Genomic DNA, 55940 nt, shown 5'->3' on the forward strand with positions numbered 1-55940 from the left:
GTCAGCAAAGCCACACCCCGCAAAGGGCCAAACAATTTGGCATTGACTATCAAGCACACTGTTGAGTTCTCAAACAACCGACGCACACCGCCAGAGTCATCATCCTCAGGATGCTGACCCCATCCGGGGCAACCTCTTCAACTTACCAGACCTGAATCCGCCTCGCAAATCCGCTGGCCTTGAAGGCCTAGCGCACTCGCATGAGAGGACCCGCATCCGATAACCCGCAGAACAATTTAAACCGTCCTGCATCAGAGATGGGATCCAGCCCCGGCGCGGCCACTCGGACCGTCTCCGGTCCGTGTGTCCGTCGGCCCGTCGGGCTGACATCCAGAACAGTACGTCAGGCGGCAGGGTGCGTCAAAGCCGAGGCGCGTGACGGCGGACACAGAACCGCTGTTCATCGGGTGTTTTTCCAAGAAGCCATCAGCGTCGGCCGGTCCGAAGTCCTGCTGGACGGCCTCTGCCGCCCCCTGGAGCGCCAGGATGGGCGGCGCCAGACCAAGAACTCTCTCGCTCGGCCATGTCTGCGTAATCTTTGGTTCAGATTTCGCCATCCACGGCGAATGCTCCATCCGGGCCGCGCCTGCAGGCCCCAGTTCGCGGCGCAGCGCTCCGGACCCGATCAACGATCGCCTCTGCGGCAGCCGTCTCCCGGGCGCCCCTAGCCTGCGGCGAAGCCCAGCCGCAGCCCCAGCATCTCCTCGAGCTCCCCGTGTGTGACGCCGTAGGTCTCGACGACGCGTGCGCCGTCGTCGTCCCGGCGACCCGGCCCGACGTCGATTACTGCGATGTCGCTGTAGATCCGCGACACGCAGCCCACTCCGGTGAGTGGCAGGGTGCATTCCCGGAGGAGCTTGGGCTGACCGTCCTTGGTCAGGAGCGTCATCATGACGACGCTCCGCTTGGCGCCCACTGCGAGGTCCATCGCCCCGCCCACGGCGGGCACGGCGCCGGGCTTGCCGGTGGACCAGTTCGCGAGGTCTCCCGACGTCGAGACCTGGAACGCCCCGAGCACGCAGACGTCGATGTGCCCGCCGCGCATCATGGCGAACGAGTCGGCCTGGTGGAAGTAGGAAGCACCGGCGAGCTCCGTCACCGGGACCTTGCCGGCGTTGATGAGCTCGGGGTCCACGGCATCCGGCTCCGGGGTCGGGCCCATGCCGAGCAGCCCGTTCTCCGTGTGCAGTGTGATGCCGGAGTCCTCGGGGAGGTGGTCGGCCACGAGCGTCGGCAGGCCGATACCCAGGTTCACGTAGGAGCCCGGCCTGATGTCGGCGGCGACGCGGGCCGCCAGCTGCGCCTTGGACAGCGGCGACCCGCTCCGCGCGTCCGCCGGGATCGTCTCCGCGCTCATGAAGCGACTCCTCGCGCCCCGGGCTGCACGCCCGCGAGCGTGGTCACGCTGTCGATCGGCACGACGGCGTCGACGTAGATCCCCGGGGTCACCACCGTCTCGGGATCGATCGACCCGGTCGGCACGACCTCGTGTACCTGCACCACGGTTCGCCGAGCCGCCGTGGCCATGACCGGCCCGAAGTTCCGGGCGGTCTTGCGGTAGACGAGGTTCCCGACGCCGTCGGCCCGGAGCGCCTTGACCAGCGCGACGTCGGCGCGGATGGGCGACTCAAGGACCATGGGGACGCCGTCGACCAGGCGGGTCTCCTTGCCCTCGGCCAGCGGCGTGCCGAAGCCGGTGGGCGTGAAGAAGCCGCCCAAGCCGGCGCCCGCCGCGCGGATCCGTTCGGCCAGGTTGCCCTGCGGCACCAGCTCGAGCTCGATCTCGCCCGCGCGGTACGCGGCGTCGAAGTGCCACGAGTCCACCTGGCGGGGGAACGAGCACACGATCTTGCGCACGCGGCGTTCGAGGATGAGCCGCGCCAGGGCGTCCTCGCCGTTGCCCGCGTTGTTGGAGACGACGACGAGGTCGCCGGCGCCCTGTTCCAGCAGCGCCTCGATGAGCTCGACCGGCTGCCCGGCGGGCCCGAACCCGCCGATCATCACGGTCGAGCCGTCGGCGACGTCGCCCACCGCCTCCAAGGCGGTCCGCGCGAGCTGGACGGTCATGCGGCGGCCCGCACGTTCTCCAGGACCACTGCCATGCCCTGGCCGACGCCGATACAGATCGCGGCCACGCCCCAGCGCTGGTTCTCCGCGACCAGCCGGCGCGCGAGCGTACCGAGGATGCGCGTGCCGGACGCGCCGAGCGGGTGGCCGAGCGCCGTCGCTCCGCCCCACGCGTTCACGATGTCCAGGTCGATGCCCCACGCGTCGACACAGACGAGCGACTGTGCGGCGAACGCCTCGTTGAGCTCGACGGCGCCGACGTCGTCCCAGCTGATGCCGCTCTTCGCGAGGGCGCGGTCGGCGGCCTCCACCGGGGCGTAGCCGAAGTACTGCGGCTCGTTGCCGACCGACGCGCGGCCCGCGATGCGGGCCAGCGGTTCCAGGCCGGTGCTGGTCGCCGCCGACTCCGAGCCGATCAGGGCGGCGCTGGCGCCGTCCGTCAGCGGGGAGGCGTTGCCCGCCGTGATGGTGCCGCCCTCCGCGCGGAAGGACGGCTTCAGCGACGCCAGCTTCTCCAGGGTGCCGTCCGGGCGGACGGGCTCGTCGCGCCGCAGGTCGGCATCGGGGTGGGGGGTGACCAGGTCGTCGTACCGGCCGTCCTCCCACGCCTCGTGCGCCAGGCGGTGGCTGCGCAGGGCGAACTCGTCCTGGCGCTCCCGCGTGACGCCGTACTTCTCACGCAGGCGTTCCGTAGCCTCGCCGAGGGAGACCGTCCATTCCGGCCGCATCTTCTTGTTGACCAGGCGCCAGCCCAGCGTGGTGGAGACCAGCTCGGCGCCGCCCGCCGGGTAGGCACGCTCCGGCTTGGGCATCACCCACGGCGCACGGCTCATGGACTCGACGCCGCCCGCCACGACGACGTCGGCGTCGCCGGACTCGACGGCGCGGGCCGCCTGCACGGCGGCCTCCAGCGACGAGCCGCACAGCCGGTTCACGGTGACGCCGGGGACCGACAGCGGAAGCCCGGCCAGCAGCACGGCCATCCGCGCCACGTTCCGGTTGTCCTCACCCGCCCCGTTCGCGTTGCCGAGGATCACGTCGTCGATCCGGACCGGGTCCAGCCCCGGTGCACGGCGCACCTGCTCCCCGACGACATAAGCCGCCAGGTCGTCCGGCCGCACCGTGGCAAGCGCCCCGCCGTAGCGGCCGAAGGGCGTGCGCACCGCGTCGTAGACGAATGCCTGCCTCATCGATTTCCACCTCTGCCCGTTCGCAGTGCGCACACAAGTTCCGTATGCGTACATCCACGGTAACAGCCGGACTCAGGTCCGGGTACGGGCCAGATCCGCCTCGATCTCGCGGACGGCGCGCAGCAGGGGTGGCAGGAAGTCGGCTATCAGCTCGTCGGCCGCGCCGCGGCGCACCGGGGCGGACACGTTCACCGCGGCCACCACCCGGCCGGCCCGGTCCCGCAATGGCGCGGCGATCGAGCGCAGCCCCTCCTCCAGCTCCTGGTCGACGAGCGCCCAGCCCTGACCTTGGACCCGGTCCAGCTCGGCACGCAGCAGCTCCCGGTCGATGATCGTGTGCGGGGTGAGCTGCTCGAGAGCGACGTCGCCTAGGAAGGCATCCCGGTCGCCGTGGGGCAGGTGGGCCAGGACCGCGCGGCCCATGGACGTGGCCGCAGCGGGGAACCGGGTGCCTACCTGGATCGCCGCCGACATGATCCGGCGTGTCGCGACGCGGGCCACATAGACGATGTCGGCGCCGTCGAGCACCGCCACCGACGACGACTCGCCGACGTCCTCCGCGAGCTGCTCCAGGTGGGGCTGCGCCACCTCCGGCAGCGACAAACTCGACAGGTAGGCGTGCCCGAGCTCGAGGACCTGGGGACGCAGCGCGAACACACGCCCGTCGGTCACCACGTACCCGAGCTCCACCAGGGTGTGCAGGAAGCGCCGCGCGGTCGCCCGGCTCAGCTCGGCCTCGCGGGCCACCTCGCTCAGCGTCATCCGCGCCCGGTCCGAGCCGAACGCACGGATCACCGCCAGCCCGCGCTCCAGGGACTGCACGAACTCACCCGACCGGGCGCCGGCATCCTGAACGGTCTCGCCCATCTGAGGTCCTCCCTGCCGTCAATGCGTCCGCTCCGCATCCTCGGACAAGCATCGGCCGCCTGCAGCTCGCACATGTGCGACCGGGGAGGTGCGTCACCTGGGCAGCACGCCCGCCCGGGGGCTCCCCAGGTCCGACGACGGAGCGCACCGTTGAGCTCCGACGCCCGTGGCCCAGGTCGTTCTCCGAACGGGTGTGCCGCAGGTGAACGTAGCGACCGCTCGGAGTTGGGGTCAACAGCGGAGTGGCCCGGGTCACAACCGTGACCGGATCGCGACGTGTGGCTCAAGCCGGCTCTTGTCCTGGTTGGCGACCCAGTGGGGCCAGGGACACGAGAATCGGCGGGCACGCCCACCAACGACGAAGCCCCGGCCAGCGTCTCCGCTGGTCGGGGCTTCTCTTCTACTGTGCGCCCGAAGGGATTCGAACCCCCAACCTTCTGATCCGTAGGGACTCGTAGGAAGCACGATCCGCATGATTCTGCGGTTCAACCGGCCCGGTACGCCCGGGAAATTGGCCCTCGCGCGGGCAGTCCGAGCGATTTGGTGGGCAGATTGGTGGGCAGCAGATGCGGGTCTGTGTCCCGGCCATACTCCCGGCTCGGGGTCCCTGGTCCTCCGTCATCCGTTGGCGCGGGGCGCGTCTCGGACATCGGTTCTGCCGTCAGTGCAACAGGTCCCGCCCGTCATCGTCTGGTGCGGTGGTGCTGGGTGTCGGCGGGACCTGTTGCGCTGCCGGCGGGTTCGGTGTCAGGGTCCCGGTGAAGCCAATGGATGACGGAGGACCAGGGGCACCGCGTTCCCTCGATCCTCTTGATTCCTGCGGTGCCCGCCGGAGGCACTGAGAGCCTGAGTAACGAAAGACGGTCCTGGTGAGTGATCCAGGACCGTCTTTGTCGTGTGTGGGGCTCGCGCTGGCGGTGGGGTGCGGTGGGGGTGCGCAAGGGCCGCCAGGCCCGCCGCGCGGGGGTCCCCATCGCGGGGCCCCGCCGTAGGCGCGGGCCCTGCGCGCCGTCAGGCGCGCCTTGATCTTGTAGAGGTCAATTCGGCAGCGGCACCACGTAGACGGCTGCCGGTTCGGTGAGGCCGTCGCCGTAATGGTGCGTGAGGTCGGCAATCCGCACGGCTCCGAGTCGTTCGTAGAGCCGAATCGCGGCGCGGTCCTTGAGCATGACATCGAACGCGATGGCGAGGCCCCTGGATCGCGCGTAGTTGACGACGGCTTCCATGAGGAGACGTCCGGCTCCGCTGCCCCGGTGGTCGGGGTCAACGAAGAGTCGGACCGGGATCGCGAGACGGTCGATGTCGCCGCCGGTCTGCTCCTGCCAGGCGCGCGCGGCGTCGTCGTCGGGCACGGCCCGGCTGAGGGTGACTTGCCCGATGGGGTGGGTGTCGTTGGTGGCAGTCCAACTCTGCAGCTCGTTGGGATGCCGTAGCCAGCCTTCGGGGTCCGCCACACCTTCGACGGGGTAGCCGTCCTGGGCGTGGACTCGGACCAGGGCGGCGGCGAGGGCGGGCAGGTCTTCGTCGTGGCGGGGGCGGATCGTGAGGGTCATCAATACTCCACGGGCATGTCGTAGTCGAGCGCTGAGTAGTCGGCGCGCATGCAGAAGTTCGTGACTTCGAAGGGGTGCTTGTCGGCGGTCATGCCGGTGTGCCACAGGTCGATCATGGGGACACCTGCGGGCAAGTCGAGTCCCTCGGCTTCTTCCCGGGTGGCGGGCCGGGCGGTGACCTCTTCGCGGATGTTGGCGATGGTGTAACCGAGGTCTTCGAGACGGCCGTACAGGCTGCGCTTGCCGAGGTTCTCGGCCTTCGCGAGGGCTGTCCCCTGGGCGATGGACCACGGGATGTACGTGATGCCGACCTGCATGGGTATCTCGTCGGCGTAGTACCAGTTCTCGCGCCGGACGACGTCGGTCCCGGGCTCGATGCCGAGGCGTTCCGCGACGTGGGCTTCGGCGGGAATGCGTTCGGCGCTGCGGACCTCGACGCGCGGAGTCTTGCCCTGTGCTCGGGCCTCGGCACCGAACGGGCCGTGTCGGGTGACCGCGCGCATCGGGGTGGTGTATCGCAGGCGGCCGAAGCGCATCCAGCGGGGACGCTCGCGGACGAAGTATCCCCGGCCGTGCTCGGGCCGGACCAGGCCCTCTTGGATGAGTTCCTGGATGGCCGCTCGGGCGGTGTTCCGGGCACCGTGGTAGGTCGTTGCGAGCACCCGCTCGGAAGGCAGTTTATCGCCGGGGGTGTACTCGCCGGAGTGGATCGCGTCCCGCAGTGCCGACGCGATCGCGCGGGCTTCGGCGTTGTCGCCGTGGGGTCGCTGATCAGGCATGACCCCAACTCTAGCGAACTGGTTCAAGCCACTCTCTTGCGCAACTGGCTCAAGCCAGTCTATGGTCTCTATCACTGGCTTAAGCCAGTCGGCCAGATGGTCGCAGAGATGACTGAGGAGAAGAAGAGATGGCGACGTTCGCTGTAGACAGCAACCGACAGCAGATGGTGGCGACCGGTGTTGTGGAGCCGGTCATGGAGTGGGTCGAGACGGCGGAGGGCAAGCGCCGTCCGGGTGACAACCAGGCCCGGCAGGACGGCACGGGGCTCCCGCTGTGGGGCGTGGAGGTCGTGTACCAGTCCGAGTCCTGGGGACGTGTGTCCACGGAGTCGGTCAAGGTGACGGTCCCGGCCATGGAGATGCCCGCGCCGTCGCTGTTCACGCCGATCCAGTTCAGCGACCTGGTGGCCTCGGTCCGTGTCGACCGCCGCAACAACGGGCTGTCGACGTCGTGGGAGGCCGCTGGCATCGCGGAGATGTCCGGCGCCAAGGCCCTGCCCAAGGCGGCCTGACCCATGGTCACCAACACCATGTCGTCGGGGGTGGCGGGGGCTTCGGTTCCTGCCCCCTCGACGGGGGAAGCGCTCCGGTTCGCCGCGTACGTGGCTGACCTGATCGGGGACGACCGGATCGAGGACATCGCCTGGCACATCGACCTCGGCACCCAGGCGAAGAAGCTCTACGTGACGGTGACCGACACGACGCACGGCGAGACGATCGCGCACCTGCTCGGCCTGGATCCGCGCTCGGACCTTGGCCGCAACGACAACACGGGTTTCTCGTGCTGGACGGGCACGTCCGGCGACGTGCCGGTCTTCCTGTCCGCGCCGCTGGCCCTGGGCGGCCTGCCTCGCCGCCGCCCGTACCGCTGGTCAGAGGACACCACGGCTGACGTGAAGGCGGTGGCCTGAGGTGTCGCGCGCGGAGTGGCTGGACTCGGCCCGGCGGTACCTGTTCGAGGCCAAGAACGGTCTGGAGGGCGCGTCCAGGGCCCTGGACCGTGTCGAGTTCACCGACGCGGCCGAGACCGCGCGGGACCTGCACAAGGGAGCCGAAGCGCTCCACTTCGAAATCCGGCTCGCGGCCGTCATCGCGCACCGCGCCCAGTACCCCGAGTTCTACGACGAGACCGGCAAGTGGGTCGGTCGCCAAGACGACGGGGAGCAGGGCTGATGCCGAAGAGATGGGCCTACGCCGGTCCGACCGATCCCGGGATGGATGAGGCGGCGAAGCGTCGGGATCTGGTGGCCACGGCACGGGAGGGCGTGACGCAGATCAACGAGGCGTACGCACTGTTGGCGTTCGGTGGGGCGTTCCTCGTCCCGCTGGATGAGGACCTGGGCGAACGGATCTATCAGGTGCGCGTGCAACTACACGCGCTGATCGATGAAGCCGAAGCCCTCGTGCGACCGCGCGAGGCCAAAGAAGGGATGAGCTGATGGCGACCGATGAGACAACCCGGCAGGTCAACAAGCGCGCGATCGACGCGCTGGAGGAAGCCCAGCACCGGCTTGGGGAAGCGGTTGGGGAGGTTCAGCGGGGTATCGAGCCGCTGGAGAACTTGAGCCGGGTCACCAACGCCCATGACGCGGCCCTGGAGAACCTGCGGGCGCTGTCGGCCCGGGTCCGGGAGGTCCGCGAGGACGTAGCCCGCCGCTGGATCGCCGAGAGCGAGGGCGAGTGATGGCTGAGCAGGAAACGACACGGCAGGTCAACAAGCGCGCGATCGAAGCGCTGGAGCAGACCCACAAACTCGTGGACGTCGCCGTCAGCGGTGCGCGGCACGCGGCGATCGAGATGGAGGACCTGAGGTCCTGGACCGAAGCCCACGCGCCCGTGGCCGATGCCCTGTTCACGGTCAAGAACACGCTCATGGGCGTCTTGGACGACGTCGAGCGGCGCCTGAACGCGGAGCGAGAGGGGAAGAGCTGATGTTCACACGACGGATCACGGAGAAGGACACGCCGGGCCTGATCTCGCAGATGGGTCAGGACCTCGAACAGACGCACACCATGGTGCGGTTCATGCAGAAGTGGGCCGGAGAGACCGGTCTCGACGCTCTGGCCGAGTCGCTGCGCGGTGCCGCGCGGGCCATCAACGAGGCGACCGGGGCGGCTCAGGACGCCTACCGCGCCGCCACCGACAAGGAGGCGCGGGACCGATGAACACTGCGACCACGGGCGGCATCCGCACCGCCCTGAACACCAAAATCACGGCCACCCGCTCCCGGCTCCGCGCCGCGACCGTGGGCCGTCCCGGATGGTCCGGCAAGGCCTGGCGCATCGCTGCTTGGTCCGGGTTCCGGGTGTGGATGTTCGCCCGTGGCCTGGGCACCTGGGCGGGCAAGCACCCCCTGCCGGTCGCCCTCGGTGCCCTGCTCGCCGTCGGCTGGTGGGGCGTGCTGACCCTGGCCGAACTGCCCGGCGACCGCACCACTGGCCCCGTGCTCCTGCTGGTGGTGTTCCTGCTGCCGGGTCTGTTCATGGGCACCTGGGCGATGCTCGCCCCGCGCCGGTACCTGCTGACCATGTACGCGTGGAAGGTGCGGGACTCCTGGCCCAAGGTCGCCCAGTCCTGCGGCCTGTCGGCCCGCCGCCCGGACGGCACCATCGTGATTTCCCGCCTGGTGCACGTGCGGCGTGCTCCGGGTGCGGTGGTGCTGCGGATCGAGACGTTCACCGGCCAGACCCCGGACGACCTGTACCGGGCCGCCCCCGCGATCTGCACCGCGTTCCGCGCCCACGGGTACGAACCGTCCAAGGTCAAGCCCGGCGTCCTGGACCTGGCTCTGTTCACCACCGCGACCATCGCGCCCGCCGTCGCGTCGGTGCCGGGGATCGAGAACGCCACCCCGGACAACGTGCCTGTGGGCCGCTCCCGGGCCGGGCTCCCGGCCTGTGTCCAGGTCCGCGGACAACACACCCTCGTCGTCGGCGCCACCGGAGCGGGCAAGGGCTCGGCGCTGTGGTCCGTGGTCGGCAACCTCGCCCCCGCCGTCCCTGCGGGCCTGGTGCAATTCTGGGGCCTGGACCTCAAGGGCGGCGTCGAACTGGAGATGGGCCGTGCCCTGTTCGCCCGCGTCGCCTACAGCAACGACGCCGCCCTCCCGGTCCTGCGTGAGCTGCTGGCCGTGATCGACCGCCGCAAGGAGACCATGCGCGGCGTCTCTCGGCTGCACGTCCCCACTCCCGGGGACCCGCTGCACGTCCTGGTCATCGATGAACTCGCTGACCTGATGGCCTATGCCGAGTTCGACGTGCGTCGCGAGGCCGACCGGCTCATGTCCAAGATCCTGACCCAGGGCCGGGCGCTGGGCGTCGTCGTCCTGGCCTGTGTGCAGAACCCTCGTCAGGAGGCCGTGGGGCAGCGCAACCTCTACCCCCAGAAGATCGCCCTCCGGTTGGACTCTGACATCGAGTCGGACATGGTCCTGGGACCGCATGCCCGCCTTGCCCCCGCGCACGACATCGCGGGTACGGAGCCGGGCACCGCCTACCTGGTCGGGGAGGACGGCATGCCGTCCCTGATCCGGTTCGACTACTGGGACGACGACCTCATCCGCCACGTCGCGGCGACGTACCCCGCCCCGGCTCTGGCCGCGTCGGCTCCCCGGGAGGGGATGGATGCCGTCAACGCGTGGGCTCGTGCCCGTGGCCACCTGGCCGTGGTCGACACCCCCGACGACAGCCCCACCGACGGCCCCGCCACCGAGGCGGCCGCCGTTGCTCCGGCTCCGCGTCCGCGCAAGCCTCGCGCTCCCCGCAAGCCCCGCGCGCCCCGGGCACCTCGTGCCCCGCGTGCTGCCCGCCCGACCGCATCCGCAGAGGAGGTCTGACCATGAACCGCACCGCTGGGCCTGTGGCCCGGATCGCGGCCGACTCCCGGCCCGTGCTCGTCTTCACCGTCGTCCTGACCGTCGCCGTCGCCCTGGCGTCGTTCGCGCTCTCGTTCTCGTCTCTACGGGACGCCGCGCTGTGGGGCCGGGTGCCCGAGTCGCTGGCGTTCCTCGTGCCGGTCGTCATCGATGCGAGCGTGCTCGTCTACGGCCTGGTGGCCCTCGTACTGCGCGCCCGGGGCCGCTCCAGCGTCTGGGCCTGGACCCTGATGTTCGGGTTCACCGTCGTTTCCATCGGCGCGAACGCCGCACACGCCTACGACGTCGGCCCGGCCGTGAAGGTCCTCGTGGGCGTCGTCCTGGTGGCACTGGCCCCGCTGTCCGTGCTCACCTCCACGCACGCGCTGGCGTCCCTCGTCGTCGCAGACGGTCCCGCCGTCGAGCCGGAGCCGCTGACCCTGCCTGTCGAGGTCGCTGACGTGGCTGAGGCTCCTGAGGTGGCGGCTGCTGAGCCCGTGCCCGCTATCGAGGCTCCAGCCGTCGCGCCAGAAGCCACCGAGCCGGAGCCCGCCCCGGTCCGCGAGCCTCGGCCGGCCGAATCTCCCGCGTCGCCCCCGGTGCCGGTCCTCGGCCCGGTCCGCCCCTCCTCGCGCACCCGTACCCGGGTCGCTCCCGTGGCCATGCAGAGCACCCTGCCGGGCCTGGACATGCCGGGGGTGACGGCATGAGCACCGACCGGCTGACCGGGGCTGGCTGCGCCCGCCCGGAAAACGTGGGCCTGCCGTGGATCAGCGAGAACGCCTCGGCCGCCGCTCAGGCCCACATGTCCGGTGTCTGCGCCGCCTGCCCCGTGGCCGCTGCGTGCGCCCGTGAGGTCGCCGTGAAGGAGACCACTGCCGGGTTCTGGGCGGGTGCCGACCGCACCACCTGGCAGGAGGTGTCCGCGTCCGACCTGTTCGCTGAACTGTCCGGCGAGGCCCTGACCGGCCGCCCGGTGCAGGGGACGCTGCCCTTCGACCTGCCCGGCCTCGACGCTGTGGAGGTGGCTGCCTGATGGTCTCGTTCCGCACCGACCTCGACACCCACACCACCGGCCTCGATGTCGACGATGCAGCTCGTGCTGCGCGCGATCTGGCGCGGGCTGGTGCTGAGGCTAACGGGGTCTGCACTTCCCCCGTGGTGCGGTCCGTGTTCGACCGCGAGACCGGGGTCACGCACCTGGTGCCGATCCCGTGCGGCTCCACCCGGGAGTCCAAGTGCAAGGCCTGCGCCGACAAGGCCCGACGTCTGCGGATGCACCAGTGCCGCGAGGGCTGGCACCGCGACGCCGAACCCGACCTACCCCCGGCCGCCGACAAGGCACCGGCTGAGGACGACGACACGGAGGAGGACGACGGTCCGGCTTCTGAGCGTGTCTCGCGCTCCACTCGGCGGTTGAAGGGCATCCCCGACCTGCCCACCCGGGAGATGGTGGGCGGCACCCTCGGGCGCACCTTCACCGACGTCAAGACCGGCCGCCGGTTCCGGCCCTCGATGTTCCTCACCCTGACGCTGGGGTCGTACGGCGACATCGCCAAGCGTCGACGTGCGGACGGGAAGTGGGAGTCCACCGGGGTCCCGGTCAACCCGGGCATGTACGACTACCGCAAGGCTGCCTTGGATGCGCTGATGTTCTCCCGGGTGGTCGACCGGTTCATGCAGAACCTCAGGCGGTGCGCTGGGTACAACGTCCAATACTTCGCCGCCGTCGAACCTCAGAAGCGGCTGGCCCCGCACCTGCACGCCGCGATCCGGGGCACCATCCCCCGCGCGATCGTGAAGCAGGTCGCCGCGGCTACCTACTTCGCCGCCTGGTGGCCGCCGTGCACCGATGCCGATGTGGTCTACGGCGAGCACGCCGAACCGCCCGTGTGGGACGAAGAGACCGCGAACTACCTCGACCCGACCACGGGCGAGCTCCTGCCGACCTGGACCGAGGCCACGACCGAACTCGAGAATCCGGCGCACGTCGTCCGGCTCGGCAAGCAGGTCGATATCAAGGGTCTCCTGGGCGGCACGAAGGACTCCGACCGGGCGGTGCGGTACCTGTGCAAGTACCTCACCAAGTCCATCTCCGGCACCTACGCCGCCGGTGACGACGACGCGGCCGACACCGCATCTCGGGTCGCCTATGAGCGTCACGTGGACCGCCTTCATGCCCAGGTGAAGGTGCTGCCCTGCGGCCCGGATTGCGCGAACTGGCTCCGTTACGGGGTACAGCCCAAGCACCCGACTCCGGGCATGAAGCCGGGCAAGTGCCTGTCTCCGGCGCACGACCGGGAGAACCTCGGCCTGGGTGGTCGGCGCGTGCTGGTGTCTCGTGGGTGGTCAGGCAAGACGCTCACCGAGCACCGTGCGGACCGTGCCGCCGTGGTGCGTCAGGCCCTGGAAGCCGCTGGTATCGAGCACGACGACACCGACCGGCTCTCGACCACCCAAGAGACCACGGACGGGCACGCCCGCTACGTCTGGCGCGAACCCGAAGCGGGGACCTACACCTACGCGGCTGTGATCACCGCGAGTCTGCATGAGCACTTGCGCCGCCGTGGGCAGTACGACGCCGCGAAACAAGCCCTCGGGCTGGCTCCGCCAGGGTCACCCGGGCCTGTGGATAACCGTTCGGCAACCGCCGACTTGGCGGCCTGAGGAAGGGGACGTACCGATGAACCAGAACGACAAGATCCTGACGCAGGCCGAAGTGGCCGCGATCCTCCGCGTGCCGGAGAGCACTCTGCAAGACCTCGCCCGGAGGGGTCACCGCTCGATCCCGAAGGCGTGGAAGGTCGGTCGCGCCTGGCGCTGGCTTGCCTCCGACGTGGACGCCTTCATCGCCTCGCGTGGTCAGCAGGTGGCGGCATGAGCGTCACCAAGCGCGTCCGCGAGTACACCGACAAGAACGGCAAGACCAAGACTTACGAGATCTGGCGTGCTCGGGTCTGGACCTACCCGCCCCACGGTGAACGGCGACAGATCGAGGAGGACTTCGACTCTTGGACGGCGGCCGACGAGTGGGAGCGAGAGCAGCGGGGAACCGCTCGTGGCAGGAACGTCGACCTAGAACGGACCACGCTGGCGGCGTCGGGTCTGTGGGAGCGGGCTGAGCCGGTACTTCGTCGTCGGTTGGCTCCCCGGACGTTCGGCTACTACCGCGACGGCTGGAACGACCGAGTGCTAGCGACGTTCGGGAACACGAAGGTCGGGGCTATCTCGGTGGGCGACGTCGAGCGGGCACAGGCCGAGTGGACACGGAAGGGAACCATGCACGTCGCCCGCCAGGCTCGGTACGCCCTGTCAGCGGTGCTAGGCGTCGCGGTGCGGGACGGCCTGCTTACGGCGAATCCTGCTCGCGCTGCGCAGTCCACGAAGGCGGAGAAGCGCAAGCGGCAGGAACGCAAGGTGGGCATGACGCTCACCCCGGCGCAGCTCGAAACGCTGGTCGACGCCATCCGGAAGATGCCCCAGGGTGAGCGGTACGCGGTCATGGTCGATCTGATGGGCTCGGCGGGGCTCCGGTATGGCGAGGCGGCGGCGTTGCAGGTCGCTGACGTGGACCTCGCGCGCGGCGTGATGACGGTGCAGCGGAGCGTTTCAGAGATGACGAAGGACGATGACGGCGACCTGGCGGACGGGTACTGGCGTGAGGGGAACTTGGTGTGGGGTCCCCCGAAGGGCGGCAGGAACCGCCTCGTGCCGGTGCCGGTCCATCTTGTGGAACCGCTCCGCGCGCTCACGGCAGGTCAGCGCCGTAGTGCCCAGGTGTTCCGGTCCGAGCGAAAGGGATACGTGATCCGGGGCAACGTCCTCAAGACCAAGATGGTGACCGAGACGAAGACCAAGGACGGGGTGAAGACGCAACATGGTTGGGGGCCGTTCGTCACCAGCCTCGGGTTTGCCGGGGTGCGGGTGCACGATCTGCGAGCGACGGCGGCGACCAACTTGCTGAGCGCCGGGGTCCCGCCGCACGTCGTGCGTGACATCCTCGGGCACGAAGACATCGCGGTCACCAACGGCTACGCCCGGTCGCACGATGATGCGCTGAGCCTGGCTGTTGCGGCTCTGGGCACCTACTCGGGGAGGGCCTGATGACCGCTGTGGTGGGCAACCTGGTGGGCAACACGGGTGCGCAGGGTGGAAACGAGAAAGCCCCTCACCCGGCTTTTCGCCTGGTGAGGGGCCAATGTGCGCCCGAAGGGATTCGAACCCCCAACCTTCTGATCCGTAGTCAGATGCTCTATCCGTTGAGCTACGGGCGCTGGTTGCACTACATACTGCTGGCCTGCCGTTCACACGACCGACCGACGAGAACATTACCGCCTGTTCGGCGCGGGCCCAAACTCAAATCCGCGCTTGCCGGGGAGAACTCCGTCACAGCCCTCCGGAAGGTTCGATCAAGCACTGAACCGACGTCCCGAAGCCTCCCACAGAAAAGGCCCCGGGCGTCATGCGCGGCCGGGACCTTCCTGGCGGAGACGGAGGGATTTGAACCCTCGAACGGGTTGCCCCGTTACCACCTTAGCAGGGTGGCGCACTAGACCTGACTATGCGACGTCTCCTCGCGACAGCCTCTACCCAGGCAGGGCGATGCCGCGCGGCCCAGGGTACCTGGCGCACGGCGGGCTGAGCAAAGCGGGGGTTCCCGTCGCTCTCCGAACCGCTCCACTTCGGCGTCATCCCGCCGTTTTCTTGCCCGCCCGGACCGCCTCCCCGAGGCGGGCGAACCGCCCCGGGGAGGCCCGGGCGGCGTCCGGAAGCGTATTTCACACAGCGTCAATAGAGAGTACATTCTCGCCCATGGACTACGACGTCTTGGTGATCGGGTCGGGCTTCGGCGGCAGTGTTGCCGCCCTCCGCCTCACGGAAAAGGGCTACCGGGTAGGCGTGCTGGAGGCGGGCCGCAGGTTCGAGGACCACGAGTTCGCCAAGAACTCCTGGCATCTCAAGCAGTTCCTGTGGGCACCCGCCCTGGGGTGCTACGGGATCCAGCGCGTGCGCCTGCTGCGCAACGTCCTGTGCCTGACGGGTGCGGGCGTGGGCGGCGGGTCGCTGGTGTACGCCAACACGCTGTACCGCCCCCTCGACCCGTTCTACGCGGACCCCGCGTGGTCCCACATCACCGACTGGAAGTCCGAGCTCGCGCCGTACTACGACCAGGCGGAGCGCATGCTCGGCGTAGTCCAGTACCACGGGCGGTCCCCCGCCGACGAGATCATCCGGGACGTCGCGGAGGACATGGGCGTGGGCCACACGTTCCGCCCCACTCGCGTCGGCGTGTACTTCGGGCCGGGTGGCGCCGAGGCGCCGTCGCCCGGCCGCCTGGCCGCGGACCCGTTCTTCGGCGGAGCGGGGCCGGACCGCACGGGCTGCACCGAGTGCGGCGAGTGCATGACCGGCTGCCGCCACGGCGCCAAGAACACCCTGGTCAAGAACTACCTCTACCTGGCCGAGCGCGCGGGTGCCGCGGTGCACCCGCTCACGACGGCCGACGTCGTACGTCCGCTGCCCGACGGCGGCTACGAGATCCGCACGCACCGCACCGGCAAGAAGTGGGCCGGCAAGCGGACGTTCACCGCGCGGCAGGTCGTGTTCGGCGCCGGCACGCTCGGCACGCAGCGCCTGCTGCACGCCATGAAGGACGCCGGCATGCTGCCGCGGCTGTCGGGGCGGCTCGGGCACCTCACCCGAACCAACTCGGAGGCCCTGCTCGGCGCGATGACGCACAAGGTCGGCTCGACGGACTACTCGCGCGGCGTCGCCATCACGTCGTCGTTCTACCCGAGCGAGAGCACCCACATCGAGCCCGTGCGCTACGGCCACGGCTCCAACGTCATGGCGGCCCTGCAGCACATCCTCGTCGACGGCGGGCCGTACCGGTTCGCCCGCTGGTTCGGGGAGATGGGCAAGAACCTGAGGTGGCTGCCCGTCCTGCTCGACTGGCGCCGCTGGTCCGAGCGGACAGTCATCGCCCTGGTCATGCAGGCCCAGGACAACTCGCTGACCACGGTGACCAAGCGCGCGCTCTTCGGCCGCTACATGACGTCGAAGCAGGGCACCGGCGCCCCGAACCCGAGCTGGATCCCCGAGGGCCACGAGGCGGTGCGGCGCATGGCCGACAAGATGGGCGACGACGGCGTCGAAGGCATCGCCGGCGGCACGATCGGCGACCCCTTCAACATCCCGCTGACCGCACACATCCTGGGTGGCTGCGCGATCGGCTCCGACGCCGCAGGGGGCGTCGTCGACCCGTACCTGCGCGTGTTCGGGCACGAGGGCCTGCACGTCATGGACGGCTCGGCCGTAACCGCGAACCTCGGCGTCAACCCGTCGCTCACCATCACCGCGCAGGCCGAGCGCGCGTGCGCGCTGTGGCCCAACGCCGGCGAGCGGGACGAGCGGCCGGCCCTCGGATCGGCCTACGCGCCCGTCGAGCCCGTGCGCCCCGTCGCCCCGGCGGTGCCCGAGGCGGCCCCGGCAGCACTGCGCCTACCCATCGTGGGCATCAGCTAGCCCCGTCGGGGGCTTGGATACGACGATGGCTGGAATCCGGGGTCGGGTTCCAGCCATCGTTTCGTCCACAGCCGGCGGAGGGCGAGGGATTCGAACCCCCGGTGCGTTGCCGCACAACGGTTTTCAAGACCGTCACATTAGGCCGCTCTGTCAGCCCTCCCAGCGCCCTGCTCCCGCCAGACAACATGCGGGACGGCGCGGCCACACAGTCTAGCGCCCGACGAGACAGCGACGGCGGGCCGCCCTCAGGGTGGCCCGCCATCCGCGGAGTGCTGGAGAGTGGCTCAGCCTTGCGCCTGTGCGCCGGAACGGAGCTGACGCATCGCGAGCTGGACGAGCGCGATGAGCGTCTGCTTGGTCGCCGCGCGGGAACGGGCGTCGGTGTAGAGCATCGGCACGTGCGCGGGGATCTGCAGGGCCTCTCGCACGTCCTCGAGCCGGTGCTTGGCCACGCCGTCGAAGCAGTTCACGCCCACGACGAACGGGATGTTGCGCGACTCGAAGTAGTCGATCGCCGGGAAGCACTGCTCCAGGCGGTCGGTGTCGACCAGGACGACGGCACCGATCGCGCCACGCACCAGGTCGTCCCACATGAAGAGGAAGCGGTCCTGGCCCGGGGTACCGAACAGGTACAGCCACAGGTTGCCCGGCAGCTCCACGCGGCCGAAGTCCATGGCCACCGTGGTGGTGGTCTTGCGGTCGGTCACGCCACCGGCGTCGTCCACGCCGACCGAGTGCTCCGTCATGGCAGCCTCGGTGTTCAGCGGCTCGACGTCGGAGATCGAGCCGATGAACGTCGTCTTGCCCACCGCGAAGCCACCGGCTACGACGATCTTGACGACGGTCGGCGCGGTGCGCTCGGCCGCGGGCTGAGCGCCCGGAGCGGCCTGCGCACCGGTGTTGGCGGCCGGTGCCTGCTGCATCACCGGAGGTGCGGGCTGAGCCTGCGCCGGACGGGACGCCTGCGCGGTGGGCGCCGGGGCGCCACCGCCGCCACCCAGCACACTCTGGCGCGCGGGCGCGTTCGAGGAAGCGGTCGCAGTGCCGGCGTTACCCGACACCGGGGCCCAGTTGGGACCGCTACGGGCCCCGCCGTCAGAGGGCGGAAATGCCATTCAGAACACTCTCCAAGACGCTCAGCGACAGGCCCGAGTTCGAGCTGCCGTGGCCTGTGTGGACGTTAACCGGTGTCGAGGTGTGCACAGTGACGTGCCCTTCCTCCTGCATGTCCGCCACAAGGATCCGGACGACACCCAGGGGCAGCCGCAGAAGGGCCGAGAGCTCGGCGATCGACACGTACGTGTGCGCGGCGTGCTGGAGGATCGCGCGCTTCTCGGGTGGCAACCCGAAGCTGCTGACCGCCCCGGGCAATACCTCCACGAGAGCCTCGAGCGGCAGGTCGGACAGTTCCGACCGCACCCGGCCTCCGGTGACCGCGTAGGGGCGCACGGTGGACGTCTCACGGACGTCCCCCTGCCCCTGGGAACCGAAAGGTGCGTACGTCATGGTCGAGTCCTCATCCCACGCTGGCGGCTCGGGTCTGCCCATCGACCGGGAGGCTGCCACGCATCTCCGAGATCAGCTGCGGCGTGAGCGTGGCCTCGGTGCGGGACACCAGAAGAGCCATCTCGTAGCCGATGAGGCCGATGTCGCACGTGGCCTCCGCGACCACGCCGAGCACTGACCCGTTCGAGACGTTCATCAGGAAGAGGAAGCCGTTGTCCATCTCGATGATCGCCTGACGGACATTACCGCCGTTGAGCTGCCGAGAAGCTCCACGCGTGAGGCTTGACATACCCGAGACGATTGCCGCGAGCTGGTCACCGCTGGTGCGGTCGAGCTGGTCCGACATCGCCATGAGCAGGCCGTCCGCCGACACCACGAGCGTGTGCCGGCTGCCGGGAACGGTACGCACGAAGTTATCGAGCAGCCACCCGAAATTCGTTGCTTCGGTGCTGAGGGTCACTCTCTGTTCCTCCTAGTCAGAATCCACAGACGCGCTTTTGTCACCGCGACTGCGGCGCTGAGTCAGGGACATGATTCACGGTCGAGGGTGCCCACGTCGAGTCCCCATCGCCCTTCTTGCCGTTCTCGTGCTCAGATTTGCCCTCGTCCGCCGACTCCGACCGGCCACGCGCGGTGGCCGACTGGAACGCCGAGAGACGTGAGCGAAGCTGCTCAGGATCACGGTCGATGCGAGCTGAGAGGCGCTCGACAGTGGGGTCCGCCCCGGTGCCGGAGGCACCGCGAGTGCGGCGAGTCAGACCGCCGTTGGCAACCTCAGTGCTGACGGCTGCCGGACGGTACGAGTCGTTCTCTTTCACATCATCTTCCTGATAAGCCCCCCGACGAAGGAGGCTCGTCATCTCCTCGTAGAGAACTGCCGAAGCGGTCCACTCCGAGCGGGCTTCCACCGAGTCACGCACGTACTCAGGGTCTAGTGGGTCCTTGCCGTCGCCGTCCGTGCCGGCGGCGCGCTTGGCCAGCGGCGCCGGCGAACCGTACGACGGGTCGTACACGGCACCCGTGGGGTACGGCTCGCTGAACTCCCGGACGGGAGGATCGAAGGACTGCTGCACGGCGGCCACCGGCACGGCCTGGGTGGCCGGGGCGGACACGAACGAGGCAGGCGCCTGCTCGGGAGCGGGGGCCGGCGCGGCAGCAGCTGCCGCGCGGGGTGCCGCGTCCACGAACGGGTTGATGCCGGGAGTGGTGGCAGGCCGAGCAGGTGCGGGGGCCGCGACCTGCGCGGAAGGCACCGGAACCGTGCCGCCGGCCGGGGCGTTCGAGAGCGCCGGCATCGCCGACGTCAGCGACTCCTGGACGGCCTTCTGGTAGCCCTCCTGGTAACCCCGCTGATACGTCGGGTCCGCGATCGGCGGCTCCGGAGCCTGGACCGGGAAGGCACCCGTCGGAGTCTGGGCCGGGAAGGCGCCGGTCATCGGGGCGGGGTTTCCCTGCGGCGGGCCGCTCGGCGCCTGGAAGTCCTGCGGCTGGAAGTCCCGCTGGAAGTCCTGCGCCGGGAAGTCCTGCGGCTGGAAGTTCTGGACCTGGAAGCTCTGCGTCTCGGGGTTCGGCGCGGGCGCGGTCGGTGCGCCGAAGGTCGGCGCACCGGCGACGGGGCCGCCCACGGTCTGGATCGGACGCGACGCCGGACGCTCCTGCGGCTGGTAGGCGCGCAGCTCACCGGTGGCGGGCTGGCCCGGCCGGCGACCGAACAGACCGCGCTTCTGCTGGGCCGGCTTGCCGCCCTGCTGGGTACCCGTGGCGGTCGAGCGCCGGCTCGGGAGGTCCGCCATGAGCTCCTCGAACGCGGGCAGCGCCTCGAACGACGAGTCGGGGCCCTCCGGGGCCTCCGCCCCGAAGCCCTGCGCCTGCCCACCATCACCCTGGAACGGTCCGCCGAAGCTCTCCGGCGGTGCGCCGAAGCTCTGCGCCGGTGCAGGGGTCGCGGGAGCAGGAGCGCTGCCCGCAGCCGGGAACCGCATCACGTCGGTGTCGGACATCCCCGGCAGCGCGGCCGGGTCCTGCGTGATCGGGTCGAGCTGCAGCGACTGCGTGCCGCCCTCGACGGGATCGATCGTGTTCAGCGAACGGAAGCTCGAGAAGAGCGCGCTGCGCTGGTCCACGTCCACCGCGGCCGGCGTGGTGTCCTCGAAGACCGGCGCGACCGGCTCCACCGGCTGCGGTGCACGCTGGCGGCTCGGGAGGGAGCTGCCTTCCGACACGTTCGACGGCGGGGCCCATGCGTTGTCGTCGCCCTGGTACTCCTGCGGGAGCGACGGCGTCTGGATCTCCGGCAGCACGATCGAACCGGTCGGGGTCGTCTCCGCCACCGGGTGCGCCGCCGTCGAGCTGCGACGCCGGGCCAGGCCGAGCGCCGTCGTGCCGTCCGTCAGGGCGTTGATGTCTACCTGCCGCGCGACGGGAGCGGGCTGGGCCGCGAACGCGGCCGCGGCGATCTGCGACGTGCCGGTCGGGACCGGCAGGCCGCCCTGCTGCGGGACGGAGGTGGTGGCCGGGGACGCCGCCGTGACAGCGGGCTGGCCGAAGCCGCTGGTGGGCACTCCCGCGCCCCGCATCGCGCCGGTACCCGGGCCGGTGGCCACGCCGCCGCCGTTGAACTGCGAGGCGGCCGCCTGCGTGTTGGCCTCCAGCGGGTCGGTCGGCATCGGCAGCGGCATCGCGTTGTCCGGCATGAACAGCACAGCCGGGAAGCGGACCGTCACCTCGGTGCCGGTGCCACCCTCGCCCACGCCGAACGTCACCTGGGCGCCGAGGCGGTCCGACAGGCGGCCGACCACGTAGAGGCCGAGGCGCTGGGCGCCGACGGCGTCCGACGCCGCGTGGCTGAGCACCTTGCGGTTCGCCTCCGCGACCTCCTCGGGGTTCATCCCGAGGCCGTGGTCGCGGACCACGACGGTGACGAACTGCTCGTCGCGGGCCGTGGTGACCTCGACGGGCGTGTGCGGCTCCGAGAACATCGTCGCGTTCTCGAGGAGCTCGGCCAGCAGGTGCGCCGCGTTCAGCGCGTTGTGGCCCAGCATCATCGGGTCGACCACGAGGTTCAGGCGGACCCGGTCGTACAGCTCGATCTCGGACGACGCGGTACGGATGACGTCGGAGACCGGCATGGGCTGGCGCACGCGACGACCGGAGTCGATGCCCGCGAGGACCAGGAGGGACTCCGCGTTGCGGCGCATCCGGGTCGCGAGGTGGTCGAGGCGGAACAGGTTCGACAGCGTCGACGGGTCTTCCTCGGAACGCTCGAGGTCGTCGAGGAACGCGAGCTGCCGGTTGAGGAGCACCTGGTCGCGGCGGGCCACGTTGACGAACATCTCGGCGATGGAGCCACGGAGGGCTGCCTGTTCGCGGGCGACGTCGATGGTTGTCCGGTTCACGTCGTTGAACGCGGCGGCCAGCTGGCCGATCTCGTCCGACGACTCGACGGTGATCGGGTCGAGGTCGATGCTCGGCCCCTGGCCCGGCACCGACACCTGCTCCACCAGGGTGGGGAGGCGGTCCCGGACCACACCGGCAGCCTGGGTCAGACGGCGCAGCGGGGAGACCAGGCGGCGGGCGATGACGAGCGCCGTGATGATCGAGAAGCCGAGGGCCGCGATGGCGATGCCACCGGTGAGGTACGCGCGGTTCGCGGCGATGTCGGCCTGCTCCTGCGCGAAGGCCGCGGAGTCCTCGCGGACCGCGTCACGGACGATGCGGCCTTCCTCGACCCACTTGGCGGACTCGGTGGTGAACGCCGCGGCCTGGGCCGGCTGGATCGCCGCGAGGTCGCCGCGCGCGATGGCGCCGCGGACGGTGCCGTAGACGCCGTCCATGCCGGGCACCTGGTAGTCACCGGGGATCCGGTCGAAGAGGTCCTGCGTGCTGTCCCACTCGCGGTCGCCCAGGTTCACCAGGTCTGCCGCACGCAGCGCCATGTTGGTGGCGAAGCTCTGGTCAACGGCGGCGAGGCCGAGGGTCAGGGCGACCACCGGGCGCTCGTAGGTGTTCGTCAGCATCAGCTGGTCCATCGAGTAGTACGCCTCGAGGCGGGTACCCAGCTCACGGTCCTCGGACGTGTCGGCGATGGAGTCCATCACCTCGAGGGCACCGTCGATGTACGTGCCGTACGCGTCGGTCGCCACCTGCTCGGTGAGGCGCCCTTCGGCTACCTTCTTCTGCACCTCGGTGATGGCAGCGCGGTCCTCGATGGTCTGCGCGACGGCGTCCTTGACGCGCTGGTCGAGCATCGAGATGTCGATGTTGAGCAGCGCCTCGTCGCGCTGGTCGAGAGCCGTGATCGTCTGCGCCTGGGCGGCCGGGGCGGCCCACACGGGGTTGCCCTCCGCGTCGGTGACGGGGTTGCCGTCCTCGTCCAGCTTGGGCGTGCCCTGCAGCAGCGCGCGACGGGCGTCGTCGCCGGACTTGCTGTCGTCGATCATCGCCACGATGTTGTACGACCGCTCCTGCGCGAAGGTCGTTCCAGCCATGTCCTGGTACTCCAGCGCGGCGACGAGATCGCTCGTCTGCTGCGCGCGCATCGCGTCGACCACAGACAGGCCGATGATGTACGCCGCTGCGATGACCAGGACGATGGCAGGCGTAACCAGAGTCGCAAGAACTTTCCCGCGCACTCCCAACCTGCGGAACATGCGTACCTCTCTCCATCACTGATCCGGAAGGGGTGGCGTGCGTGGTGCCCGCCGAACACCCCTCGGTGCTGCGTACAAGTTACCGGCACCCGGTTTCCGCTGGCGACCCTCGTGAGGCCACACGGAAGTAGGCTTCATCGATGTGCGAGCCGTCACGATATCCGGAGCCGGGCCCTCAGGGAAACTCTCCCTTTCATCCCTGAATCACCCGATTGCTGGCCAAAGCGACGTAGTGATCACTGTGGCTGCTGCCGGAGTCAACCGCGCTGACCTGCTACAACGCGCCGGATACTACTCCCCTCCGCCGAACGCCCCGGACTGGCCAGGTCTTGAGATATCAGGAACTGTGAAGCGTGTCGGACTCGGCGTGTCGCGGTGGCGCGCCGGGGACCGCGTCGTCGCGCTCCTCGAGGGCGGCGGTTACGCGGAGGAAGTGATGGTCCGCGAGACGCAGGTACTCCCGGTGCCCGACGGCATCGACCTGGTCGACGCGGCGGCTCTCCCCGAGGCCGCGTGCACCGTCTGGAACAACCTCGTCGACGTCGGCGGGCTGCGCTCCGGCGAGTGGGTGCTGGTCCACGGCGGATCGGGCGGCATCGGCACGTTCGCGATCCAGGTCGCGCGGGCGCTGGGCGCGCACGTGGCAACGACCGCGGGCGGGCCGGAGCGCGCCGCGCGGTGCGCCGAGCTCGGCGCTGACGTCGTCATCGACCACCGGCGGCAGGACTTCGTGGAAGAGGTGCGGAAGGCGACCGGCGGCCGGGGGGCCGACGTCGTGCTCGACCTGCTCGGCGGGGGCGCGCTGGGCGACAATGTCCGCGCCCTGGCCCGCGGCGGCCGCCTGGTCGTCATCGGGATGCAGCAGGGCCGGCGCGGCGAGCTCGACCTCAGCGCGCTCCTCGCCCGGCGCGGGACGATCACGGGGACGCTGCTCAGGCCCCTGCCCCCGGACGAGAAGGCGCGCATCGTCGCCGACACCGAACGCCACGTCTGGCCGATGGTTGCCGACGGCCGGGTGCGGCCGGTGATACACGCCCGCATCCCGTTCACGGAGGCGCAGTCGGCGCACGACCTGCTGGAGTCGGGCGGGGCCTTCGGCAAAGTGCTCCTGGTCCCGTGATCAACTCATGCCTATATATAGGCATGGCCGACAATTTCGTTCCCGGCGCCAGAATGCAATGCGGGCGACAGCCGATTCGAGCAAGACTGGACCCATGACCGACGAACGAGCCAACCCCCAGTCCGACGAGCGGCCCGACGACCACCGCGACGAGTCACGTGACGGGGCGCCTACCGTGCACCCCCAGGTGGTGACACCGGACGGTGCGGCCGTGCCGCCGGAGGGCGAGCCCAAGGGCGCCCGCGGCGAGGCTGAGGTCGACGAGGCCGAGGCCGTCGTGGGGCAGGTCGAGGAGCCGGCCAAGGTCATGCGCATCGGCGGCATGATCAAGCGGCTGCTCGACGAGGTGCGCGACGCCCCGCTGGACGAGGCCGCTCGTTCGCGCCTGGCCGAGATCCACGAGCGCTCGATCCACGAGCTCGAGGACGGCCTCTCCCCCGACCTGGTCGACGAGCTGCACCGCATCACGCTGCCGTTCTCCGACGACTCGGCACCGTCCGACGCCGAGCTCCGCGTGGCCCAGGCGCAGCTCGTGGGCTGGCTCGAAGGCCTGTTCCACGGCATCCAGACGGCGCTCGTGGCGCAGCAGATGGCGGCCCAGGCGCAGCTCTCCCAGATGCGCCGCGCCCTGCCGCCCGGCACCGGCGCGTTCGGCCCGGCCGGTCCCGGCGGGCCCACCATGCCGGGCGGCCAGGACGACGAGGCGGGCGGAGAGCGCCGGACCCCGGGCCAGTACCTCTGACCGCAGGCGGCCCGGCCGACGGGACAGCGGCACAGGTCACGGCGCCGCCGCAGGCCAGGCCGCCGCAGGCAGGTGAGGCCTGGGTGATCAGAGGTCGGCGGGGTCTACCAGAAAGCCGTCCTCGTCGGCGATCTCGCCTCCGGCGGCGCCCTGGATCGTGCTCGCGAGCCGGGCCACCAGCTCCGCCGCGCGCTTGCGTGCGATCCGCAGCTCCATGGCGGGGAACTCCCGCTGCGACTCCACGAGGTCCTGCGGCTCCCAGTGCACCCAGTAGCGCACCGCGCCCTGCTCCGCCCACGGCAGGCCGCGCAGCAGGCGCGGCAGCTTCTCCTCGCCACTGATCTCGACCGAGACGATGCCGTCGACGCCGAGCTCCACGACCAGGCCGTACCCGTCCAGGACGCGCGGGCCGGTGAGCGCCTTGATGTCGTAGTCGTCCGCGGCCGCGTGGATCTTCTTGCGCAGCTCGGGGTCCAGGGTCTCGCCCCGGTACAGCGGCTTGTCCGCGATGCCGTCCGGCGGACCGCCCCACTCCTTGCCGTCCATGTGGAGACGGGCGCGCGGGTGCACCTTCTGCAGGATCGTGTGCGCGGCCTGCGGGTCGAGCCAGACGTCGGAGTACACGGTCATGTCGATCGCTGCCCCGGCGTCCGGGGTGAGCACGACGCCGGCGCCGGGCTTCGCCGTCGGGCTGCCCGGGGCGGCCGTGGCGTCCCAGATACCGCCGACGTCCAGGCGGAGGGAACCGCCCAGCCGCCGCGCGACGGCGACGAGCCACTCGACGATGCGGCGCTCCTCGCGCTCGGGCATCCCGGCCGCGAAGGCCCGCCCGATGCCGTCGCGATCGCCCGCGGGGAACGGCGGCTCCCCCCGCTCGCGGTGGCAGACGATGTCGAAGGCCATCGCCGCACCCGGCGGCACACCGAGGTCGAAACCGTCGCCCGAGGGCAGGTACGGCCCGTTCATCACCGCGTGCCGCGAGACCCGCAGCACGCCCGGCTCGCGGCCCTGCGCGCGGCGGCCCTGCGGGGCACCCGCCACGTTGCCCGGGAAGATCCCGACGGGGACCACGTCCCAGCGGGTGGCGGAGAAACGCGAGAGTGCGAGGACCTCGATCTCGTCCAGCTCCACGTCACCGGGCACGGTCAGAACGTGTCGCGCCTGGTGTGCCTGCGCGACCGTGCGCGGCAAGAGCGGGAGCTGGGGAGCGGCCATCGGGGACCCTTCTTACGTCCGGATGCCCGGTCCGCACCGGGCATCCGGAGCCTACCGCTCGGCGAACGCCCGTCGGGGCGCCCGCCGGCCCTTCGTCACACCGCGGTGCGGTGGAAGTTCTTCGAGGAGCGGGACGCCGTCGGGCCGCGCTGGCCCTGGTAGCGGGAGCCGTACAGGTCCGACCCGTACGGGTGCTCCGACGCCGACGAAAGCCGGAAGAAGCACAGCTGGCCGATCTTCATGCCGGGCCACAGCTTGATCGGCAGCGTCGCGACGTTGCTCAGCTCCAGCGTCACGTGTCCGCTGAATCCCGGGTCGATGAAGCCGGCCGTGGAGTGCGTCAGCAGGCCCAGCCGGCCCAGGGAGGACTTGCCCTCGAGGCGGGCGGCGACGTCGTCGGGCAGCGTGACCGCCTCGAAAGTGCTGCCCAGCACGAACTCACCCGGGTGCAGCACGAACGCCTCGCCGTTGTCCGCCTCCACGAGACGGGTCAGCTCGGGCTGGTCCGTCGCGGGGTCGATGAACGGGTACTTGTGGTTGTCGAACAGCCGGAAGAACTTGTCGAGGCGCACGTCGATGCTCGACGGCTGCAGCATCGACGCGTCGTACGGATCGAGGACCACGCGACGGGCGTCGAGCTCGGCACGGATATCGCGGTCGGAGAGGAGCACCCCGATACGGTACTGGCCACCGCGGGGCGGCGCCGCTCCGTCCCGGGGTGGCGCTGCCTCGTCCGGCTGGCGCTGCCTCCTCCCGGCTGGCGCCGCCCGCGTCATCGGGCGATCGTCACCACTGCAGCGGCTGGTGCTTCGCGTCCACCGACCAGTAGCCCTTGCGCATCACGAGGTACAGGATCCCCTCGATCGCGCCCCAGATCGCCGGCACGAACCACGCCTGTCCCAGCGACACCACGGTGATGAGCAGCATGATCCAGCCCAGGCCCTTGTAGCCCAGGTAGAACCGGTGTGCGCCCACCACTCCCAGCAGGATCCCGAGCAGGCCTGCGGTGATGCGCGACTTACGGCCCGGCACGTGCTCTGGCGGCGGGGTCGGGCGGTCGTAGTCGTACTGCTGCTGATAGTTCGCGGGGCTGCTCTTCGACGGCGTCCTCGCGGGAGTCCTCGGCGTCTGCACGACGCGCGTCTCGCGCGGCGGCTGCGGGGGCTTCGGCGGCCGCGGGGGCAGAGGCTTGGTCTCCTTGTAGATCGGCTCGGTCGGCTTCTCGCTGGGGTGCTCGCTCACTGCTGCTCCGGCTGCTCGGCGACACTCGCGCGGGACCTGGTTCGGGCATCCGGGCGAGGTTGGGTATGATCGGGTCGCGCGCCAGGTTCACGGGCGCTGTTGCGGAACCCTAGCGGGATTCCGGAACGGCAGATACTCGGACAGAACCGGACGATGCGGGTGTAGTTCAATGGTAGAACTTCAGCTTCCCAAGCTGATAGCGCGGGTTCGATTCCCGTCACCCGCTCCAGCAAGAACGCCGCAGGCCGGACCCACCGTCCGCCTGCGGCGTTCGTCTGTGCGGGGAGCCGCGCTCAACCCCGGATCGGCGCCGTCACGTGCAGCGAGACCGGCAGGCCGCGTTCGGCGGCCGGCACCCAGCCGCTCCAGCACCGCCACACCATGGGCCCACGCGCCTCGCCGTCGTGGTGGCCCAGGCGCTCGGTGAGGTGGAGCAGCCCGGCGAGCTTCAGGGCGTCGGGCACCCGGGCGGCGACGACGTCGACGGTCAGCACGCCCACGACGTCGTCCTCGAGGTCGAGATGGTCCACGCCCGCCCGGACGTCCAGCGTATGGATGTCGAAGATGTGGGCGATGAGCGCGGTGACCCCGACGAGCTCGGCGAGATGCGCTCCCGGCGTCGGACCGTCGTCGTGGTCGGGACCGGCCTCGCACGAGCCACCGGTCATGTCGGCCACGCCCGGACCGTGCGCGTCGTGCCGCGCAGGTCGCCGTAGACATACATGTCCATCCCGTTCCAGGTACCGGTCCACATCGTGAACCCCGGCTTGGTCGCCGGGTAGTCCGTCGCCACCGTGATCCCCAGCTGCGCCGCGATCGCCGCACCCTCCGATTGCCGCGCCGGATGCACGACCAGATGATCCCGGAACACCTCGACCCACTTGATCCGCGCGTCCCCCACCTCCGCCAGCAGCTCCGCCACACCGGCCGCGGAATCGGCCAGGTTGCCCGCAATCGTCGCCATCTCTCCCACCTTTCTGCACCTACCTCTAGGCGCATAGACAGCCTGTTGCGGGTTAAATGGAGGTCGCAACTGCTACGCGGAAAAGTTGCGTATACGCACTGGCTGCGGGTTAGGTGGGTTCCGTGTCTAGAGAGGGACGTGTGACTGCCGCAAGCATCGCCAAGGATCTTCGTGCCGCGATCCGCTCCGGAACGTACAAACCGGGCGATCGCCTTCCGAGCGAAGCAGCGCTCATGTCGAACTACGGCGTGGCGCGCATGACCGCGCGCCACGGCCTGTCGATGCTCAAGGACGAGGGCCTGACCGTGACCCGCCACGGCTCCGGTGTGTTCGTCCGGGCTTTCGAGCCGATCGTGCGGGACAGCACGGGCGGCAAGGTGGACGAGTCCACCGTGACCGCCGAGATCGACGAGACCGGCGCGGGCCTTACGGTCCGCACGCTCGCCGTCACGGCGGAGGCGGAGCCGTCCGAGAAGATCCGCACGGCGCTCGGTCTCGCGAAGGGCGAAAAGGTCACCGTGCGCGAGCGCCTGCACCTGCGGGAGCGCAAGCCCGTGCTGTTCGCGACGTCGTACCTGCCCTCGTCGATCGCGGCCGGGACACCGATCGCGGACCAGGAGATCGGGCCGGGCGGTACGCACGCGCGCCTGACCGAGGCCGGGCACGCGCCGGTGCGGTTCCGCGAGGACGTCGTGGCCCGTATGCCGACGATCGAGGAGATCGAGGAGCTGCGCATCGAGCCCGGCACGCCGGTGCTCTCGGTCACGCGCACCGCGTTCACGCAGGACGGCGCGGCCGTCGAGGTCAGCCACGTGGTGCTCGACGCCGGCGAGTTCATGCTCCGGTACGACATCGACTGACACCGACGCCGGCCGGACCCGACCTCACAGGAGCCGGAGCCTCCGCTCGGCCACCCCGATCCGGACCTCCTGGCCCCAGGAGACCTCGAGCCGGTCGGCCTCCATACCGTCCCCGAACACCACCAGCCGGTCGGACTGGACGGTCACGACGAGCTCGCGGTCGTCGTCGAGCACGCCCTCGGTCATCGTGACGCCGGTGATGGGCGACGGCCAGGCCTCACGAACGAACCAGGCCAGAGCCGGGTCGGTGGGTTCGGGCAGCCTGCGGCCGCCGCGGTCGTGCGCTATCGAGGCGCACCACCCGGTGGCGCCGGTGCCCGTACTGACGATCAGGCCCGACGACGACTGCCGCTCCGACCCGCCGTCGACCGCCAGCGTGTAGCGCGCCGACTGGTGGCTCGGGTGCCCCAGGAACAGCTCGTTGACGGCGCGGAGCTCCTGGCCGTCGTCGAGCCGCGCGTGGACCATGGTGAGCTCGTCACAGAGCAGGGCCGCGAACGATGCCTGGTTCGCGCCGCCCTGCGGGGCGGCCAGGTTGTCGATGATCTCGGCGACGCTCTCGACCTCGTGCCGTACCAGGACGCCGAGGTTGGCACCCGGCTCGGGGTTTACGCCGACCACGAGCTGCTGGTCCAGGTACTTGGCCGCGTTCGCGACCAGCCCGTCCTGGCCCACCACGAGGACGACGTCCTCGGGCGCGAAGAGGAAGCGGTCCAGGTCGGCCCGTTCCACCTCCGCGAGCGCCCAGTCGGACGGCACGCTCGCCGCGACTGCCCGGCGGGCCGATGCGGCGGCCTCGTGCCGGGCCTCGACCTCCGCCAGGGTGCGACCGCGAGTGCGGAGGAAGAACTCCGCCTGACCGCGCGTGGCGTGCCGGTCCAGCAGCTCGTCGAGCTCGGTGCGGCGGTGTACGAGCACCGCCCGGGTGCGGAGCGCCACGTCAGTGCCCCGCGGCCGGCGCGCCATCCGACGTCGACTCGCTCGCCCGGGACGTCAGCGCGCTCAGGAGACCGCTCACCAGGTCGGGCGTGACGGTCAGCGAGCCCACGCTGGGCAGGTGCGGTGCGGCGTCGCGCAGAGCGAGGGCGGTGAGCACGTCGCGCCCGACGTTCGCGTAGACCTCCATGAGTGCCGCCTCCTTGGCTGCCTCGGCCTCACCGAGCTGCCGCAGCGAGGCGGCCTGGGCGGCCGCGGCGATCTCGCGACGCTCGGCGTCGGACCTGGCCGACACGAGTGCGGCCGCCGCAGCTTCTTCGGCCTCACGCCGCTTGTTCGCCCCTTCCTGGGCGACGAGCTGCTCGCGCCGGGCGGCGAGCTCGATCTGGCTCGCGAGCTCGTTCTCCGCGATCTTGCGTTCCCGCTCGACGGCGACCGCGCGCCGCTCGTAAGTCGCACGATCGGCCTCGGACTGGAGCCGCTCACGCACGGGCGTGCGCAGGGCCTTCTCGACGTCGCCCTCCGGCCGGATCGCGAGCACCCGCACACCCAGCACCTCGATACCCGTCGCAACCAGGCGAGCGTCGTCGCCCAGCGCGCCAAGTGCCGTCCGCACACGCCCGATGCCGGACTCGAGCGCCTCGGCCAGGTCCAGCGTGGCGATCAGGTCGACGGTGAGGCTCTGTGCGAGCTGGCCCACGATGGCGCCCACCTGCTGGCGGCCGCTCGCCTCCTGCCCCATGCCCGTGGCGGGAAAGATGCCGAAGTCGAGGCGCTGGGACGCGAGGACCGGGTCGCCGAACCGGTAGGTGACGTTCGACTGCACGCTGACGTCCTGCTGGTCGCGCGTGACGGCGTGGAACAGGACCGGGAGCTCCTGGTCGGTTGCGGGCACCTCGCTGAGCACCGACGTGTCGGGGCGGAACCAGAAGGCCTGACCCACGCCCTCGTGCCGCACGCGGCCATTGCTGAGGTGCACCACGTAGTCGCTCGCGGAGCCCAGGAACTGGCGGATCCAGGGGTAGCGCTTGATCGTTGCCATCGTCGACTTCTCCTCCATCATTGTCGTCACTTTGACGATATCTACCCGCTCGGCTTTTCGTCAAGGTGACGAGAATGTACCGTCGATGCCATGGCCCGTACAGCCCTCCCCCCGCCCGCCGTGCCCGGCACCGCGGGCGCCTTCCCCGTCACCGTCGACGTCGTAGCCCTCACGGTGCGCGGCGCGGCCCTGCACGCCCTCGTGGTCGACCGGCTCCTGGAGCCGTATCGCGGCCAGGCCGCGCTGCCGGGCGGGTTCGTGCTGCCGGGCGAAACCCTTGAGCAGGCGGCGGGACGGGAGCTCGAGGAGGAGACGGGGCTGACGGTGCCGGCCGGCGTGACCGGCACCGGGCCATGGCACCTGGAGCAGCTCCGAACCTACGGCCCGCTCGGGCGGGACCCACGCGGCCCTGTGCTCTCTGTCGCGTACCTCCTGCTCGCGCCCGCGTTCGGGCTGCCCGCGGCGGGCGGCGACGCGGCCGAGGCCCGCTGGGTCCCGGTCGGCGGCACGACGGCGCACCTCGCCTTCGACCACGACCGCATCCTGGCCGACGGCGTGGAGCGGGCCCGCGCCAAGCTCGAGTACTCCCCCCTGGCAGCGGCGTTCTGCCCGCCCGAGTTCACGGTCGCCGAGCTACGCGGTGTGTACGAGGCGGTCTGGGGCACCCACCTGGACGCGCGCAACTTCCACCGCAAGGCCACGGGCACGCCAGGCTTCCTGGAGCCGACCGGACGCCTGGGCGGGAGCGGGCCCGGTCGGCCTGCCGAGCTCTACCGCCTGGCGGCCGGCGTCGACCCGACGGCGGCCGTGCTGCACCCGCCGCTGCTGCGACAGGTCAGCCCTGGCCCGGCCGCGCCCTCGGCTTGAGGCGCAGATCGGGCAGCGCGGGCGCGCGCAGCGGCCCGCTCGGATAGCCCCGCACCTGGCCGAACAGGCGCCCGGCGGCGCCGTCGGCGTACCCCGTCGCCCCGGCGTCGAGCTCGGCGATCTGTGCCATCCAGCCGTCGCGGGCCCGGACGATGTCCTCGTGCGTGCGGCCCATGAAGTTCCACCACATGACGACGTCCTCGGCGAACGGCTCCCCGCCGATCAGGACCGCCCGGGCGGGCGCCCCGGCCCCGGCACGCACGGCGAGCACGGACCGTCCCGGCGCCACGTAACCGAGGTTCGACGGCGGGACGACGCGGGTCTCGAAGGTCACGTCGCCGGTGTCCACGAGCAGGGCGTGCTCGTGCGCCGGGTCGACGTCGAGCCGCACCTCGGCGCCCGGCTCCAGGTCGATCTGCGCACCCACGAGGGGCGTGTACGTCGTCGCGGGCGAGGCCAGCTCCTCGCCGGCGACCGCGAGGCGGCCGATGAACACCTGCACGACGGCGCCGTCGGCCCGTGCGACCGGGAGGTCGCCGTGGTGCTCGAAGTGCGGGTCTACGCCGAGGGCAGCGCCGGGCAGCGCCGTCCACAGCTGAACCCCGTGCAACCGGGGCGGGCGCCCCTGCGCGGGCGACTCCTCAGAGTGCGAGATGCCGACACCCGCGGTCATGAGGTTGAGCTCGCCCGGCCGGACCGTCTGGAGCGACCCCACGGAGTCGCGGTGCAGGATCTCGCCCGCGAAGAGCCAGCTCACCGTCTGCAGCCCGGTGTGCGGGTGCGGGGGAACCTGCATGCCCTCGCCGGACGAGACGTCGTCGGGGCCGTAGTGGTCGCTGAAGCACCACGCCCCCACGAGCGACCGGGCGCGCTGCGGGATGGTGCGCCGGACGTTCATCGCCCGCGGTCCGCCGAGCGGCACGTCGCGCGGGGTGAGGAGCTCGATGCCGTCGCCCTGCTCGCCGGCGGTGCAGACCTGCTCGTCCGGCCGGGTCTCGAGGTTGCTCATGCGCTGAGCCTAGATCGCGTCCGGATCCGGGCGCCTGCCCCGGGGCCCGGGCATGGGCCAGGGCCCCCGGGGCAGGCCGGGGGCCCTGGCAGAACCGCGTACCCATGGCCCGCACTCGGCGAGGACCAGGGGCGTCGTGTCGACGTCACGACTCCGACGTACCCGTCAGACCCGGATCGCCAGGCCTGTTCTCCACGGACACTTCGGACGCGGGCGGTCTTCCGGCCCCGTACAGGCACCCGTGGCGTCATCCACAGCCCGCACCGCGGTACGGGACGTCCTGTCGTTCTCCGGTCGACCATGTGTCCGATGCCCGGGCCGGTCGGTGCTGCTGCAGCGCACCGCATCTGCACCCGGATCGTCGAACCACTGCCAACGTTTCTATCCGCGTGTCGTGCAAGCGGCAACCGCTCCACGGTTGTAATTTTCACCCTCTCGTCACCCACAGTCTTGTCCACAGGTACAGCCCCGGATTTCCCACACAACACACAGGGCTGTGGACCAAATCTGTGGATAACTAGTCGGGGTCAGACCCAGGCGCGCGAACCCGGAGCGCCACCTGCGGTCGAGTCGTTGCGCCCGTCCAGCTCCTCCGGGGTGGCGATGAAGCCGCCGTCGTCCACGAGGATCCCGGCGATCCGGCTCTGGAGGGCTACCGCGAGGCGGGCCAGCGAGGCGCGCATACGTGCCCGGGCGATGACGTGCAGCCCGGACGCGTGCTCGAGCTCCAGCTCGTAGGGGTCGGCCGGCATCCAGGCCATGCGATACGCGAACGGTCCGTAGCTGCGCCAGTCCAGCGACCCGAGCGCGCGCGGCACCCGGTCGACGCGCTCCACGTCGACCACTATCGCGCCGTCGTAGGCGGTGCTGCCCGCGAGGGTGTAGCGCGGCGACCCGTCGGGCGTGACCTGCTCGGCGGTCACGTCGGCCGTCGCGATGAGCGAGCGGAGCATGGGCAGCACGTCGCCGGGCAGCAGGGCGTGCGCGGCGTAGAGCGACAGGTTGACGGACGCCGCGGGGTCCGGGACCAGCGGCTGCCGGCCGTCGGCGAGCACGCCCCCGCCGGTCTTGCGGGCCGCCGCGACCATCCACTGCACGATGCGCAGCTCCTCGCCCTGCGGCAGCGCGTGCGGGAAGGCATGGGCGATGCCGTCGCGGTCGTCGTACGACGTCGGGGCCGCGCCACGGACGTCCCGCAGACCGTCGCTGCGCGCCACGGAGTAAGCCTCCGCCGTGGCGGCGGAGATCCCCACCTCGGCGAGGTGCGCCTCGCCGACCTCGAAGGGGCCGGTCGCGACGTGCCCGTCCCCCAGCCGCATGACGCCGGGGGTGAGCAAGTCGGGCTGCGCCATGCCCCGGAACCGGGCTCCGGCCATCCGTCGCGTACCCGAGGTGCGGGACGGTTCTCGGAGCCACGCAATGTCAGAGAACCACGCGGCGGCGAGCTCGCTCACCGCGACCGGTCCGTTCGTACTGGGCAGGATCAGAATGTGACCCGAAGCATGCTCCGCAGGGATCACGCCCGCCAGAAATGTCATGCGGGCACTTTACTGCGGGGCACTTTCCCCCATGATGCGGGCATGTTACAGAGAGGAAACACGCTGGTGACAGCGCGCGCACATCGTTGCGACCGCCTGGTGACCAGCTTTCGACCCTGCCAATAACCAGCACCCATGAAGCATTTCAAAGCGACCGAGTCTCAGTATGTTGAGGGTGAAAAAGGCAGATTTCCAACTGCACAAAGGTGGTGTATCGGGACTTAACGCCATCTCTCGGTAGAAGACGTCTTCGACCCCCTTCCGAGACCCGATCCCGGGTTCCAGTTACCTGACGACGCAGGCATATGATGTCAGCATGCCCAAGATCATCGGCAAGAGCCTGCACGAGCATCGCCAGATGACAAGGCACAAGCTGTTCACCGCTCTGTCCACCCTCATGGCGGAGCGCGGGTTCGACACCATCACCCTGGCCGACATCGCCGCAGCGGCGCACGTCGGCCGGACCGCTGTCTACAACCACTTCCACGACAAGGAAGCGCTGCTCCTCGGGTTCATCACCCACGAGACGGAGCAGTACGCCCACACGCTGGAGCGGGCTCTGGACGGCGTGAGCGACCCCGTGGAACAGCTGCGTACCTACATCCGCCAGCAGGCTCAGCTCACCCGCGTCTTCCATCTCGCCCCCGGCCCGGACCTGCGTACGGTCCTGTCCCGCGCCACGCAGCAGCGCCTGCGCGAGCACGCCGACATCGTGGAGGCGATCCTGCGTCGGATCCTCACCGCGGGGATCTCCGCCGGGACGTTCCCGCCCCAGGACATCGAGCCGACGGTGCACCTCGTCAACGCCTGCCTGTCCGGCCGCCTCATCCCGGACGAGCCCGTCGCCCGCGAGCGCACCATCCGTGCCGCCGAGTCGTTCGTGCTGCGCGCGGTCGGGGCACGCGTGCCGGAGCGCGTCCCCGCCTGAGCCTGAGCGGAGGCAGCACGCCGGCCGGCCGGGCCGGGTGAAAACCGGTGCCACCGAGGCGGTAGCCTCTGGCCCGTGTCTTCCACCGCCGTGAACTCCGAGCCCGCGCCCGCGATGAAGCCTGCGCCGCTCGGCGGCGCGTTCACCAGGGTCATCGCCGCCAACCTCAGCTCGAGCCTGGGCGACGGCATCGCACGCGTCGCCGCACCGCTGCTGGCCGTGCAGCTGACGAACGACCCGCTGCTCGTGTCCCTGGTCGCGGTCGCAGCGCTGCTCCCCTGGCTGCTGTTCGCCATCCCGGCGGGCGTGCTCGTGGACCGGATCGACCGCCGCCTCGCCCTCGCCCTGGCGGGCGGTGTCCGCGCCCTCGTGGCGGGTGGCCTCCTCGCGCTGCACCTCACCGATGCGCTCACCATCTGGTGGCTCCTGCTGGTCGTGCTCCTGTACGGCGTGCTGGAGACGGTGTACGACGGCGCCATCCGCGCCGTCGTCCCGTCGCTCGTCGGCAGGAGCGACCTGCCGCGCGCGAACTCGCGCATCGAGGCCGTCGAGATCGTGGTGCAGCAGTTCCTCTCCCAGCCGCTCACGTCCTGGCTGCTCGCGTTCTCTGCGGCGTGGGCGCTCGGGCTGAACACCGCCGCGTACGCCGTGGCGGGCGGGCTGGCCCTGACGCTGCCCGCTGTCGCGTCCGGCATCGCCGCCCGGTCCTTCGGCGGGCGCGGGACGGCGCGGCGCGGCGCCGAGCCGGCAGCGGATGCCGAGGAGGGGCCGGACTCTCCTCGCGCCCCCGAGGCCGAGCAGGACCCCGGCAGCGCCCTGGCGGGAGGCTGGAGGGCCGAGCTCGTCGCCGGGTTCCGGTTCATCTGGGCGAGCAAGATGCTGCGCCCGCTGTGGATAGTGAGCGTGCTCATCGGCATCTGCCACGCCGCCATCACGTCCACGCTCGTGCTCTTCATCCTGGAGCGGCTCGACGTGCCCGAGGCCTGGTACGGCACCTTCCTGCTGGCCGGCGCCGTGGGGGCCCTGACTGCGGCCGCGATCACCAACCGCCTCAAGGCGCGCTTCGGGACGGGACCCGTCATGGCGGTCGCGAACGCCGTCGGCCTCGGGGCGTGGTTCCTCGCCGGCGCATTCCCCCTTGCCTGGGTCGGGGCGGTCGCCATCTTCGTGTCGTTCGGCTGCACGACGACGTGGAACGTGCTGGTCATGTCGCTGCGCCAGGCGGCGGTGCCGAACCACCTGCTGGGCCGGGTGCACGGCACGTGGCGCACCGCGCTCTGGGGCGCCATGCCGCTCGGCTCCCTGATCGGTGGCCTGCTGGCCCGCGCGGGCTACAGCACGCCGCTGATCGTCGGGGCGACGGCGGGCCTCATGGTCGCCGCCGTCGGGCACCGGTACATCGTGTCGCTGCCCGACCCGGAGACGCTCGACCCCGCCTGAGGCGGGCGGCGGGCCGCGGCGGGCGCGGCCCGCCGTGGCAGGTCAGATCCAGCGCTTCCAGCGGAAGACGCCGAACAGGCCGACGCTCACGGCCAGCATCGCGACGAGGGCCACCGGGTAGCCGTACGCCCAGTCGAGCTCCGGCATGATCTCGAAGTTCATGCCGTAGACCGTGCCGACGAGGGTCGGGGCGAACAGGATGGCCGCCCAGCCCGAGATCTTCTTGACCTCCTCGCCCTGCCGGATGCTGACCTCCGACAGGTGCTTCATCTCCTCGTTCTGCCGCTGTGCGACGAGGGTCGCGGCGACCGTGAGGATGTCGCGCAGCGCGGCCCGGAAGACCTCGATGCGGTCGGCGGCCTCGGTGAGGTGGTCAGCGACGTCGCGCAGGTAGGCCTGCAGCTCCGGGTGCACGCCGTACTTGTCGGCGCCCTTGGCGAGCGAGGCGCAGAGGCCCTGCTCGGGCCGGACCGCACGCTGGAAGTCGATGACCTCGCGGGACAGCTCGTAGATGCGCCGGGACACGTCGGGGGCGCCGCCCCAGACGTCGGACTCGATCTCGTCGATGTCGTGGTCCAGCCCTGCGACGACGGGCGCGTAGCCGTCCACGACGCTGTCGAGGATCGCGTACAGGACGGCCTCGGGGCCGCGCGAGAGCATCTCGCGGTCCGACTCCAGGCGGGTGCGCACCGCGGCCAGGTCCGGCGAGGCACCGTGCCGCACGGTCACCACGAAGTCAGGCCCCACGAACACGTGCAGCTCGCCGAACTCGACCTCCTCGACGTCGTCCAGGTAGCGGGCCGCGCGCAGCACGACGAACAGGGTGTCGCCGTACCGCTCGATCTTGGGGCGCTGGTGCGCCTGGATGGCGTCCTCGATCGCGAGGGGGTGCAGGTCGAACTCACGCGCGAGCGACGTCAGCTCGGCCTCGTCCGGCCGCTCCAGCCCGATCCAGGCCATGCCGCCGGGCCGGGACCGGAGCGCGCTGAACGTCTCCGCGAGGTTGTCGTAGCCGGCGGTGCGGACGCCGTCGTCGTAGATCGCGGCGGCGACCACCGACGAGCGGGGTGCGGGCGCGGCGGGGCGCGGGGCGACGTCGGGCACGATGCCGACGGCGCGGCGCGGGCGCAGTGCGCCAAGCAGCGGACGGGCGGGGCGGGAGGGCAGGAACGTGGCCATGGGGAACTCCTGGGGTCGAGCGCAGGAAAAAGGACTGCGAACGGACACCGCAACAGGGACGGCCGGACGACCGGTGGACCTCACGCCCGAGAAGAGGGCGGAGCGCACCGGTGCGCGAGAGCCCGCGAGCACGCGGACAGGGAAACCGTCAGCTCAGCTGCGGCTCGGACTACTCGGAGGCTCGCTACGGGTCATGCGCGCCACCTCCTTCGTCCCTGCGGCGGATCGCCGCGCCATACCTTCTCGACAGTGCGCAGTCTAGCCCCGTCGCGGAGCAGGATCGAACCCATTCGAGACCAAGGTCACAGAACGCGTCACCAGGCGTCGTGGGCCCGGTGGTGCGCCCCGGGCGGGGTGTGGAACTCGTGCGGCGTGGTCGACAGGTAGGCTCGCGCGAACTTCAGCGAGGCGGCCAGGTCGTCGTGGCGCTCGGCTGCGGTGCGCGCGGCGCGGGTCGAGATCTCCACGCAGACGTCGCCGCTCCAACGGCGCGCGACCAGCTCCTGGAGCACTTTCTCGGCCTGCATGGCCCCGCGGCCGGGCACCAGGTGCTCGTCCCGGGGGCCGTGGTTGCCGTCCGCGAGGTGCACGTGACGCAGGCGGTCGCCGAACACACCCAGCAGGGTCAGCGCGTCCTGCTGGGCCACGCTCGCGTGCGACAGGTCGAGGGTCACGGCGTCGTAGTCGTGCTCGGCGGGATCCCAGCCGGGCAGGTAGGCCTGGAACTCGCGCTTGCCGCCGCGCCAGGGGTACATATTCTCGACGGCGATGGTGACGCCCGTCGTCTCGCTCAGCGCGCGCACCTGGTCCTGGAACTGCCGCGCGTACTTGTACTGCCAGCGGAACGGCGGGTGCACCACCACGGTACCGGCCCCGAGCTCGAGGGCCATGTCGGTGGTCCGCTCCAGCTTCGCGTCCGGGGACCGGCCCCAGACCCGCTGGCTCACCAGCAGCGTCGGCGCGTGCACCGAGCGCACCGGCATGCCGGTGTCGGCGGCGAGCTTCGCCAGGGAGCGCGGGTTCTGGGTGACCTCCTCGGACCAGATCATGACCTCGACGCCGTCATAGCCGAGCTCGGCCGCCGACTCGAAGGCCAGCGGCACACGGCGGGGGAAGACCGACGCCGTCGAGAGCGTGACCTGCACGTCGGGTGCAGCGGGCTCCTGCGGATCGGTCCGGATCGGTTCGGGCATGCGGGCCACCTTAAAGCGCCTACGTGACTGTGATGTGACCTGGAGGTTCAGGTTAGGTTCAGGTGAGAAGACGTTCGCGTGCCACGTCGCGCGCGGCCTGCGCCGTCGAACACTCCAGAACTGTTCGTGCCAGCTCCGCGCACTCGTCACGGGACACGCTTGCGAGGGTACCTGCGACGTCGGCCAGCGCACGGGGTGTCATGGACAGTGACGTTACGCCCAGCCCGACCAGGACGGGCGCGAGGAGGGGGTCGGCCGCTGCCTCGCCGCACACACCCACCGGAGCACCATGCATCGCACCACCCTCGCACGCCATCCTGACGAGTTCCAGGACGGCGGGCTGCCACGGGGTCGACAGGGCGGCCACGCCGGCCAGATCGCGGTCGGCCGCCATCGTGTACTGCGTGAGGTCGTTGGTACCAAGGCTCGCGAACGACACCTCCGCCAGCACGTGTCGCGCCTGCAGCGCGGCAGCCGGAGTCTCGATCATGACGCCCGGCTGCTCCAGGCCGTGCGCCGCGCACGCGGCCGCGAAGTCGCGGGCCTCGTCCACGGTCGAGACCATCGGCGCCATCACCCAGACCTCCGCGGTCTCCGCGGCAGCGGCCTGGGCTATCGCGTCCAGCTGCCGGTCCAGCACGTCCGGGTGCGCGACGGCGGTGCGCAGCCCCCGCACGCCGAGCGCCGGGTTGTCCTCGTGATCGGGTGTGAGGAAGCGCAGGGGCTTGTCGGCGCCGGCGTCGAGCGTGCGGACCACCACGCGGCGGTCCGGGAAGTGGGACAGCACCGCCCGGTAGGCGGTCACCTGCTCCTCGATGGTGGGCTCCTCGCCCCGGCCGAGGAAGCAGAACTCGGTGCGGAACAGGCCGACGCCCCGCGCGCCGGCGGCCGCCGCTGCCTGCGCCGCCGACGGGTCGGCGACGTTCGCCATGAGCTCCACCTCGGACCCGTCGCGGGTGACGCCCCGGCCGTCGAAGGTGGCGGCGGTGATCCGGCGTCGGGCACCCGCGACGTCGTCCGCCGAGGGGGTGCGCAGGACCGTGCCGGCCGTGCCGTCCACCACCACTTCCTCGCCGTCTGCGAGGTCGTTCGCGCCGGGCAGCGCGACCACCGCCGGGATGCCGAGGGCGCGGGCCAGGATCGCCATGTGCGAGGTGGGGCCGCCGCGCGCCGTGACGATCGCGGTGACCACCGCGGGGTCCAGCATCGCGGTGTCGGCCGGGGCGAGGTCGTTCGCGGCCAGCACGAACGGGTGCCCCGGGTCGGGCACGCCGGGCGGCGCGGCGCCCGTGAGGGCGGCGACTATGCGGTCCCGGACGTCCCGCACGTCACGGGCGCGCTCCGACATGGGCGGGCCGAGGGACTCGAGCTGCGTGGCGACCGAGCCTGCGGCGTCCCACACGGCACGCTCCGGGGTGAGGCGGTCCTCCCGGACGCGGCGGGCCGCCCCGGCGGCGAGGGTCGGGTCCGCGGCCATGGCCGCGGTGACCGCGAGGACGTCGGCCGCGGTGCCCGACGCACGCCCCGCTCGCTCCGCGAGATCCGCCTCCACCGTTGCGGCGGCCTCCTCGACGGCGCGGACGGCGGCGTCCGCGGAACCCGACAGGCGGCTCGTGCTCGGCTCCGGGACGCGGGCCGGCATCCGGACCACGGTGCCCGCTGCGCGACCCGGGCTCGCCGGGACCCCCGTGAGCCTCTCGCTCGTCATCCGTCCGCTCCCTAAGGCTCGTCGTCGAGTGCGCTGGGAACGTTACACGCGCGCGCTGGACCGGGCGATACCCCGGTCGCCGGCGCGGCTCCGCACCACCCTGCACGGCCCGGCCCGACGGGGCAGCGACGGGCCGAGCCCAAGGCAAAGAACCGATCTCGTGCGGGTCGAAGGTCTGACAAGATGGCCCCATGGCCGAGGCCCTGATCGTCGGATCGCCCGTCGCAGGACGGGTGGTCGCGATGCGCGACGTGCCCGATCCCGTCTTCGCGGAGAGCATCGTCGGCCCGGGGCTCGCGATCGATCCCGACCCCGCTCTCGGTGGGCGCGTCGTCGCCCCGTGCGCCGGCGTCGTGGTGAAGCTGCACCCGCACGCGTTCGTGCTGCTGGCGCCGCCAGTGGAACCATCCGGGCCGGACGGGCTTGCCGCCGGAGCACCCGCCGCCGGGCCCGCCGCGGGCCGGGGCGTCCTGGTGCACCTCGGCATCGACACGGTCCAGCTCAAGGGCGAGGGATTCATCCTGCTCGTCGCCGAGGGCGACACGGTGACGGCCGGCCAGGAGCTCGTCGTCTGGTCCCCCACCGCGGTGTCCAACGGCGGCCGCTCGCCCCTGGTACCCGTGGTCGCCCTGGACCTGGGCCCCAACGGTCTCGACGAGCTGGTCCGTCCGGGTGCGCGGGTGCAGGCCGGGGATCCGCTGTTCCACCTGCCCTGACCGGGTTCAGGTCGGGGAGAGCGACCCCTGCACACTGCACGCGGTCAACGGCGTGTCGCGTGCAGTGTGTAGGGGTCGCTCGATCGCCGGTTCCCGGATGAGGCGACAGAGGTCCTAGGGTCGGGGCCATGGTGCGCACCGTGGTGTTCGACGTCGGAGAGACGCTCATCGACGAGTCCCGGATCTGGCTCCGCTGGGCCGAGCGGCTCGGCGTCCCGGCCCTCACGTTCCTCGGCGTGCTCGGCGGCTGTGCCGCCCTTGACCGGTCGCACCGGGACGCGTTCGAGATCGTGCGGCCGGGGCTGGACTTCGAGGCCGAGATCGCCCGCTGGGCGCGGGACGACCCGGACGGCCTGCGCAACAGGTTCGACGCCGACGACCTCTACCCCGATGTCCGGCCCGCACTGAGCGCGCTGCGCGAGGCGGGCTTCGACGTGGTCATCGCCGGCAACCAGCCGCCGGAGGCGCGCGCCGCGCTGGAGGCGATGGACCTCCCGGCGAGCGCTGTCCGCACCTCGGACGAGTGGGGTGTGCAGAAGCCCGAACCTGGGTTCTTCACCAAGGTCGCAGAGCTGTCGGGAGTCGCGCCCGAGGAGATCGCCTACGTCGGCGACCGGCTCGACAACGACGTGCTCCCCGCCGCCGACGCCGGGATGCGGCCGATCCTGCTCCGCCGCGGGCCGTGGGGATACCTGCACGCGGAGCGCCCCGAGGCGGCGCGCACGACCGTCATCGACTCGCTGACGGAGCTGTCCGGGGTGCTCACCCGCTGAGCTGTCAGAAAACCGGCGCAGGTGTCGGACCTATCGGTCACTCGGGTGGACCTGTAGGTCCGACACGTGCGGCGGGGTCTGACAGCGGCTCAGCCCCGCAGCGGGAGGGTGAGCCCGGCGTCGCCGTCGGGCACCACGCGGACCGGGACGCCCCAGTCCTGCTGCGCCAGGTGGCAGGCGGGGAATACGTCCGGGTCCGGCTCACCGTTCGGCAGGAGCGGCACCTGGTCGCACGACGCCGCCTTCGCGGTCACGTGCAGCACGCCCTCGGCCACCTCGGGGTTGATCACCAGGTCCCGGAACAGGTCCGTCCCGCTCCCGGCCCCGGAGAGCAGCAGCTCCGGCGGAGTCGCGCTGACCTGGAGCGACGTCGAAGGCCCCCAGCGGTCGTCGAGCTTCTGGCCCGGGGCGGGCGCGAACGGCACGTCCAGCCGGAGCGCCCCGGCGCCGACGTCGGTGGCGGGGCGGGCGACCCGGTGCGCGCCGCCGTCGAGCACCTCGCCCGCGAGGCTCGCCGGGAGCGCGACCCGGGTGAGCCGGTGCGCCGCCGACTCCACCACGAGCAGGTGCACCGCGCCGTCGGCGACCTCGACGAGCACGTCCGACGGCTCGGCCAGGTCCTTCGCGAGGGTGGTCACCTCGCCGGACGCCGGGTCGTAGCGGCGCAGCGCGCCGTTGTAGGTGTCGGCGACGACGACGGAGCCGTCGGGCAGGGTGGCCACGCCCAGCGGGTGCTGCAGCAGCGCCTGGCCGGCGGCGCCGTCACGGTGCCCGAAGTCGAACAGGCCCTGGCCCACGGCGGTGGTGATCGTCGCGGCAGGCGCGCCGTCCGCGCCGTCGGACAGCTCGACGCGGCGCAGCGACGAGGTCTCGGAGTCCGCGATCCACAGGTGTCCGTCGGGCCGCCCCTCGGGGTCGACGGACGGCACGATCCCGGAGGTCTGGGCGAACCAGGCCCCCGCACCGGGGCCGTCCTCCAGGCCCTCGTTCATGGTGCCGGCGAGCAGACCCGCCGAGCCCTGCAGCAGGTCGACCTCCCACAGGGTGTGGTTGCCGGCCATGGCGACGACGAACGCGCCCCGCACCGGCGACCACGCGACGTCCCACGGGGAGCTGAGGCGCAGGTCGAGCGGCGCGACGGCGGTGCCGGGCTCGTAGGCCCGCAGCGGCTCGCCGCCGCGCCCGCCGACGTTCTCCTGCCCACCGACCATGAACTGCTCGCCGGTGCCGGCCACCGTCGTGACCGTGCCGTCGGCGAGGCTCAGGCCGCGCAGGGCGTGGTTCACGGTGTCGGCGACCACCACGTCGTAGCCGAGGTGGGCGCGCAGCTCGTCGGGCACCAGGCACAGGCCGTTCGGCTCCGAGAACCGCGCCGCGTCCGGCCCGCCGTCGACCAGCCCGCGCTCGCCCGACCCGATGCGCCGCACGAGCGTCTCGCCGTCGGGGGCGAGCTCCGCGAGGGAGTGGTGCCCGGCGTCCGCGACCAGCAGGTTGCCGTTCGGCAGGGCGAGGACCTTAGCGGGGAACCGCAGCGTGCCCGACGCCGGGGCGGGCGGCACGTACGGCCCCGAACCGCGGTGCAGGGTGCCCTTCGCCGCGTGCTCGGCGATCAGGTCACCCACGAGCGCGGCGATCGCGGAGCCGTGCCCCTCGCCCGCCATCTGCGCCACGATGTACCCCTCGGGATCGATGACCACGAGCGTGGGCCAGGCCCGCGCGGTGTACGCGCCCCACGTGACCAGCTCCGGGTCGTCGAGGACGGCGTGCCGCACCTCGTACCGCTCGACGGCGGCGGCGAGCGCGTCGGGGTCCGCCTCGTGCTCGAACTTGGGCGAGTGGACGCCGATGATCACGAGCTCGTCGCGGTGCTGCTCCTCGACCTCGCGCAGCTCGTCGAGGACGTGCAGGCAGTTGATACAGCAGAAGGTCCAGAAGTCGAGCACCACTACCTTGCCGCGCAGCTCGGAGAGGGTGACGGTGTGGCCGCCGGTGTTCAGCCAGCCGCGCCCGACAAGCTCGGACGCGCGGACCCGGGGAAGGTTCTGGACTTCTGTGCTCACCGGCACATTGTCACTCCCGGGGCGAGCCGCCCTTGCTGCTGTCCGGCGTGCGGGCGCGCCACTGCTCCACCAGAACCTTGTCCGCCCGGCGGCGCGTGAGTTCGCTCTTGCTGGAGTGCACGGCCGCACGGTGCGCGAGCAGAGCAGCGCGGTCCCGCTCGAGGGCCCACATGAGGGCCTCACGCACGTCGGCGCGAGTCACCCGCGCGCTCCGCGTCTCGTCCATCGTCCCGATCATTCTCGCCGTTTCGTGTCCATCGGCGCCCAGAGCGGACGCCACCAACGATTCAAGAGGTCCCCGGGGATGTTTTGTGACACCCCAGGTCTTCCTGGCTTTCACCCGGCCATGATTGGGTGTAGCAGAGGAACGTACCGCGCAAACCTGACGGGGCGATATCCGTCTATCGGATGACTTTCCGGGGCAGATCGGCGTGTCGCCATCTTGTGTGCCGTGTCGTGTTGGTGGGTGAGGAGAGGATCAGGACATGGACCGCGACGAGGCCAGGAAGATGAAGGAGCAGCTTGCAGCCTTCGCCCGAGAGCTGGCAGAGAAGCACGGAGTCGTGGCGACGCCGCGGTCGCTGGGCGCACAGACGGAGGCCGACGCCGCCGACGTCGTGCGCGCCCCCACCATCGCGCTCGGCCTGGTGCCTCAGGCCGACGGCGGCTTCGGCATAGCCGTCCGCTATCGGCTCGGGATCCCCCGGGCCCGTTCGATAGTGCGCAAGGTCTCGGCCGAGATCGGGCCGGACGCCGACATCCGCCGCACCGGCCGCATCCGTCCCGTGAGCGAGCTCGGCCCGCGCCCGCCCGCACCGACGTGGCAGGCCGACGGCGACACCGACCGGCGCCGGCCGCTGCGGCCCGGCATCTCCATCGGCCACGTCGGTGTCACGGCCGGCACGCTCGGCGCCTTCGTGACCCGCGCGGGCCCCGGCGACGACGCCCTGTACGCGCTCTCGAACTACCACGTGCTGGCCGGGTCCCCGGAGGCGCAGCCCGGCGACATCGTCCTGCAGCCCGGTCCGGCCGACGGCGGCCTGGCACCCGGCGACCGGATCGGCGAGCTCACGCAGGTGGTGGACCTGGACTCGACCGAGCCGTCGTTCACGGATGCCGCGATCGCCCGCCTCGACCGGGTCCCGGTCGACTTCGACTACCCCGTTGGGCGCGTGGTGAAGACCGCCCGGGCCCTCGGCGGTGAGGTCGTCGGCAAGGTGGGCCGCACGACGGCGATCACGCGTGGGCGGGTCACCGCCATCGAGCTCGACGACGTCATAGTCGGCTACGAGGACCTCGGCGCGCTCAACTTCGACGACCAGATCGAGATCGAGAGCCTCGACGACGGACCGTTCTCCCGCGGCGGCGACTCGGGCGCCCTCGTCTACCGGGAGGACGGCGTGGCGATCGGCCTCCTGTTCGCCGGATCCGAGTCCGGCGGGCACAGCGGGAAGGGACTCACCTACGCCAATCCGATCGACCAGGTGCTGGAGATCCTCGACGTCGAGCTGGCCAGGGAGCCCGCCCACCCCTTTGAGTGACGTTCGGCATGCGAACCAGCGTTTCCAGCGCCGGGCGTGTCGCTCTCGGCGACCAGGGGCGTGGGCGTGTTCGCGCGGCGCGTCGCGCGCCACAACCCGGCTGACCTGCGGCGCTGCCCGAGGCCTGGAAGAGTGGCCCACAACACGTTCCGGACCGGTGGAAGGGGGTAGACAGGGGGGACACAATGGATGACCAGGAGGTGATCGGCATGGCAACACTCGACAAGGCTCGGTCGGCAAAAGCCGCATTACGGAAAAAAGTCACCGGGCTCGACGGTGTGATCGGGGTTGGCGTCGCCCCTGAGTTCACGACGTCACTCGAACACCCACGACGCGAGTACCCCACGCGAAAGCACGCGAAGCCAGGCACTTCCGGCGGATCGCCGGTCGAGGTGCTAGCGGAGGAGGACCTGGTCGAGCAGGTCGCAGGACCGGGCGGGAGCTGGGTGCTGCAGGTCAACGTCACGGACGCCCGCCTCGTTGACCGGATCCCCGAAGAGATCGACGACGTCGCGGTGCGCGTGCGCGTCGTGGGCGCGGTCCGCGCCGGCTGAACCACTGCCGAAGTAGAGCGGCTGCCCCAAACTCGCTCTACCTCGGTCAGCAGTATCCGGCCGGGTGCTGCTCGGTCAGCCGAGGGTCGTCGGCAGCTCCGGCGTCTCGTCCAGGACCTGCTCCGCGAGGAACGCCGACACCACCTGGTACCAGACCTTGGCGTTCTGCGGCGTGAGCACCCAGTGGTTCTCGTCCGGGAAGTACAGGAACCGGTGCACCGTCTCGCCGTCGTCGGACGCCGGGAGGCCCGACTTCGTCAGCAGCTCGAACCAGAGCCGCAGGCCCTCGCCGATCGGCACCCGGTAGTCCTTGTCGCCGTGGATCACGAGCATCGGGGTGCGGATCTCGCCCACGGCCAGGTGCGGGCTGTTCTCCAGCGCCATCTCGGGCGTCATCTCGCGGGCCCAGTAGTACCCGGCGTCCGTGGTCGGACCGAACTGGTCCAGCGCCCACAGGCTCGCGTGCGTCACCACGGCCCGGAACCGGTCCGTGTGGCCGGCCACCCAGTTCGCCATGTAACCGCCGAACGAGCCGCCCATCGCGGCCGTGCGGGTCTCGTCGATCTCGGGCAGCGCCTCGGCGGCGTCGGTGATCGCCATGAGGTCGGTGAACGGCGACCCGCCCCAGGCACCCCAGCCGCGCTGGACGAACTCCTGGCCGTACCCGGTCGACAGCGCCGGGTCGGGCAGCAGCACGGCGTACCCCTGGGCGACCATCAGCCACGGGTTCCAGCGCCAGCTCCAGGCGTTCCACGAGCCCAGCGGGCCGCCGTGGATCCACAGCAGGAGCGGGGCCTTGGCCTCCGGGCCGACGTCGGCGGGGAGCGCGAGCCATGCGCGCACGCGCGTCCCGTCCTCGGTGGTGGTCTCGATCTCGGTGAGCGTGCCCGGCAGCTCCAGGGCCGGCGCGGGCGAGCGCAGGACGGTCGCGGCGACCGGCGTCCGCTCCCCCGGCGTGCCCGAGGCGAGGAACGCCGCCAGGTCGATCCGCACCGGCTCGGCCGGGGCCGCGTAGGAGGTGCGCAGCGCGAAGAGGGTGGCACCGTCGGGTGTGACCGCGAGGTCGGAGAAGACGGCGTCGTCGGAGGTCAGCTGCTCGACGGTCACGTCGCCGCCCGGGAGCGCCCCCGAGAACGTGAGCAGGAAGACCGGGCCGCGGCCGTCGTCGTCGGCCTCGACCAGCAGGCCGCTGCCGTCCGGGAGCCAGGTGGGGCGGCCGGGCCAGCGGTCCCAGTCGTCCGCGAGGACCACCGGCGCCGCGGAGCCGTCGGTCGGCACCAGGGCGAGGCGGATCACCGGCGCCTCGGTCGGGGACGAGATGGACTCGGTCCCGTAGGCCACCCAGGCGCCGTCGGGCGAGATGCGGGGGCCGGCGGCGTCGGCGTCCGGGTCGTCCACGAGCACGCGACGGTCGCCGGTCGCCGTGTCGATAGCGACCAGGGTGCTGCGGTTGGCGGCGCCGGCGTCCGGCACGCTCCAGGTCGTGACCAGGGTCGCGCCATCGGCGGACAGGTCCGCCGAGTGCTCCACGAGCTGCCGGCCGGCGCCGGTGAGGTCGCGCAGGTCGAGGTGCTTGCCTGACGCCGGGCCGTCGGTCTGGGGCTCGGCGGACTCGACCTGCGCGGCTCCCGGTGCGCCCGAGGCCGCGGGCAGCGGCACCGCCGGCTCGTCCGTGAGCGCCGCCAGGTCGCCCGCGAAGCGTCGCTCCTGGTCGGGGCCGAGGTCGTGGTCCCAGAACCGCACCGGGTACCCGGTGTGCAGGATCGCGGAGACCTTCTGGTCCTTGCGGGCCTTGCGCAGCTTGACGTCCTCCGCCAGGCCCTTCGCCGAGGGCAGGAGGCCGGCGGCGACGCTGACCGTGTCGGCGTCGCGCGCGGCGAGCGCGCCCGAGACGCCGCCCGGCGGGGCCGCGATCACGCGGGCCTCACCGGCGTGTGCCGGCAGGAGCCAGAGGGCCGGCTTGGGCTCGTCGCCGTCCTTGCCGTCCGGGTCGGGCCGGGCGGAGGTGAACAGGAGGTCGCCGGACCGGGTGAAGACGGCTGCCGACTCGCCCTTCGCGGATCGGGTCAGCCGGCGGGCGGGCGCCTCGCCTGCCGGGTCCACCTCCCAGAGGGCGGTGCGGTAGGCGGTGCGCTCGGCGTCGAGCGTCTGGACGCCTACGACGAGGCGGGTGCCGTCCTGGCTGGCCGTGAGGCCGGTGAGGCGCGGGATCGCCACGTAGTGGTCGAGGTCGTGGAACGGGGTCTGCGGGGACTGCGGAGATTCGCTCACGCGGTCCGTCCTATCACGCCCGGATCGCGGGCAGGACGGATTTTCGGGCGGCTGTGCAGGTCGGTCCGTCCGTGGGCGGCGGCGCCGTCAGCCTTCGCCGCGCTTCGACGCCTGTTCCGCCTTCTGGGCCAGCATCTTGTTGTACGCCTCGAGCTCGGCGTCGCCGTCGCGCTCCGCCTTGCGGTCGTTCCGCTTGGCCTCGCGCGCGTCGGACCGTGTCCAGGAGATCGCGACGCCGATCGCGAGCAGGAGGGTCGGCAGCTCGCCGATGCCCCATGCCACGCCGCCGCCCAGCTGCTGGTCCACGATGGCGCTGGGGCCCCACGTGCGGCCCATGAGCCCGAACCAGTCAGGCACGAGCAGCGCGGTGCCCGAGGTCAGCGTCACGCCGAAGAACGCGTGGAACGCCATGGTGGCGAACAGCAGCACGAGCCGCAGCGGGTACCCGGGGCGGGACGGCCCGGGGTCGACGCCGATCAGCGCATTCGCGAAGAGGTACCCCACCAGCGTGAAGTGGAGGATCATCCACAGATGGCCCGCGTAGGTGGTCAGCGCCAGCTCGAACAGGGGCGTGAAGTAGAAGGCAATCATCCCGCCCGCGAACAGGACCGCGGCCACCACCGGGTTGGCCATGAACCGGCCGAAGGCGGAGTGCACGAGCAGCAGGACCCACTCGCGCGGACCCCGGGAGTCGTCCTTGCGCGCCGGGACGGCCCGCACGAGCAGGGTGACCGGCGCGGCCAGGACGAGGAACAGCGGCACCACCATCGCCAGGATCATGTGCTGCACCATGTGCGCGCTGAACAGGACGTGCCCGTAGGCGGCCGCGCCGCCGTTCGTGGCCCAGAAGAGGACCAGGATGCCGAGGCACCAGGAGATGGTGCGGCCAACGGGCCAGGCGTCCCCCCGACGGCGCAGCCGCAGCGTCCACCGGACGTAGACGAGCACGGCGGCAGCGCACGCGAACGCGGCGATGACGTCCCACTGGAACTCGGTGAGCCAGCGCAGCACCGTGGGCTCGGGCGGCAGCGGGTGGCCGGTGACGATCTCGGCGGGGGTCGCGTCGACTATCTCGTCGTCGGGCACGGGGGGCGCCGTGGAGCCGAGGGCGACCGCCACGCCGGACACCGCGCCCATCACTCCGATCTCCACCGCGGCGAGCCGCCAGAACAGGCCGATCGCCGCGTTCCTGGTGGTGGTCCCGGCGGAGAGGCGGGCGACGACCGTGCTGCGGTGCAGCCAGCCGAGGCTGCCGAGGACTGTCAGCAGCGCGGCCTTGACGACCAGCAGGATCCCGTAGTCGGTGCTCAGCCCGTCGAGCGAGCCGATCCGGATCCATGCGCTGACCAGGCCCGAGACCGCCACGGCGGCGAAGCACCAGAAGGCGATCTCGGAGTACCGCCGGATCACGTCGGCGGTCGCGGCGTACCGCAGGCCGACGAAGACGATCGCGGCCAGCCCGCCGACCCAGAGCGCCGCGCCGCCCAGGTGCAGGAACAGGGCGGAGACCGCTAGGTCGTGGCTGGAGGCGCCGGCGGCGTGGCCGGTCGAGGACTGCGTGCCGAGGGCGACCAGCGGCAGGGCCGTCGCGCACAGGGCGCCCACCGGACCGCGCACCAGGAGCGCGACGGCGGCCGTCAGGGCGGCCACGATCACCGTCCCCAGATACGTGCGGCCCGCGGGGATGGTCGAGATGTACTCCATCAGCGCCGGCCCGAACGTCGGCGCGTCCAGGGGCAGGTAGGTGGACCACGAGAAGCGCAGGACGAGCTGCACGAGCGCCGCCAGGGTCCACGCCCCTGCCGAGACGCCTGCGACCCCGAGCGCCCGGTCGACCAGCGGCCCGCGCGGCAGGACGCAGGCCGCCAGCACGAGCGAGCCCAGGGTCACCGCCACGGCCAGCTCGGTGGTCACCGTCGCGACGGGTACGCCCCAGCGCACGAGGATGCCCGGGTCGGTGAAGTTCGCGAACGCGGTGAACGCACCGGAGAACGCGCCGGCCGCGAAGAGAGCCGCCAGAGCCACGAGAGCCGCGGCGGGCAGCGCCGCGACGAGCCACGAGGGGCTCGCTGGGCCGCTCGCGGGGCTCTTCCGGGCAGTTCTGCTGGCCGCGTTCTGGGCGTCGGTCGGTGTCACCGGTCCAGCCTAGGCGCGCTCCGCCGCGGTTCTGACCGGCGGCTGATGTCCGGTTGACCACGCCGTGGGCGTCCGGGCCCGGCCGGTTTCGAAGAAGTTCAGGAAAAACTGGGAGGGGTTATGCACCAAACCCAACCCTTTAGCCCTCTTCTGCGTTGTGACCAGTGTGGACCTCGCGTACATCATCACCGAGACCGACGACTCCGTACCGTGCTCGGAACAGCCCGAGCTCTGGTTCGCGGAGCATCCTGCGGACCTTGAAGAGGCTAAGCGCGCGTGCGCCGACTGCCCGCTCAAGGCGCAGTGCCTCGCAGGTGCCCTCGCCCGCCGCGAGCCGTGGGGCGTCTGGGGCGGGGAGATCGTCGTGGACGGCACCGTGCGGAGCCGCAAGCGTCGTCGCGGCCGGCCGCGGTCGATCGGGGGCATGCGCGTGGCGTGACGGCCACGCGACCTGACGAACGTTGTCCGAGGCACGGCGGCCGAGTCCAGCCGCCGTGAGATGCCGGAGCAGTGCGCCCGTCCGTACCGCGGATCTCCCAGACCGATCCGGACGAGGCGCACTGCTTCGGTCGTTCCAGGCCTTTGATCGTTCCACGTCTCGGACCTTCTACGCAGCAGACCCCCAGGTCAGTCGGTGACCTGGGGGTCTGCTGCGTTGTGCGGGGTCATGCGGGTCCGGCTCGGTCAGCTCCACACCAGGCCGCGCGCCGGCTCCTCGAGCACGCGCGCGACGTCGGACAGGAACCGCGCGCCCAGCTCGCCGTCGGCCAGCCGGTGGTCGAAGCTGAAGCTCAGCGTCGTGACCCAGCGCGGCTTGACCTTGCCCTTGTGCACCCAGGGCTGCTCACGGATCGCGCCGAAGGCGAGGATCCCCGCCTCCCCCGGGTTCAGGATCGGCGTACCGGTGTCGATGCCGAAGACGCCCAGGTTGGTGATCGTGATGGTGCCGTCGGACATGTCCGTGACCGACGTGCGCCCGGCCCGCGCGGTCGCCGTCAGCCCCGCGAGGGCTTTGGCGATGCCGAGCAGGTCGAGCGTGTGCGCGTCCTTGATGTTCGGCACCACGAGGCCGCGCGGGGTCGCCGCGGCGATCCCCAGGTTCACGTAGTGCTTGTAGATGATCTCCTGCGCCGCGTCGTCCCAGGAGGCGTTGATCTGCGGGTGCCGCTTCACCGCGAGCAGCACCGCCTTGGCCGCGATGAGCAGCGGCGTCACCTTGACGTCGGTGAAGTCGCGGTCCTCCTTGAGGTTCGCGACCAGCTTCATCGACTTCGTGACGTCGACGGTGTGCAGGACCGTCACGTGCGGCGCGGTGAACGCGCTGGCCACCATGGCCTCGGCGGTGCGCTTGCGCACCGACCGCACCGGGACGCGTGTCTGCCGCCCGTCCGGTGAGACGACGCCGGAGGCGAGCCACGGCTCGTCGTCCGGGTAGCTCGTCAGCTTCTGCACCGACGAGCGCTCGGCGTGGGCGACCACGTCCTCGCGCGTCACGATGCCGCCGGGACCCGACGCGTGCACACCCGCCAGGTCCACCCCCAGGTCCTTGGCCAGCTTGCGGACGGGCGGCTTCGCGAGCACGCGGGCCCGCGCGGCCGTCGTCGTGCCGGCGTCCGACGGCGGGGCCGCCACCGGGGCCGGGGCCGGCGCCGGAGCGGCTGCCACGGGGGCGGGTGCCGGGGCGGTGGCCGCGGGTGCCGGGGTCGCGACCGGCTGGGCCGCCGGGGCGGGCCCTGTTGCCTGGTGCCGCCGGCGCCGGCCGCTCGCCTTGGCCTCAGCCGTGCCGTAGCCGACGAGCACCGACCCGGAGCCCTCGTCCTGAGCGCCCTCGGCGGCAGGAGCGCCACCGGGACCAGCGCCCGGGGCAGCCCCCGATGCGGTGCCGTTCGAGGTCGACCCGGCGGGGGTACCGCCGCCGTCGGACACCGTGATCTCGATGATGGGGGTGCCGACGTCGACGGTGGTGCCCGACTCGACGAGGAGGGCGGACACGGTCCCGGCCCAGGGCGACGGCAGGTCGACGAGCGACTTCGCCGTCTCGATCTCGACGATCGTCTGGTTCACCTCGACCGTGTCGCCGACGGCGACCCGCCACTCCACGATCTCGGCCTCGATGAGCCCCTCACCGACGTCGGGGAGCGGGAACCTCTGGTTGTTCAAGGTCACTCTCGGTTCACTCCTGGGTCAGTGCGCGAAGGCGCGGTCGACGGCGTCGAGCACACGGTCCACGCTCGGCAGGTACTCGTGCTCGTGCTTCGCCACCGGGTACGGGGTGTGGAAGCCGCCCACGCGGAGCACGGGCGCCTCGAGCGCGTAGAAGCACTCCTCGGTGACCCGGGCCGCGATCTCGGCGCCGGCACCGAAGAACACGGGGGCCTCGTGGATCACCACGCAGCGCCCGGTCTTGCGGACGCTCGCCACCACTGCCGCGGTGTCGATCGGCGAGATGGCACGCAGGTCGAGCACCTCGGCCGAGCGGCCCTCGGCCGCGAGCGCGTCGGCGGTCTTGAGCGCGGTCTCGACGGAGGGACCGTAGGCGACGAGCGTGACGTCGGTGCCGGTCCGGACCACCTTGGCCGCGTTGAGCGTGGCCGACGCGACGGGCGTGCCGAGGTCGACGGCGCCCTTCGCCCAGTAGCGGCCCTTGGGCTCGAAGAACAGCACGGGGTCCGGGGAGGCGATGGCCTCCTGGATCATCGTGTAGGCGTCCTGCGGGTTGCTCGGGGAGACCACGCGGAGGCCGGCGGTGTGCGCGAACAGCGCCTCCGGGCTCTCGCTGTGGTGCTCGACCGCGCCGATGCCGCCGCCGTACGGGATGCGGATCACGACGGGCATCGACACCGCGCCGCGCGTGCGGTTGTGGATCTTCGCGAGCTGCGTGGTGATCTGGTTGAACGCCGGGAACACGAACCCGTCGAACTGGATCTCGCAGACCGGGCGGTAGCCGCGCATGGCCAGGCCGATGGCGGTGCCGACGATGCCGGACTCCGCCAGCGGCGTGTCCACCACCCGCTGCTCGCCGAACTCCGCCTGCAGGCCGTCGGTCACGCGGAAGACGCCGCCGAGCGGGCCGATGTCCTCGCCCATGAGCATGACCTTGTCGTCGCGCCGCATGGCGGCGCGCAGGCCTTCGTTCACGGCCTTGCTCAGCGAGAGGGTCGTGGTGCCCGACGCCGGGTCGGGGGCGCCGGACGTGGTGTGGGTACGTTCCGCCATGGTTGTCATCGTGCGCCTCCCTGGGCCGTGTCCGCGATCGCGTACTGCGGGGTCGGCGGGTCGCCGGCCTCGTATGCCTCGTACCAGGCCCGTTCCGCGGCGACCACGCCGTGCGGGGTGGCGTAGACGTCGTCGAACGTCGAGACGGGCACGCCGCCGTCGAGCGCGCGGACGCCGGAGCGCAGGTGGGCGCCGAGCTCGGCCTCTGCCTCCTTGACCTGGGCCTCGAAGTCCTCGTCGAGCTCGCCCTCGGCGCGGAGCAGGGCGGCGAGGCGATCGATCGGGTCTCGACGACGCCACTCCTCGTCCTGCTCGGTGGTGCGGTAGCGGGTCGGGTCGTCGGTCGTCGTGTGGGCGCCCATGCGGTACGTGAACGCCTCGATGAAGCTCGGGCCCTCGCCCATGCGGGCGCGCTCGAGCGCCTCCTGCGTCGCGGCGTACACGGCCAGCACGTCGTTGCCGTCGACCCGCAGGCTGGGCATGCCGAACGCCGCGCCCCGCTGGTAGAGCGGGGTCTTCGACTGCTTGGCGGTGGGCTCGGAGATCGCCCACTGGTTGTTCTGCAGGAAGAACACGACGGGCGCGTCGTTCACCGCGGCGAACACCATCGACTCGTTGACGTCGCCCTGCGAGGTCGCGCCGTCACCGAAGTAGGTGATCACGGCGGTGCCGTCGTGCTTGTCGTGGGGGGTGCCGTCGCGCTGGACGCCCATGGCGTAGCCGGCGGCGTGCAGCGTGTGCGCGCCGATGACCACGGTGTAGACGTTCGCGTTGTGCTCGTTCGGGTCCCACCCGCCATGGTCCGAACCGCGGAAGAACCGCAGCCGGTCGACAGGGTCCACCCCGCGGACCTGCAGCACGCCGTGCTCCCGGTACGACGGGAAGACGAAGTCCTGCGGCCGCAGCGCGTACGCGCTGCCGACCTGCGCGGCCTCCTGGCCACGAGCCGGCGCGTACAGGGCGAGCTCACCCTGCCGCTGGAGCGACGTCGCCTCTTCGTCGAAGCGGCGAGTCAGGACCATGTCGCGATACATGCCGCGGAGGTCTTCCGCGGTCAGAGCTGCGGCGCGGTCGCGATAACCCTTGGTACCGCGTGTCGTGACGCGGTTCCCTAGGGGGTCGAGTAGCTGCAACGTCGGGATCGCCTCGTTGGAGCCGTTGGTCGTAGTCACGCTCTCCTCCTTCAACTGCGGACGCGAGCGCCCGCTGTTGCGGAGACGCCCGGCCCGTTCCGGGGACCTTTCCATCTTGGCACGGGTCCAGCCGGAAATTTGGCCGATCCGCAACCTACGCTCTCGTAGCCTACGCAAGCGTAGGCTACGGGTCCGTAGGTAGGTCTGCCGCGATGTCACCCAATCTCTCGGGGGACCGTTTGTCGGAATCCACCAACGCCCGCGACGGAGTCTCGGCCAGTCCGCCCCGGCACCCGCCGCGCGGCGTCCGGGTCTCGGTCGGGCCTGCCGCCGATACTGGTCCGGTGCCCCTGCCTGAGCCGTACGACAGCTGGTTCCCCGACGCGCCGATCGACGGCACCTATGGGTACGACCGGGACGCGCTGCTCGCCGTCGAGCCCGTCCCGCCGCCGCCCGGCTTCGCCGACCTGTGGCACGGCTGGTTCGCGGCCTCCCGGACGGTGCGTCCCGAACCGCGGCTGACGTCGCTCGACCGGCAGGGCGCGCACGACCTCTACGAGGTGGAGCA

The 55940-nt window shown here is 71.4% G+C and carries 55 protein-coding genes and 4 tRNA genes (1 of these 59 running past the window's edge); 27 read left to right on the plus strand and 32 right to left on the minus strand.

Translation table 11 applies throughout. From position 1 onward, the window contains the following. Positions 1 to 664 precede the first annotated feature (664 nt). The 6 genes from C8K30_RS09120 to C8K30_RS09145 all read right to left on the minus strand — a co-directional run bounded on the left by C8K30_RS09120 (position 665) and on the right by C8K30_RS09145 (position 6456). Complete coding sequence (locus tag C8K30_RS09120; protein WP_108492609.1) at positions 665 to 1357, minus strand: 3-oxoacid CoA-transferase subunit B; 693 nt, start codon at positions 1355 to 1357, stop codon at positions 665 to 667. Further along, positions 1354 to 2067 carry a 3-oxoacid CoA-transferase subunit A gene (locus tag C8K30_RS09125; RefSeq protein ID WP_108492610.1) on the minus strand — a complete coding sequence of 238 codons (714 nt, stop codon included), beginning with the start codon at positions 2065 to 2067 and terminating at the stop codon, positions 1354 to 1356. Before C8K30_RS09125 ends, C8K30_RS09120 begins: the two co-directional genes overlap by 4 nt. After that, complete coding sequence (locus C8K30_RS09130) at positions 2064 to 3257, minus strand: thiolase family protein (RefSeq protein WP_108492611.1); 1194 nt, start codon at positions 3255 to 3257, stop codon at positions 2064 to 2066. Before C8K30_RS09130 ends, C8K30_RS09125 begins: the two co-directional genes overlap by 4 nt. A gap of 72 nt (positions 3258 to 3329) precedes the next feature. Next, positions 3330 to 4124 carry an IclR family transcriptional regulator C-terminal domain-containing protein gene (locus tag C8K30_RS09135; RefSeq protein ID WP_108492612.1) on the minus strand — a complete coding sequence of 265 codons (795 nt, stop codon included), beginning with the start codon at positions 4122 to 4124 and terminating at the stop codon, positions 3330 to 3332. A 1037-nt stretch (positions 4125 to 5161) separates the two neighbouring features. Further along, a complete protein-coding gene (locus C8K30_RS09140; protein WP_108492613.1) occupies positions 5162 to 5677 on the minus strand; it encodes a GNAT family N-acetyltransferase in 516 nt (171 codons plus the stop codon). Further along, complete coding sequence (locus C8K30_RS09145) at positions 5677 to 6456, minus strand: GntR family transcriptional regulator (protein WP_108492614.1); 780 nt, start codon at positions 6454 to 6456, stop codon at positions 5677 to 5679. The genes C8K30_RS09140 and C8K30_RS09145 overlap by 1 nt, the downstream gene beginning before the upstream one ends. Before the next feature lie 128 nt (positions 6457 to 6584). Here C8K30_RS09145 and C8K30_RS09150 point away from each other — a divergent pair, with 128 nt between their 5' ends. From C8K30_RS09150 to C8K30_RS09210, 13 genes are read left to right on the plus strand one after another with little or no spacing between them, the layout of a single operon-like run. Next, entirely contained in the window at positions 6585 to 6968 is a 384-nt protein-coding gene (locus C8K30_RS09150; RefSeq protein ID WP_108492615.1) for a hypothetical protein, read from the plus strand. Positions 6969 to 6971: 3 nt separating this feature from the next. Further along, a complete protein-coding gene (locus C8K30_RS09155) occupies positions 6972 to 7367 on the plus strand; it encodes a hypothetical protein (RefSeq protein ID WP_108492616.1) in 396 nt (131 codons plus the stop codon). A gap of 1 nt (position 7368) precedes the next feature. Next, complete coding sequence (locus C8K30_RS09160; protein WP_108492617.1) at positions 7369 to 7629, plus strand: hypothetical protein; 261 nt, start codon at positions 7369 to 7371, stop codon at positions 7627 to 7629. After that, a complete protein-coding gene (locus tag C8K30_RS09165; RefSeq protein WP_108492618.1) occupies positions 7629 to 7895 on the plus strand; it encodes a hypothetical protein in 267 nt (88 codons plus the stop codon). Before C8K30_RS09160 ends, C8K30_RS09165 begins: the two co-directional genes overlap by 1 nt. After that, on the plus strand, positions 7895 to 8140 hold the full coding sequence (locus C8K30_RS09170; RefSeq protein ID WP_108492619.1) for a hypothetical protein: 246 nt from the start codon (positions 7895 to 7897) through the stop codon (positions 8138 to 8140). The genes C8K30_RS09165 and C8K30_RS09170 overlap by 1 nt, the downstream gene beginning before the upstream one ends. After that, positions 8140 to 8388, plus strand: a complete 249-nt coding sequence (locus C8K30_RS09175; protein WP_108492620.1) for a hypothetical protein — start codon at positions 8140 to 8142, stop codon at positions 8386 to 8388. The genes C8K30_RS09170 and C8K30_RS09175 overlap by 1 nt, the downstream gene beginning before the upstream one ends. After that, positions 8388 to 8621, plus strand: coding sequence for a hypothetical protein (locus tag C8K30_RS09180; RefSeq protein WP_108492621.1), 234 nt, complete (start codon positions 8388 to 8390; stop codon positions 8619 to 8621). The genes C8K30_RS09175 and C8K30_RS09180 overlap by 1 nt, the downstream gene beginning before the upstream one ends. Next, positions 8618 to 10291, plus strand: coding sequence for an FtsK/SpoIIIE domain-containing protein (locus tag C8K30_RS09185; RefSeq protein ID WP_108492622.1), 1674 nt, complete (start codon positions 8618 to 8620; stop codon positions 10289 to 10291). The genes C8K30_RS09180 and C8K30_RS09185 overlap by 4 nt, the downstream gene beginning before the upstream one ends. Positions 10292 to 10293: 2 nt before the next feature. Then, positions 10294 to 11019: a DUF2637 domain-containing protein gene (locus C8K30_RS09190; protein ID WP_108492623.1), complete on the plus strand. Its 726-nt coding sequence runs from the start codon at positions 10294 to 10296 to the stop codon at positions 11017 to 11019. Next, positions 11016 to 11345, plus strand: coding sequence for a WhiB family transcriptional regulator (locus C8K30_RS09195; protein ID WP_108492624.1), 330 nt, complete (start codon positions 11016 to 11018; stop codon positions 11343 to 11345). The genes C8K30_RS09190 and C8K30_RS09195 overlap by 4 nt, the downstream gene beginning before the upstream one ends. Beyond that, positions 11345 to 12976, plus strand: a complete 1632-nt coding sequence (locus C8K30_RS09200; protein WP_199230420.1) for a replication initiator — start codon at positions 11345 to 11347, stop codon at positions 12974 to 12976. The genes C8K30_RS09195 and C8K30_RS09200 overlap by 1 nt, the downstream gene beginning before the upstream one ends. Positions 12977 to 12992: 16 nt before the next feature. Further along, positions 12993 to 13190, plus strand: a complete 198-nt coding sequence (locus C8K30_RS30665; protein WP_158280970.1) for an AlpA family transcriptional regulator — start codon at positions 12993 to 12995, stop codon at positions 13188 to 13190. Next, positions 13187 to 14413, plus strand: coding sequence for a site-specific integrase (locus tag C8K30_RS09210; RefSeq protein WP_108492626.1), 1227 nt, complete (start codon positions 13187 to 13189; stop codon positions 14411 to 14413). Before C8K30_RS30665 ends, C8K30_RS09210 begins: the two co-directional genes overlap by 4 nt. Before the next feature lie 97 nt (positions 14414 to 14510). Here the strand turns inward: C8K30_RS09210 and C8K30_RS09215 are convergent. Together C8K30_RS09215 and C8K30_RS09220 are read right to left on the minus strand one after the other, a co-directional pair. Beyond that, positions 14511 to 14583 (minus strand) — tRNA-Arg (locus C8K30_RS09215). A gap of 208 nt (positions 14584 to 14791) precedes the next feature. Continuing rightward, positions 14792 to 14883: transfer RNA gene (locus C8K30_RS09220), tRNA-Ser, on the minus strand. Positions 14884 to 15121: 238 nt separating this feature from the next. Here C8K30_RS09220 and C8K30_RS09225 point away from each other — a divergent pair. After that, positions 15122 to 16834, plus strand: coding sequence for a GMC oxidoreductase (locus C8K30_RS09225; RefSeq protein ID WP_108492627.1), 1713 nt, complete (start codon positions 15122 to 15124; stop codon positions 16832 to 16834). A gap of 75 nt (positions 16835 to 16909) precedes the next feature. Here the strand turns inward: C8K30_RS09225 and C8K30_RS09230 are convergent. From C8K30_RS09230 to C8K30_RS09250, 5 genes are all read right to left on the minus strand, one after another. Further along, positions 16910 to 16994: transfer RNA gene (locus C8K30_RS09230), tRNA-Ser, on the minus strand. A gap of 124 nt (positions 16995 to 17118) precedes the next feature. Next, the gene (locus tag C8K30_RS09235) at positions 17119 to 17838 is read right to left on the minus strand and encodes an ATP/GTP-binding protein (protein WP_233257126.1); all 720 of its coding nucleotides are present in this window, start codon (positions 17836 to 17838) and stop codon (positions 17119 to 17121) included. A 91-nt stretch (positions 17839 to 17929) separates the two neighbouring features. After that, positions 17930 to 18340 carry a DUF742 domain-containing protein gene (locus tag C8K30_RS09240; RefSeq protein WP_020017526.1) on the minus strand — a complete coding sequence of 137 codons (411 nt, stop codon included), beginning with the start codon at positions 18338 to 18340 and terminating at the stop codon, positions 17930 to 17932. Between the two features lie 10 nt (positions 18341 to 18350). After that, positions 18351 to 18800 carry a roadblock/LC7 domain-containing protein gene (locus C8K30_RS09245; RefSeq protein ID WP_020017525.1) on the minus strand — a complete coding sequence of 150 codons (450 nt, stop codon included), beginning with the start codon at positions 18798 to 18800 and terminating at the stop codon, positions 18351 to 18353. A 40-nt stretch (positions 18801 to 18840) separates the two neighbouring features. Continuing rightward, positions 18841 to 22989, minus strand: coding sequence for an ATP-binding protein (locus C8K30_RS09250; RefSeq protein WP_146197400.1), 4149 nt, complete (start codon positions 22987 to 22989; stop codon positions 18841 to 18843). Between the two features lie 142 nt (positions 22990 to 23131). Between C8K30_RS09250 and C8K30_RS09255 the strand changes: the two genes are divergently transcribed. Further along, positions 23132 to 24109 carry an NAD(P)H-quinone oxidoreductase gene (locus C8K30_RS09255; protein ID WP_108492630.1) on the plus strand — a complete coding sequence of 326 codons (978 nt, stop codon included), beginning with the start codon at positions 23132 to 23134 and terminating at the stop codon, positions 24107 to 24109. Between the two features lie 94 nt (positions 24110 to 24203). Further along, positions 24204 to 24851 carry a bacterial proteasome activator family protein gene (locus tag C8K30_RS09260; RefSeq protein WP_108492631.1) on the plus strand — a complete coding sequence of 216 codons (648 nt, stop codon included), beginning with the start codon at positions 24204 to 24206 and terminating at the stop codon, positions 24849 to 24851. Between the two features lie 87 nt (positions 24852 to 24938). Here the strand turns inward: C8K30_RS09260 and C8K30_RS09265 are convergent, their stop codons facing one another. The 3 genes from C8K30_RS09265 to C8K30_RS31210 form a co-directional block, all read right to left on the minus strand. Further along, on the minus strand, positions 24939 to 26066 hold the full coding sequence (locus C8K30_RS09265; RefSeq protein ID WP_108492632.1) for a hypothetical protein: 1128 nt from the start codon (positions 26064 to 26066) through the stop codon (positions 24939 to 24941). Positions 26067 to 26161: 95 nt separating this feature from the next. Continuing rightward, positions 26162 to 26737: a dCTP deaminase gene (gene dcd, locus C8K30_RS09270; protein ID WP_108492633.1), complete on the minus strand. Its 576-nt coding sequence runs from the start codon at positions 26735 to 26737 to the stop codon at positions 26162 to 26164. 115 nt (positions 26738 to 26852) lie between these two features. Further along, positions 26853 to 27308: a TM2 domain-containing protein gene (locus C8K30_RS31210; protein ID WP_233257074.1), complete on the minus strand. Its 456-nt coding sequence runs from the start codon at positions 27306 to 27308 to the stop codon at positions 26853 to 26855. A gap of 155 nt (positions 27309 to 27463) precedes the next feature. Between C8K30_RS31210 and C8K30_RS09280 the strand changes: the two genes are divergently transcribed. Next, positions 27464 to 27537 (plus strand) — tRNA-Gly (locus tag C8K30_RS09280). Between the two features lie 64 nt (positions 27538 to 27601). Here the strand turns inward: C8K30_RS09280 and C8K30_RS09285 are convergent. Next, on the minus strand, positions 27602 to 27985 hold the full coding sequence (locus C8K30_RS09285) for a hypothetical protein (protein WP_108492634.1): 384 nt from the start codon (positions 27983 to 27985) through the stop codon (positions 27602 to 27604). Continuing rightward, the gene (locus C8K30_RS09290; protein WP_108492635.1) at positions 27973 to 28272 is read right to left on the minus strand and encodes a hypothetical protein; all 300 of its coding nucleotides are present in this window, start codon (positions 28270 to 28272) and stop codon (positions 27973 to 27975) included. Before C8K30_RS09290 ends, C8K30_RS09285 begins: the two co-directional genes overlap by 13 nt. 140 nt (positions 28273 to 28412) lie before the next feature. Between C8K30_RS09290 and C8K30_RS09295 the strand changes: the two genes are divergently transcribed. Continuing rightward, a complete protein-coding gene (locus C8K30_RS09295; RefSeq protein WP_199230421.1) occupies positions 28413 to 29132 on the plus strand; it encodes a GntR family transcriptional regulator in 720 nt (239 codons plus the stop codon). Positions 29133 to 29156: 24 nt separating this feature from the next. On the opposite strand, the gene C8K30_RS09300 is transcribed toward C8K30_RS09295, so the two are convergent. Together C8K30_RS09300 and C8K30_RS09305 are read right to left on the minus strand one after the other, a co-directional pair. Next, the gene (locus tag C8K30_RS09300) at positions 29157 to 30071 is read right to left on the minus strand and encodes a hypothetical protein (RefSeq protein ID WP_233257075.1); all 915 of its coding nucleotides are present in this window, start codon (positions 30069 to 30071) and stop codon (positions 29157 to 29159) included. A 1-nt stretch (position 30072) separates the two neighbouring features. Continuing rightward, on the minus strand, positions 30073 to 31110 hold the full coding sequence (locus tag C8K30_RS09305) for an SPFH domain-containing protein (RefSeq protein WP_108493037.1): 1038 nt from the start codon (positions 31108 to 31110) through the stop codon (positions 30073 to 30075). A gap of 90 nt (positions 31111 to 31200) precedes the next feature. Between C8K30_RS09305 and C8K30_RS09310 the strand changes: the two genes are divergently transcribed. Next, a complete protein-coding gene (locus C8K30_RS09310; RefSeq protein WP_108492637.1) occupies positions 31201 to 31977 on the plus strand; it encodes an NUDIX domain-containing protein in 777 nt (258 codons plus the stop codon). Here C8K30_RS09310 and C8K30_RS09315 read toward each other — a convergent pair. Both C8K30_RS09315 and C8K30_RS09320 read right to left on the minus strand, forming a co-directional pair. Beyond that, positions 31946 to 32986 (minus strand): pirin family protein, encoded by a 1041-nt coding sequence (locus C8K30_RS09315; protein ID WP_108492638.1) that lies wholly within the window; start codon positions 32984 to 32986, stop codon positions 31946 to 31948. The genes C8K30_RS09310 and C8K30_RS09315 overlap by 32 nt on opposite strands. 527 nt (positions 32987 to 33513) lie before the next feature. Continuing rightward, positions 33514 to 34524 (minus strand): hypothetical protein, encoded by a 1011-nt coding sequence (locus C8K30_RS09320; protein ID WP_233257076.1) that lies wholly within the window; start codon positions 34522 to 34524, stop codon positions 33514 to 33516. Positions 34525 to 34840: 316 nt separating this feature from the next. Between C8K30_RS09320 and C8K30_RS09325 the strand changes: the two genes are divergently transcribed. Together C8K30_RS09325 and C8K30_RS09330 are read left to right on the plus strand one after the other, a co-directional pair. After that, complete coding sequence (locus C8K30_RS09325) at positions 34841 to 35452, plus strand: TetR/AcrR family transcriptional regulator (protein ID WP_108492640.1); 612 nt, start codon at positions 34841 to 34843, stop codon at positions 35450 to 35452. Between the two features lie 75 nt (positions 35453 to 35527). Beyond that, a complete protein-coding gene (locus tag C8K30_RS09330; RefSeq protein WP_146197401.1) occupies positions 35528 to 36892 on the plus strand; it encodes an MFS transporter in 1365 nt (454 codons plus the stop codon). A 42-nt stretch (positions 36893 to 36934) separates the two neighbouring features. Here C8K30_RS09330 and C8K30_RS09335 read toward each other — a convergent pair whose 3' ends face one another. The 3 genes from C8K30_RS09335 to ptsP all read right to left on the minus strand — a co-directional run bounded on the left by C8K30_RS09335 (position 36935) and on the right by ptsP (position 40972). Beyond that, on the minus strand, positions 36935 to 38071 hold the full coding sequence (locus tag C8K30_RS09335) for a magnesium and cobalt transport protein CorA (RefSeq protein ID WP_108492642.1): 1137 nt from the start codon (positions 38069 to 38071) through the stop codon (positions 36935 to 36937). Positions 38072 to 38385: 314 nt separating this feature from the next. Further along, entirely contained in the window at positions 38386 to 39264 is an 879-nt protein-coding gene (locus C8K30_RS09340; RefSeq protein ID WP_108492643.1) for a sugar phosphate isomerase/epimerase, read from the minus strand. Positions 39265 to 39322: 58 nt separating this feature from the next. Continuing rightward, on the minus strand, positions 39323 to 40972 hold the full coding sequence (ptsP, locus tag C8K30_RS09345; RefSeq protein ID WP_108492644.1) for a phosphoenolpyruvate--protein phosphotransferase: 1650 nt from the start codon (positions 40970 to 40972) through the stop codon (positions 39323 to 39325). Between the two features lie 191 nt (positions 40973 to 41163). Here ptsP and C8K30_RS09350 point away from each other — a divergent pair, with 191 nt between their 5' ends. Beyond that, a complete protein-coding gene (locus C8K30_RS09350; protein WP_108492645.1) occupies positions 41164 to 41688 on the plus strand; it encodes a PTS glucose transporter subunit IIA in 525 nt (174 codons plus the stop codon). A 128-nt stretch (positions 41689 to 41816) separates the two neighbouring features. Further along, entirely contained in the window at positions 41817 to 42461 is a 645-nt protein-coding gene (locus C8K30_RS09355; RefSeq protein ID WP_108492646.1) for an HAD family hydrolase, read from the plus strand. An 89-nt stretch (positions 42462 to 42550) separates the two neighbouring features. Here C8K30_RS09355 and C8K30_RS09360 read toward each other — a convergent pair whose 3' ends face one another. Next, on the minus strand, positions 42551 to 44521 hold the full coding sequence (locus C8K30_RS09360; RefSeq protein WP_108493038.1) for an NHL domain-containing thioredoxin family protein: 1971 nt from the start codon (positions 44519 to 44521) through the stop codon (positions 42551 to 42553). Positions 44522 to 44531: 10 nt separating this feature from the next. Further along, the gene (locus C8K30_RS09365) at positions 44532 to 44747 is read right to left on the minus strand and encodes a hypothetical protein (RefSeq protein ID WP_132234811.1); all 216 of its coding nucleotides are present in this window, start codon (positions 44745 to 44747) and stop codon (positions 44532 to 44534) included. A gap of 259 nt (positions 44748 to 45006) precedes the next feature. Here C8K30_RS09365 and C8K30_RS09370 point away from each other — a divergent pair, with 259 nt between their 5' ends. Continuing rightward, positions 45007 to 46062 (plus strand): hypothetical protein, encoded by a 1056-nt coding sequence (locus C8K30_RS09370; protein WP_108492648.1) that lies wholly within the window; start codon positions 45007 to 45009, stop codon positions 46060 to 46062. Positions 46063 to 46271: 209 nt separating this feature from the next. Then, complete coding sequence (locus C8K30_RS30260) at positions 46272 to 46616, plus strand: hypothetical protein (RefSeq protein ID WP_146197402.1); 345 nt, start codon at positions 46272 to 46274, stop codon at positions 46614 to 46616. A 75-nt stretch (positions 46617 to 46691) separates the two neighbouring features. Here C8K30_RS30260 and C8K30_RS09375 read toward each other — a convergent pair whose 3' ends face one another. Then, positions 46692 to 48887: a prolyl oligopeptidase family serine peptidase gene (locus C8K30_RS09375; protein ID WP_108492649.1), complete on the minus strand. Its 2196-nt coding sequence runs from the start codon at positions 48885 to 48887 to the stop codon at positions 46692 to 46694. An 87-nt stretch (positions 48888 to 48974) separates the two neighbouring features. Then, positions 48975 to 51023, minus strand: coding sequence for a cytochrome c oxidase assembly protein (locus tag C8K30_RS09380; RefSeq protein WP_108492650.1), 2049 nt, complete (start codon positions 51021 to 51023; stop codon positions 48975 to 48977). Positions 51024 to 51180: 157 nt separating this feature from the next. On the opposite strand from C8K30_RS09380, the gene C8K30_RS09385 reads away from it, so the two are divergent. Beyond that, on the plus strand, positions 51181 to 51462 hold the full coding sequence (locus C8K30_RS09385) for a WhiB family transcriptional regulator (protein WP_369939619.1): 282 nt from the start codon (positions 51181 to 51183) through the stop codon (positions 51460 to 51462). Between the two features lie 245 nt (positions 51463 to 51707). Here C8K30_RS09385 and C8K30_RS09390 read toward each other — a convergent pair whose 3' ends face one another. The 3 genes from C8K30_RS09390 to pdhA are packed head-to-tail and all read right to left on the minus strand — an operon-like array spanning position 51708 to position 55411. Beyond that, positions 51708 to 53183 (minus strand): dihydrolipoamide acetyltransferase family protein, encoded by a 1476-nt coding sequence (locus tag C8K30_RS09390; protein WP_199230448.1) that lies wholly within the window; start codon positions 53181 to 53183, stop codon positions 51708 to 51710. A gap of 24 nt (positions 53184 to 53207) precedes the next feature. Continuing rightward, positions 53208 to 54239, minus strand: coding sequence for an alpha-ketoacid dehydrogenase subunit beta (locus C8K30_RS09395; RefSeq protein WP_108492653.1), 1032 nt, complete (start codon positions 54237 to 54239; stop codon positions 53208 to 53210). A 5-nt stretch (positions 54240 to 54244) separates the two neighbouring features. Then, a complete protein-coding gene (gene pdhA, locus C8K30_RS09400; RefSeq protein ID WP_233257077.1) occupies positions 54245 to 55411 on the minus strand; it encodes a pyruvate dehydrogenase (acetyl-transferring) E1 component subunit alpha in 1167 nt (388 codons plus the stop codon). A gap of 305 nt (positions 55412 to 55716) precedes the next feature. Between pdhA and C8K30_RS09405 the strand changes: the two genes are divergently transcribed. After that, positions 55717 to 55940 carry the 5' end (the start) of an acetylxylan esterase gene (locus C8K30_RS09405; RefSeq protein WP_108492654.1) on the plus strand. Its footprint extends 835 nt past the window's final position, so 224 of the gene's 1059 nt are visible here — the first part of the coding sequence; it begins with the start codon at positions 55717 to 55719; its stop codon lies beyond the right edge, outside the window.

This window comes from Promicromonospora sp. AC04 (assembly GCF_003058225.1).
In the GTDB taxonomy this organism is placed as follows: domain Bacteria; phylum Actinomycetota; class Actinomycetes; order Actinomycetales; family Cellulomonadaceae; genus Promicromonospora.

Bases quoted from the DNA above. Each gene is read 5' to 3' on its own strand.
- C8K30_RS09320 (WP_233257076.1), bottom strand. From the start codon at position 34,524: ATGACATTTCTGGCGGGCGTGATCCCTGCGGAGCATGCTTCGGGTCAC.
- C8K30_RS09250 (WP_146197400.1), bottom strand. From the start codon at position 22,989: ATGTTCCGCAGGTTGGGAGTGCGCGGGAAAGTTCTTGCGACTCTGGTT.
- C8K30_RS09195 (WP_108492624.1), top strand. From the start codon at position 11,016: ATGAGCACCGACCGGCTGACCGGGGCTGGCTGCGCCCGCCCGGAAAAC.
- C8K30_RS09290 (WP_108492635.1), bottom strand. From the start codon at position 28,272: ATGGCGACGATTGCGGGCAACCTGGCCGATTCCGCGGCCGGTGTGGCG.
- C8K30_RS09150 (WP_108492615.1), top strand. From the start codon at position 6,585: ATGGCGACGTTCGCTGTAGACAGCAACCGACAGCAGATGGTGGCGACC.
- C8K30_RS09135 (WP_108492612.1), bottom strand. From the start codon at position 4,124: ATGGGCGAGACCGTTCAGGATGCCGGCGCCCGGTCGGGTGAGTTCGTG.
- C8K30_RS09340 (WP_108492643.1), bottom strand. From the start codon at position 39,264: ATGCCCGAACCGATCCGGACCGATCCGCAGGAGCCCGCTGCACCCGAC.
- C8K30_RS09350 (WP_108492645.1), top strand. From the start codon at position 41,164: ATGGCCGAGGCCCTGATCGTCGGATCGCCCGTCGCAGGACGGGTGGTC.
- C8K30_RS09310 (WP_108492637.1), top strand. From the start codon at position 31,201: ATGGCCCGTACAGCCCTCCCCCCGCCCGCCGTGCCCGGCACCGCGGGC.
- C8K30_RS09200 (WP_199230420.1), top strand. From the start codon at position 11,345: ATGGTCTCGTTCCGCACCGACCTCGACACCCACACCACCGGCCTCGAT.
- C8K30_RS09315 (WP_108492638.1), bottom strand. From the start codon at position 32,986: ATGAGCAACCTCGAGACCCGGCCGGACGAGCAGGTCTGCACCGCCGGC.
- C8K30_RS09210 (WP_108492626.1), top strand. From the start codon at position 13,187: ATGAGCGTCACCAAGCGCGTCCGCGAGTACACCGACAAGAACGGCAAG.
- C8K30_RS09335 (WP_108492642.1), bottom strand. From the start codon at position 38,071: ATGGCCACGTTCCTGCCCTCCCGCCCCGCCCGTCCGCTGCTTGGCGCA.
- C8K30_RS09125 (WP_108492610.1), bottom strand. From the start codon at position 2,067: ATGACCGTCCAGCTCGCGCGGACCGCCTTGGAGGCGGTGGGCGACGTC.
- C8K30_RS09130 (WP_108492611.1), bottom strand. From the start codon at position 3,257: ATGAGGCAGGCATTCGTCTACGACGCGGTGCGCACGCCCTTCGGCCGC.
- C8K30_RS09185 (WP_108492622.1), top strand. From the start codon at position 8,618: ATGAACACTGCGACCACGGGCGGCATCCGCACCGCCCTGAACACCAAA.
- C8K30_RS09265 (WP_108492632.1), bottom strand. From the start codon at position 26,066: ATGGCCGCTCCCCAGCTCCCGCTCTTGCCGCGCACGGTCGCGCAGGCA.
- C8K30_RS09365 (WP_132234811.1), bottom strand. From the start codon at position 44,747: ATGGACGAGACGCGGAGCGCGCGGGTGACTCGCGCCGACGTGCGTGAG.
- C8K30_RS09240 (WP_020017526.1), bottom strand. From the start codon at position 18,340: ATGACGTACGCACCTTTCGGTTCCCAGGGGCAGGGGGACGTCCGTGAG.
- C8K30_RS09175 (WP_108492620.1), top strand. From the start codon at position 8,140: ATGGCTGAGCAGGAAACGACACGGCAGGTCAACAAGCGCGCGATCGAA.
- C8K30_RS09370 (WP_108492648.1), top strand. From the start codon at position 45,007: ATGGACCGCGACGAGGCCAGGAAGATGAAGGAGCAGCTTGCAGCCTTC.
- C8K30_RS09305 (WP_108493037.1), bottom strand. From the start codon at position 31,110: ATGGCAACGATCAAGCGCTACCCCTGGATCCGCCAGTTCCTGGGCTCC.
- C8K30_RS09395 (WP_108492653.1), bottom strand. From the start codon at position 54,239: ATGGCGGAACGTACCCACACCACGTCCGGCGCCCCCGACCCGGCGTCG.
- C8K30_RS09165 (WP_108492618.1), top strand. From the start codon at position 7,629: ATGCCGAAGAGATGGGCCTACGCCGGTCCGACCGATCCCGGGATGGAT.
- C8K30_RS09170 (WP_108492619.1), top strand. From the start codon at position 7,895: ATGGCGACCGATGAGACAACCCGGCAGGTCAACAAGCGCGCGATCGAC.
- C8K30_RS09180 (WP_108492621.1), top strand. From the start codon at position 8,388: ATGTTCACACGACGGATCACGGAGAAGGACACGCCGGGCCTGATCTCG.
- C8K30_RS09145 (WP_108492614.1), bottom strand. From the start codon at position 6,456: ATGCCTGATCAGCGACCCCACGGCGACAACGCCGAAGCCCGCGCGATC.
- C8K30_RS09155 (WP_108492616.1), top strand. From the start codon at position 6,972: ATGGTCACCAACACCATGTCGTCGGGGGTGGCGGGGGCTTCGGTTCCT.
- C8K30_RS30260 (WP_146197402.1), top strand. From the start codon at position 46,272: ATGGCAACACTCGACAAGGCTCGGTCGGCAAAAGCCGCATTACGGAAA.
- ptsP (WP_108492644.1), bottom strand. From the start codon at position 40,972: ATGACGAGCGAGAGGCTCACGGGGGTCCCGGCGAGCCCGGGTCGCGCA.
- C8K30_RS09190 (WP_108492623.1), top strand. From the start codon at position 10,294: ATGAACCGCACCGCTGGGCCTGTGGCCCGGATCGCGGCCGACTCCCGG.
- C8K30_RS09225 (WP_108492627.1), top strand. From the start codon at position 15,122: ATGGACTACGACGTCTTGGTGATCGGGTCGGGCTTCGGCGGCAGTGTT.
- C8K30_RS30665 (WP_158280970.1), top strand. From the start codon at position 12,993: ATGAACCAGAACGACAAGATCCTGACGCAGGCCGAAGTGGCCGCGATC.
- C8K30_RS09325 (WP_108492640.1), top strand. From the start codon at position 34,841: ATGCCCAAGATCATCGGCAAGAGCCTGCACGAGCATCGCCAGATGACA.
- C8K30_RS09260 (WP_108492631.1), top strand. From the start codon at position 24,204: ATGACCGACGAACGAGCCAACCCCCAGTCCGACGAGCGGCCCGACGAC.
- C8K30_RS09140 (WP_108492613.1), bottom strand. From the start codon at position 5,677: ATGACCCTCACGATCCGCCCCCGCCACGACGAAGACCTGCCCGCCCTC.
- C8K30_RS09120 (WP_108492609.1), bottom strand. From the start codon at position 1,357: ATGAGCGCGGAGACGATCCCGGCGGACGCGCGGAGCGGGTCGCCGCTG.
- C8K30_RS09355 (WP_108492646.1), top strand. From the start codon at position 41,817: ATGGTGCGCACCGTGGTGTTCGACGTCGGAGAGACGCTCATCGACGAG.